The organism is Streptomyces sp. NPDC028419, assembly GCF_055565515.1.
Map to the genome: position 1 here is coordinate 1 of NZ_JBVHUE010000052.1, position 45,903 is coordinate 45,903.

Annotated in this window: 38 protein-coding genes; 18 read left to right on the forward strand and 20 right to left on the reverse strand. The window is 72.2% G+C overall.

Going from position 1 to position 45,903, the window contains the following annotated elements:
• Positions 1 to 106 precede the first annotated feature (106 nt).
• Positions 107 to 235: a hypothetical protein gene (locus ACZ4UB_RS36685; protein ID WP_468077167.1), complete on the reverse strand. Its 129-nt coding sequence runs from the start codon at positions 233 to 235 to the stop codon at positions 107 to 109.
• Between the two features lie 172 nt (positions 236 to 407).
• Between ACZ4UB_RS36685 and ACZ4UB_RS36690 the strand changes: the two genes are divergently transcribed.
• The 5 genes from ACZ4UB_RS36690 (at position 408) to ACZ4UB_RS36710 (ending at position 7,116) form a co-directional block, all read left to right on the forward strand.
• Positions 408 to 1,136, forward strand: a complete 729-nt coding sequence (locus ACZ4UB_RS36690) for a phosphopantetheine-binding protein (RefSeq protein ID WP_468077169.1) — start codon at positions 408 to 410, stop codon at positions 1,134 to 1,136.
• Positions 1,137 to 1,485: 349 nt separating this feature from the next.
• Complete coding sequence (locus ACZ4UB_RS36695; protein ID WP_468077171.1) at positions 1,486 to 3,420, forward strand: beta-ketoacyl [acyl carrier protein] synthase domain-containing protein; 1,935 nt, start codon at positions 1,486 to 1,488, stop codon at positions 3,418 to 3,420.
• Positions 3,417 to 4,277 (forward strand): 4'-phosphopantetheinyl transferase family protein, encoded by an 861-nt coding sequence (locus ACZ4UB_RS36700; RefSeq protein WP_468077173.1) that lies wholly within the window; start codon positions 3,417 to 3,419, stop codon positions 4,275 to 4,277. The genes ACZ4UB_RS36695 and ACZ4UB_RS36700 overlap by 4 nt, the downstream gene beginning before the upstream one ends.
• A gap of 313 nt (positions 4,278 to 4,590) precedes the next feature.
• The gene (locus ACZ4UB_RS36705; RefSeq protein WP_468077175.1) at positions 4,591 to 5,412 is read left to right on the forward strand and encodes an AfsR/SARP family transcriptional regulator; all 822 of its coding nucleotides are present in this window, start codon (positions 4,591 to 4,593) and stop codon (positions 5,410 to 5,412) included.
• A 156-nt stretch (positions 5,413 to 5,568) separates the two neighbouring features.
• Positions 5,569 to 7,116: a class I adenylate-forming enzyme family protein gene (locus tag ACZ4UB_RS36710; RefSeq protein WP_468077177.1), complete on the forward strand. Its 1,548-nt coding sequence runs from the start codon at positions 5,569 to 5,571 to the stop codon at positions 7,114 to 7,116.
• A 238-nt stretch (positions 7,117 to 7,354) separates the two neighbouring features.
• Here the strand turns inward: ACZ4UB_RS36710 and ACZ4UB_RS36715 are convergent, their stop codons facing one another.
• From ACZ4UB_RS36715 to ACZ4UB_RS36735, 5 genes are all read right to left on the reverse strand, one after another.
• Positions 7,355 to 9,460 (reverse strand): condensation domain-containing protein, encoded by a 2,106-nt coding sequence (locus tag ACZ4UB_RS36715; RefSeq protein WP_468077179.1) that lies wholly within the window; start codon positions 9,458 to 9,460, stop codon positions 7,355 to 7,357.
• Positions 9,461 to 9,728: 268 nt separating this feature from the next.
• The gene (locus tag ACZ4UB_RS36720) at positions 9,729 to 10,646 is read right to left on the reverse strand and encodes a 4'-phosphopantetheinyl transferase family protein (protein WP_468077181.1); all 918 of its coding nucleotides are present in this window, start codon (positions 10,644 to 10,646) and stop codon (positions 9,729 to 9,731) included.
• A complete protein-coding gene (locus ACZ4UB_RS36725; RefSeq protein ID WP_468077183.1) occupies positions 10,643 to 12,079 on the reverse strand; it encodes a hypothetical protein in 1,437 nt (478 codons plus the stop codon). Before ACZ4UB_RS36725 ends, ACZ4UB_RS36720 begins: the two co-directional genes overlap by 4 nt.
• 93 nt (positions 12,080 to 12,172) lie before the next feature.
• Complete coding sequence (locus ACZ4UB_RS36730) at positions 12,173 to 13,135, reverse strand: aromatase/cyclase (protein WP_468077185.1); 963 nt, start codon at positions 13,133 to 13,135, stop codon at positions 12,173 to 12,175.
• Positions 13,136 to 13,228: 93 nt separating this feature from the next.
• On the reverse strand, positions 13,229 to 14,449 hold the full coding sequence (locus ACZ4UB_RS36735; protein WP_468077187.1) for a helix-turn-helix domain-containing protein: 1,221 nt from the start codon (positions 14,447 to 14,449) through the stop codon (positions 13,229 to 13,231).
• Positions 14,450 to 15,045: 596 nt separating this feature from the next.
• On the opposite strand from ACZ4UB_RS36735, the gene ACZ4UB_RS36740 reads away from it, so the two are divergent.
• Both ACZ4UB_RS36740 and ACZ4UB_RS36745 read left to right on the forward strand, forming a co-directional pair.
• Entirely contained in the window at positions 15,046 to 16,260 is a 1,215-nt protein-coding gene (locus ACZ4UB_RS36740; RefSeq protein WP_468077189.1) for an IS110 family RNA-guided transposase, read from the forward strand.
• Positions 16,261 to 16,857: 597 nt separating this feature from the next.
• The gene (locus ACZ4UB_RS36745; RefSeq protein ID WP_468077191.1) at positions 16,858 to 17,172 is read left to right on the forward strand and encodes a S8 family serine peptidase; all 315 of its coding nucleotides are present in this window, start codon (positions 16,858 to 16,860) and stop codon (positions 17,170 to 17,172) included.
• A 229-nt stretch (positions 17,173 to 17,401) separates the two neighbouring features.
• Here the strand turns inward: ACZ4UB_RS36745 and ACZ4UB_RS36750 are convergent, their stop codons facing one another.
• On the reverse strand, positions 17,402 to 18,502 hold the full coding sequence (locus ACZ4UB_RS36750) for an alpha/beta fold hydrolase (RefSeq protein ID WP_468077193.1): 1,101 nt from the start codon (positions 18,500 to 18,502) through the stop codon (positions 17,402 to 17,404).
• 107 nt (positions 18,503 to 18,609) lie between these two features.
• On the opposite strand from ACZ4UB_RS36750, the gene ACZ4UB_RS36755 reads away from it, so the two are divergent.
• The gene (locus tag ACZ4UB_RS36755; RefSeq protein ID WP_468077233.1) at positions 18,610 to 19,350 is read left to right on the forward strand and encodes a TetR/AcrR family transcriptional regulator; all 741 of its coding nucleotides are present in this window, start codon (positions 18,610 to 18,612) and stop codon (positions 19,348 to 19,350) included.
• Between the two features lie 269 nt (positions 19,351 to 19,619).
• Here ACZ4UB_RS36755 and ACZ4UB_RS36760 read toward each other — a convergent pair whose 3' ends face one another.
• Entirely contained in the window at positions 19,620 to 21,410 is a 1,791-nt protein-coding gene (locus tag ACZ4UB_RS36760) for an FAD-dependent oxidoreductase (protein ID WP_468077195.1), read from the reverse strand.
• 234 nt (positions 21,411 to 21,644) lie between these two features.
• On the opposite strand from ACZ4UB_RS36760, the gene ACZ4UB_RS36765 reads away from it, so the two are divergent.
• Complete coding sequence (locus ACZ4UB_RS36765) at positions 21,645 to 22,202, forward strand: flavoprotein (RefSeq protein WP_467963360.1); 558 nt, start codon at positions 21,645 to 21,647, stop codon at positions 22,200 to 22,202.
• A 19-nt stretch (positions 22,203 to 22,221) separates the two neighbouring features.
• Here ACZ4UB_RS36765 and ACZ4UB_RS36770 read toward each other — a convergent pair whose 3' ends face one another.
• The 4 genes from ACZ4UB_RS36770 to ACZ4UB_RS36785 form a co-directional block, all read right to left on the reverse strand.
• Entirely contained in the window at positions 22,222 to 22,746 is a 525-nt protein-coding gene (locus tag ACZ4UB_RS36770; RefSeq protein WP_468077197.1) for a DinB family protein, read from the reverse strand.
• 94 nt (positions 22,747 to 22,840) lie between these two features.
• On the reverse strand, positions 22,841 to 24,007 hold the full coding sequence (locus tag ACZ4UB_RS36775) for an NAD-dependent epimerase/dehydratase family protein (protein WP_468077199.1): 1,167 nt from the start codon (positions 24,005 to 24,007) through the stop codon (positions 22,841 to 22,843).
• Between the two features lie 151 nt (positions 24,008 to 24,158).
• Positions 24,159 to 25,436 (reverse strand): epoxide hydrolase family protein, encoded by a 1,278-nt coding sequence (locus ACZ4UB_RS36780; RefSeq protein WP_468077201.1) that lies wholly within the window; start codon positions 25,434 to 25,436, stop codon positions 24,159 to 24,161.
• Positions 25,437 to 25,525: 89 nt separating this feature from the next.
• Positions 25,526 to 26,380 carry an AfsR/SARP family transcriptional regulator gene (locus ACZ4UB_RS36785; RefSeq protein WP_385786235.1) on the reverse strand — a complete coding sequence of 285 codons (855 nt, stop codon included), beginning with the start codon at positions 26,378 to 26,380 and terminating at the stop codon, positions 25,526 to 25,528.
• A gap of 210 nt (positions 26,381 to 26,590) precedes the next feature.
• Between ACZ4UB_RS36785 and ACZ4UB_RS36790 the strand changes: the two genes are divergently transcribed.
• Positions 26,591 to 27,463 carry an AfsR/SARP family transcriptional regulator gene (locus ACZ4UB_RS36790; protein ID WP_468077203.1) on the forward strand — a complete coding sequence of 291 codons (873 nt, stop codon included), beginning with the start codon at positions 26,591 to 26,593 and terminating at the stop codon, positions 27,461 to 27,463.
• Between the two features lie 54 nt (positions 27,464 to 27,517).
• Here the strand turns inward: ACZ4UB_RS36790 and ACZ4UB_RS36795 are convergent, their stop codons facing one another.
• The 5 genes from ACZ4UB_RS36795 to ACZ4UB_RS36815 form a co-directional block, all read right to left on the reverse strand.
• Positions 27,518 to 28,309: a ScbR family autoregulator-binding transcription factor gene (locus ACZ4UB_RS36795; RefSeq protein ID WP_468077205.1), complete on the reverse strand. Its 792-nt coding sequence runs from the start codon at positions 28,307 to 28,309 to the stop codon at positions 27,518 to 27,520.
• Positions 28,310 to 28,428: 119 nt separating this feature from the next.
• Complete coding sequence (locus ACZ4UB_RS36800) at positions 28,429 to 29,292, reverse strand: AfsR/SARP family transcriptional regulator (RefSeq protein WP_468077207.1); 864 nt, start codon at positions 29,290 to 29,292, stop codon at positions 28,429 to 28,431.
• 254 nt (positions 29,293 to 29,546) lie between these two features.
• Positions 29,547 to 30,350 carry a ScbR family autoregulator-binding transcription factor gene (locus ACZ4UB_RS36805; protein WP_468077209.1) on the reverse strand — a complete coding sequence of 268 codons (804 nt, stop codon included), beginning with the start codon at positions 30,348 to 30,350 and terminating at the stop codon, positions 29,547 to 29,549.
• A gap of 188 nt (positions 30,351 to 30,538) precedes the next feature.
• Complete coding sequence (locus tag ACZ4UB_RS36810; RefSeq protein ID WP_468077211.1) at positions 30,539 to 31,261, reverse strand: ScbR family autoregulator-binding transcription factor; 723 nt, start codon at positions 31,259 to 31,261, stop codon at positions 30,539 to 30,541.
• A gap of 372 nt (positions 31,262 to 31,633) precedes the next feature.
• Entirely contained in the window at positions 31,634 to 32,890 is a 1,257-nt protein-coding gene (locus ACZ4UB_RS36815; RefSeq protein WP_468077213.1) for a cytochrome P450 family protein, read from the reverse strand.
• 509 nt (positions 32,891 to 33,399) lie between these two features.
• On the opposite strand from ACZ4UB_RS36815, the gene ACZ4UB_RS36820 reads away from it, so the two are divergent.
• A complete protein-coding gene (locus ACZ4UB_RS36820) occupies positions 33,400 to 34,431 on the forward strand; it encodes a ScbA/BarX family gamma-butyrolactone biosynthesis protein (protein WP_468077215.1) in 1,032 nt (343 codons plus the stop codon).
• Here the strand turns inward: ACZ4UB_RS36820 and ACZ4UB_RS36825 are convergent.
• Entirely contained in the window at positions 34,412 to 35,365 is a 954-nt protein-coding gene (locus tag ACZ4UB_RS36825; RefSeq protein WP_468077217.1) for an NAD-dependent epimerase/dehydratase family protein, read from the reverse strand. The two genes, ACZ4UB_RS36820 and ACZ4UB_RS36825, sit on opposite strands and share 20 nt — an antisense overlap.
• A gap of 58 nt (positions 35,366 to 35,423) precedes the next feature.
• Between ACZ4UB_RS36825 and ACZ4UB_RS36830 the strand changes: the two genes are divergently transcribed.
• From ACZ4UB_RS36830 to ACZ4UB_RS36860, 7 genes are all read left to right on the forward strand, one after another.
• Positions 35,424 to 36,200: an SDR family NAD(P)-dependent oxidoreductase gene (locus ACZ4UB_RS36830; RefSeq protein WP_468077219.1), complete on the forward strand. Its 777-nt coding sequence runs from the start codon at positions 35,424 to 35,426 to the stop codon at positions 36,198 to 36,200.
• A 242-nt stretch (positions 36,201 to 36,442) separates the two neighbouring features.
• Positions 36,443 to 37,117 carry a ScbR family autoregulator-binding transcription factor gene (locus ACZ4UB_RS36835; RefSeq protein ID WP_468077221.1) on the forward strand — a complete coding sequence of 225 codons (675 nt, stop codon included), beginning with the start codon at positions 36,443 to 36,445 and terminating at the stop codon, positions 37,115 to 37,117.
• Positions 37,118 to 37,386: 269 nt separating this feature from the next.
• Positions 37,387 to 38,676, forward strand: coding sequence for a ParA family protein (locus ACZ4UB_RS36840; protein ID WP_468077223.1), 1,290 nt, complete (start codon positions 37,387 to 37,389; stop codon positions 38,674 to 38,676).
• The gene (locus tag ACZ4UB_RS36845; protein WP_468077225.1) at positions 38,673 to 39,611 is read left to right on the forward strand and encodes a ParB/RepB/Spo0J family partition protein; all 939 of its coding nucleotides are present in this window, start codon (positions 38,673 to 38,675) and stop codon (positions 39,609 to 39,611) included. The genes ACZ4UB_RS36840 and ACZ4UB_RS36845 overlap by 4 nt, the downstream gene beginning before the upstream one ends.
• Before the next feature lie 116 nt (positions 39,612 to 39,727).
• A complete protein-coding gene (gene tap / locus ACZ4UB_RS36850) occupies positions 39,728 to 41,917 on the forward strand; it encodes a telomere-associated protein Tap (RefSeq protein WP_468077227.1) in 2,190 nt (729 codons plus the stop codon).
• 6 nt (positions 41,918 to 41,923) lie between these two features.
• Positions 41,924 to 42,484: a telomere-protecting terminal protein Tpg gene (tpg, locus tag ACZ4UB_RS36855; RefSeq protein WP_468077229.1), complete on the forward strand. Its 561-nt coding sequence runs from the start codon at positions 41,924 to 41,926 to the stop codon at positions 42,482 to 42,484.
• A gap of 22 nt (positions 42,485 to 42,506) precedes the next feature.
• Positions 42,507 to 42,791, forward strand: coding sequence for a hypothetical protein (locus tag ACZ4UB_RS36860; RefSeq protein ID WP_468077231.1), 285 nt, complete (start codon positions 42,507 to 42,509; stop codon positions 42,789 to 42,791).
• Between the two features lie 379 nt (positions 42,792 to 43,170).
• On the opposite strand, the gene ACZ4UB_RS36865 is transcribed toward ACZ4UB_RS36860, so the two are convergent.
• Both ACZ4UB_RS36865 and ACZ4UB_RS36870 read right to left on the reverse strand, forming a co-directional pair.
• Positions 43,171 to 43,644 (reverse strand): MarR family transcriptional regulator, encoded by a 474-nt coding sequence (locus ACZ4UB_RS36865; RefSeq protein ID WP_385786186.1) that lies wholly within the window; start codon positions 43,642 to 43,644, stop codon positions 43,171 to 43,173.
• The gene (locus ACZ4UB_RS36870; protein WP_385786184.1) at positions 43,641 to 44,357 is read right to left on the reverse strand and encodes a hypothetical protein; all 717 of its coding nucleotides are present in this window, start codon (positions 44,355 to 44,357) and stop codon (positions 43,641 to 43,643) included. The genes ACZ4UB_RS36865 and ACZ4UB_RS36870 overlap by 4 nt, the downstream gene beginning before the upstream one ends.
• Positions 44,358 to 45,903: the final 1,546 nt, after the last annotated feature.

A 45,903-nucleotide genomic window follows, 5' to 3' on the forward strand; every position in this document is an offset into this window, starting at 1 on the left:
CCCCCCCCCCCCCCCCCCCCCCCCCCCCCCCCCCCCCCCCCCCCCCCCCCCCCCCCCCCCCCCCCCCCCCCCCCCCCCCCCCCCCCCCCCCCCCTGGCCACCGCTCCTACTGGAGGGCGATGTTGCCGAGGACGTCCGCGTCCGAGTTCTCTTCCACGCCCTCGGTGACCTCGCCGCCGGCGCCCGGCGCCACTTCCGACTCGGAGCCCGTCACATTCTTCTTCTTGCTCGCCACGATGCTGTCTCCTTCAGACGCGGAACACCCATGAATACCTCATCGAGATTCACCGGACGAAAGCGTCCGCGTCAAGGCCCTCACCCCCCGCCCCAGTGCAATTCCAGGCCCCCTCCAGGAAATTGCGGAAAAGTACCGTGGGACCGGGATCCGACACGGGGAGACGCCCATCATGACCACTGCCCCGCACACTCCCGCCGCCGACGTGCTCGCCGAACTCACCGCGGTACTGGCGGGAATGACCGGCGTCGAGGTGCACGCCGTCGACGCCGAGCGGCCGTTCACCTTCCTGGGGATCGACTCCCTGCTGGGCGCGCAGTTCCTGAGCGCACTGGGCGCCCGCTACGGCATCCGGCTCCCCTCCGACGCGCTGTACGAGCACCGGACCCCGGCGGCGCTGGCCCGGCACGTCGCCGGGCGCCTGCACGCGCCCTCCGCCCCGGCGCCGTCCGCGCCCATGACCTCCTGGTCCCCGCTGCGGCCCGTACGCCGCCCGGCCGCGCTCGCCGTGGCCGCCGACCCCGTCGGCCTGACCGCGGTGCTGCGCGGCCAGCTCGCGCGGATCCTGCGCTGCGCGCCCGAGGACATCGATCCCGCGACGCCCTTCACGATGCTGGGCCTGGATTCCATCCTGGCGGCGGAGTTCATCGCGGGCATCAACCAGACCTGGGACCTGACGGAACAGACCGCCCTGCTCTACGAGCACCCCGACCTCGCGGCGATGGCGGCGTACGTCACCACCCGCGTGACCGGCACCCCCACGGCGCCCCCGCCGTCCCCCGCCCCCACCGCACCACCCACCACCCAGGGCCCAGGACTCGACCTGGAAGCCCTACTGGACGCGGTACGCGACGACATACTCACCATCGACGAAGCCGCCGCCCTACTCGCCACACGCTAGGCGCCCCCACCCCAAGCAACGCCGCAAATCCAGCCCCGCCGGCGCCAGGCGCCCCACTCACCGCGCCCTAGGCGGCCCCTCCCCCGAGCAACGCCGCAAATCCAGCCCCGCCGGCGTTTGAGGCGCCCCCGGAGGGCACCCCCAAGCCGCAGACGAAAGGCACCCGGGCCGCCGCCCCACTCACCGCGCCCTAGGCGGCCCCCTCCCCCGGGCGGGACCACAAGATCCACCACCCCCACCGGCGCCACGCGGCCCCTCCCCCGGGCGGGACCCCAAGCTCCAGCCCCGCCGGCGTTTGAGGCGCCCCCGGAGGGCACCCCCCGGCCGCAGACGAAAGGCACACCAGGCGATGGAAGACCGGGAAATCCTGACGCGGTTCAAGAGCGGCACCCTGGAGCGCCGCCGCGCGATGGCCCTGCTCACGGGCAGCCCGACCGCGACCCTCGCCACGAGGCCCCACCCCGCGCCCCCCACCCAGACGAGCACCCCGCGGCCCCCCGAACCGTGCGCGGTCATCGCCTTCCAGACCCGCTTCCCCGGAGCCACCGACCTGGCCGCCTTCTGGCACCTCTCCCTGGCCCCCGACCCCGCACCGCAGGCCCCCCCGGCACGAACCACGGCCACACCCCCCACCCCCCAGGCCCCCCGCCCGACCCCACCCACCGCAAGCACCGCAGGCACCGCAGGCACCGCAAGCACCGCCCCGACCACCACGAGCCGGGTCACCCCCGCCCCCACACCCCCCACACCCCCCGCGGCCCCGCTCCCCCACCGCCCCGCCCCGGACACCGAGGGCCACTTCCTGGACGACGTGGACGCCTTCGACCCCGACCTCTTCGGCATCGACCCCGCCACCGCGGCCCGACTCGACCCGCAGGAGCGGCTGTTGCTGGAGAGCGCCCGGCAGGCCCTGGAGGGCGCCGGTTGCCACGGCGCCCGGCTGGACGCCCTCGGCTCCCCCGACGGCGCCACCACCTCCCGCAGCGTCGGCGTCTACACCGCCGTCACCTCCCACGACTACGCCCTGCTGAACCCCGCCGGGACCCCGCACGGCGACCCCGCCGGCCGGCTCTCACGCCTGCTGGACCTGCGCGGGCCCAGCCAGAGCGTGGACACCGGCGCCTCCTCCTTCCTGACCGCCCTGCACCTCGCCCTCGCCGCCCTGCGCGCGGGCGAGTGCGCGGCCGCCCTCGTCGGCGCCGCCGAACTGCGCCTGCACCCCGGCCGGTTGCGCCCCGGGGACGGGGAGGGGGTCGCGGCCGTCCTCCTCAAGCCGCTGTCCGCCGCCCGCGCGGACGGCGACCGGGTGCAGGCCGTGATCCTCTCCAGCGCGGTCGGCCACCCGGGGCGCGGACCCCACGCCCCGCTGCGGGAACGCCTCGTGCGGGGCGCCCTGGCCACCGCCCGGGTCCCGGCGGCCACCGTCACCGTGACCGAGGACTCCCGCGGCGCGGCGCCCCACGTCGGCCGGGCCGGGGCCGCGACCGGCGCGGCCGCGCTGGCCCGGGCCGTCCTGCAACTGCGCCACGCCACCCTGCTCCCGGCCTCGACCCCGGCGCCGGCCGACCCCGGCCGCGCCCAGCCCGCCCCCTGGCCCGCCGGACCGCCCCGCCGCGCCCTGGTCGGCGTACACGAGGACGGCGCCCCGCAGGCCGTGCTCGTCCTGGAAGAGGCCCCCGCCCCGGACCCGCGACCGGCCCCGGCCCCGGAGCCCGCCGGCGGTCCGCGGTTGGTGCTGCTGTCGGCGCCGACCCCCGAGCACCTGGGCGCCACCGCCGGGCAGCTCGCCCGCTGGCTGACCGCCCCCACCGGGGCGGCCCGCGGAGCGGTCTGCGACCTGGACGCGGTGGCGGGCGAACTGCGCTCCGGCCGCGCCCCGATGGACTGCCGCCTCGCCGTCGTCGCCACCGACGTGCCGGCGCTCGCGAGCGCCCTGGCCGCCTTCGCCGCACCGCCCCGGGCCCCGGGAGCGAGCGCCACCGGCCCCGACCACCCGTACGCACCCCCCGTACGCAGCGCCGATCTGCGCGCCGCCGGCGCCCGCGACCCGCTGCTGCTCGGGGACCTCGACGAGACCCGCGCCTACGTCGACGCCCTCTGGCGCGGCGGCCGACTCGAACAGCTGACCCGGCTGTGGCTGGCCGGGGTCGACGTCCTGACCGCGGACCGGGCACCCGGCGCGCGACCGGTCCTCGACCTGCCGACGACCGCGGCCCGCCCCCGCCCGTTCTGGTTCCCCGCGCCGCCGGACGCGGACCGCGCCGAGCGGGGAGACCTCGGGTGAGCGGCGGCACGAACCGGCAGCAGCTGGTCGAGGCGGCCGCCGCCCAGCGGCCCGTCGCCGAGGCGGTGACCCTGTGGCTGTGCCCCAACGACGAGGTCAGCCCGGAGCTCGCCGCCCTGCTGGCGGGGCACTGGCTGGACGCCCACGAGCACAAGACCGCGGGGAAGTTCCTCTTCGAGCGGGACCGCAGCCAGTACCTCATCGCCCACACCCTGGTGCGCCGCGCCCTGTCCCTGGAGGCGGGCCTGTCCGAGGCCGAGCTGGTCATCTGGCGCTCCGCCCGCGGCCGGCCCTTCCTGCGGCCCTCCCCCGACGCCCTGCCGCGCGGCGGCGCCCAGTTGGACTTCAACCTCTCCCACGCGGGCGGCTACAACCTGCTCGGCATCGTGCGCCACCAACGCATCGGCGTGGACGTCGAGCGGATGGACGACCGCGACGCCCAGGCCATCACCACCATCGTGCGCACCTTCGCGCCCACGGAGCGGGACTGGGTGGACGAACTGCCCCCGGGGCGCGAGCGCGACCGGCGCGCGCTGCGCGTGTGGACGCTCAAGGAGGCCTACTCCAAGGCCCGCGGCCTGGGTCTCGGACTGCCCTTCGACAGCTTCGTCTTCACGATGGACGCCGAGCGCGGCGTGCACGCCTTCGAACCGCCCGAGGACGACACGGCCCGCCCGTGGTGGTTCATCGAGCTGGAGCCGGTCCCCGGCGTCCTGGTCGCCGTAGCGGTGCCCGCCGACCCCGGGCAGGACGCGGTGGTCCAGCTCAACCACGGCTTCCCGTGGAGCCGATCCGACCCGAAGAATTTTCCGTTGCCGAAGCCGGTCGGCGGAATCCACGCATCCGTTCCGGCCTGACACCCTTCGAATCCTTTACCGATAATTTAAAAACAATCGCGGATCCTCTCACCCTCCGGAAAGTTGATCTATATCGAGATCCACTTCCCTTCGGACATCCGTCCACGGCGACATCCACGCCCCACCCAGCCCGCCCTGACCTGCAAAAAGGCCGAATTCATACCGTTCTGATTGATCGTCATAGAAGGGCGCTTGAGGACCACTACAGGAAATAGGGAAAAACCTACGGCCCCCGCTAGCGTGCCTGGAGCGGGGGCAGTTTTCTGCCCACCGGACGGAAAAGACAAGGAACTCGACGAGTACGGAGGAGACCGTGAGGATTCAGGTTCTGGGTCCGTTGAGTGCCGAGGTCAACGGGGGATCCATCGTTCCGACCGCGGGTAAACCACGGCAGGTTCTGTCGCTGCTCGCGCTCTATCCGGGGCGCGTCATGCCGGTCCCCACCCTCATGGAGGAGATCTGGGGGACGCAGCCGCCGCAGAGCGCGCTGACCACCCTCCAGACGTACATCCTCCAGCTGCGCAGACGCCTCGGCACCGCGATGGGGCCCGACGCGCCCGGCGGGGCCAAGGAGGTACTGGCCACCCGGCACGGCGGCTACCTGCTGCAGATCCCGGAAGAGAGCGTCGACGTACACGATTACGACCGCCTGGTCCGCGAGGGCCAGGCGGCCTTCGAGACGGGCGACAGCCAGGTCTCGGCGGCCCGTTTCAAGGCCGCGCTGGACCTGTGGCGCGGACCGGCCCTGGTCGACGTCCGCGTCGGCCCGATCCTCGACATCGAGGTGATGCGCCTGGAGGAGAGCCGGCTCGTCACCGTGGAACGGCGGATCGACGCGGACCTGCGCCTCGGCCGGCACGCCGAGCTGATCGCCGAGCTGACCGAACTGACCGCGCGCCACCCCCAGCACGAGGGACTGCACTCCCAGGTGATGGTCGCGCTCTACCGCTCGGGCCGCCAGGCCTCGGCACTGGAGGTGTACCGCAAGCTGCGCATGCGGCTGATCGAGGACCTGGGCGTGGAGCCCTCCCCGCAGTTGCAGCGCCTGCACCAGGCGATGCTGTCCGTGGACCCGCAGCTCGACGTCTTCGCGGGCCCCCGCCACACCTCGACCTTCGACCTCTTCGCCGCCTGAGGGCCCGCCCCGGGCCGGTACCCGTACCTCCCGGGGCGCCTCTCCCCTCCCCGCTCCTCGAAGGCCTCTCCAGCCCCGGTCCAGCCGGGGCGCGGACAGTGATGGGTCATCACCGGCCCGCCGCTTGGAGTGCCGTTCGGAGCCAGGAGGTCGCACGTGCCCATCCTGAGGTACCTGGAGAACCCGCTCGACGACCTGCTGCGGCGGGCCGCGGCCCGCGGGGGCGACGCACCCGCCGTCACCACCGCCCGTACGACGCTCACCTTCGCCGCGCTCGACCGGGAGGCCGACCGGATCGCGCACGCCGTGCGCCGCCTCGCCTCCCGCCCCGGCGCCGTGGTCGCGGCGGCCGCGAGCCTGGACGCGGTGTTCCCCGCCGTCTACTACGGCACGATCCGCAGCGGCCACCTGCTGGCCCTCGTCGACCCGTCGACCGGGCCGGCCGCCCTGCACGAGATGCTCACCACGGCCGCGGCCGAGATCGCCTTCGTGCCCACGGCCCTGGCCGAGCTGTTGGTGAAGCTGGAGGACCAACTGCCGCACCTGCGCACGATCGTGGTGACGGACGCCGTCGACGAGGTGACCCCCGGATCGGCGCTGGCGCTGTCCACGGCGCTGGCCGGAGCACCGGACACACCGCTACGAACGGGCCCCCCGGCCGACGTGGACGGCGTGGCCTGCCTGCACTTCACCCCGCACGCCGACACGGTCCGCTTCAGCCACCGCAACCTCATCGCGGGCGCCGCGCAGACCGCCATCGCCCAGGGCCTGGACGCGACGTCGGTCACCGTGAACCACCTGCCCTCCTACCACCCCGCCCACCTCAACGCCGCCGTGCACGCGGGCGCCCGGCAGGTCCTCTGCGCGGACCCGGCGCCCTGGGCCGGGATCGCGCTGGCCGCCCGGGTGGGCGCGGGCCACTACTACGGCCTGGCGAGCCGGCTCTCCCGACTGGCCGCCGACCGCCGCTTCGCGCCCGGGCACCCGGACCTGCCCGGCCCGGAGCTGCGCGCGGTGCTCTGCGGCGGCACCCCGCTGGAGCCGGCGACCGCGCGGCGACTGCGCGACGTCCTGGGCGCGCCCGTCCTCCAGGGGTACGGCCTGAGCGAGGTCTGCACCCTCTCGCACCACCAGGTGCCCGGCTCCCGGCCGGACCTGGGCGCGGTCGGCGTCCCGCTCCCGGGCACCGAGTGCCGGGTGGTCGCCCCCGCCGGGCGGCAGCCGGTGGCCGTGTGGTCGACCGGCGAGGTCGAGATCCGCGGCCCGCAGCTGACCGCGGGCTGCGGGGCGGACGGCTGGCTGTCCACGGGTGACGTGGGCTACCTCGACGAGGACGGCGGCCTGTACGTCGTCGACCGCCTCGGCTCCGTCTTCACCTGCGACGACGTCCTCATCGCGCCGTCCCTGATCGAACGGGTCATCGGCGAGGACCCGCGGGTCGCCGAGTGCGTCGTGGCCGACTGGCCCGACCCGGCACACGGCGCCCGGGTCTGGGCGGGCGTAGTCCTGCACCCCCACGTCCCCGCCCAGCTCGACACCCTGAACTCGATCGCCGAAGCCGCCAACGCCCGCCTCTCCGAAGCCGAACGCATCCACCACCTAGAAGCCCTGCGATCCATCCCCCGCACCCCCACCGGCACCCCCGCCCGCCACCACCTCCGCCCCCACCTCCACTCCCTCCCCCCAACCAACCCCACCCCCTAACCACCAACATCCAAGACACCCCCAACCCCAGCCAACCCCACCCCCGCCAACATCCGAGACACCCCCAACCCCAGCCAACCCCACCCCCGCCGACGTTCGAGGCGCCCCCAACCCCAGCCAACCCCAGCCCCGCCAACATCCAAGGCCCCCACATCCAGCCAGCCGACATCCGAGGCCCCGCCAAACCCAGCCCCGCCGGCGCTTGAGGCGCCCCCGGAGGGCCCCCACCGGCGACCCCCTACCGCACCGGCACCAAAACCCCCTCCAACCCCCGAGCCAACGCATCGGCCGAAGCCTCCACCCCCGCAACCCCCGTCATCACCACCGTCACCAAAGGACCCACCGCCCCCGCCCCCGCCACCACCGCCCCCGCCAACGCCTGCGCCACCCCCGCCCCCGCCCCACACCCACACAGGAACAACCGCCCCCCGGGCACCAACACCCCGTCCAACACAGAAGGCACCACACCCGCCCCCACACCCACCCCCACATCCGCACCCAAACCCCCACCCAAACCCCCACCCACCCCCGGCACCCACAACGCAACCACCCTCTCCGGCCCCCGATGCCGCCGCGCGAACAGCTCGTACGCCCCCACCGCAACCCCCGGCACGGCCACCAGGCAGATCACATCCGCCCCGGCCCCACCCACCCGCAGCGTGCGCACGGTCACCCGCCGCGACAACGGCGGCCGCGGCGCCACGGACGGCACCTCGACGTGCGCCAGCAGGGCCAACGCCTGGCCCACCGTCGTCCCCGCGTCCGGCATCTGCGCCAGCGCCCGCAACAGCCCCAGGCACTGCCCGAGCGCCGCCGACGCATCCTCGTCGGCCACGCTCTCCCGGTCGTACACCGCGCTGAGCGCCAGCCCCCCGCCCCGCTCGTGCCGCGCGTTGAGCGTGATCGGCAGGCTGGTACCACCGGCCACCGTCCGCGGCTCGTCCACCTCGATCCCCTGCGCCTCCAGTTCGGCCCGTACACCCGGCGGGAGTTCGGGCCGGTGCTCGAAGGACACGACGGTGTCGGTCAGCCGTTCGCCGTCACCGCGCCCGATCCACGCCCGGATCCGGTCCCCGGACACCCACGGGTACGCCGCCAGGTCGAGCGACGCGTCCCGCACCTGCTGGAGCAGCTCGGCCAGCGGCGCCGCCGGGTCCACCCGCACCGTCATCGGCAACGGATGCCCGAGCACCCCCGGGATCCCCGCGGCCCCCGGCAGCGCGATGTCCCGCGGCCCGAGCTGCACCCCGAAGCTCACCCGCAGCGGCCCCGCGGCGCCCGCCGCCCGGTACAGCAGCAGCGCCCACACCACGTGCAGGGCGCTGCTCTCCCCGGCCCCACGGGCCGCGGCCCAGGAACGCAGCCCGGAACTGTACGGCTCGACCAGCCGCCTGCGCTGCCGTCCCGAGCCGCTCTGCCGGGTGTCGGTGCCCCGCCGACCCACCGCGGTCGCGGCATGGCGCGGCGGACCGGTCCGCGTCCACAGCTCGCGCGCGCCCTCGCTGTGCTGCCGGGCCAGCCAGTCGGCGTGGTCGCGCAGGTCGGGGCGGCGCTCCCCACCGGGCAGCACCCCGCCGGCCAGGTAGGCCCGGTAGAACTCGCGCAGCAGGAGGTGCACCCCGCGCTCGTCGAGCAGCGCCCGGTGGTAGGTCAGCAGGACCCGTACCGGCTCCGCGGGCCGCCCGTGCAGCAGGGTCAGCCGCAGCAGCGGCGGCCGGTCCAGGGCGAAGGCGTGCAGCCGGTCGGCCGCGAGCAGTTCGGGCCAGCCGATCTCCCCGTACGCGCGGTGGACGACGTCGACGTCGGCACGCGGGTGCAGCACGAGCCGGGCCACCACCGTCCAGTCGAAGGCCGCCCGCAGCACCACCTCCCGGTCGGCCACCGACTGCCAGGCAGCGGCGAAGCGCGCCGGGTCGAGGGGACCCGACCAGTTCCAGTGGAGCTGCTCGATGTGCCGGTCGGGGCCGCCGTGCCGGGTGACCGCCTCCCGCAGCAGGTCCCGCTGGTGGCCGACCAGGGTGACCGTTTCCCCGGCCCCCGCACGCGGGCCGAGCAGATCGGCGAGCAGCTCGGCGCCCGGCCCGCCCCCGGCGTCCCCGGCGTCCCCGGACGCACCCGCCCCGGGAACGAGCCGCAGCGTGTGCCGCCCCGGCCCGTGGCACTCCAGCGTGACCTGGAACTCCCGGTGGCGCCCCGCGATCCGCGCGGCGAAGAGCTCGGCGTCGGCGTCGTCGCGCAGTCCGCGCACGCCGAAGACGAGCGCGCGACCGGGCGTACGGCGCCCCGCCTCGCACACCACGGCGAGGACCGGCCCCGGGCTCCTCGGGCCCGATGCTCCGGTCATCGCCGTCCCGGCCTTCCCCCGGCCGCCACCGGGAGCTGGAGGAGGCCCGGCCTATCCGACCCGGCCGGCACGACGGCCCCCGACCCGAACGCGACACGGCACGGGCACGGGCACGCCCCCGCACACGGCGGCAGGCACGCACATCCACATCGGAACCAACATCGGCGTCGGCATCGTCATCGGCATCGGGCTCGGACTGTGCGTGGGCTGCGCTGCGGCGAGTCCCCTTGCCTTCACGGCGTACGCCTTCCCTTGGCCCGGCCGGAGGTTACCGGTCCAAAAAGCGTAGTAGGCCCGTCGGTTCGGGGACCCTTTCCTCAAGCGGCCCTGCAGCGCGCCGCGAACCGGAGTCCGCCGGCGCCGCCACGGGCACCGCGCCCGCCCGCACCCGCCGGTGCGCCTCGCTGACCAGATAGCGCCCCTGGACCAGATGCGTGGCGAAGCTCCACCGCTCCTCCGGGTCCCCGCCCCGGGTCTCCCCCGGCACCTCGGCCAACACGGCCCGCGCCGCGCCCCCGCCGGCCCCCGCCCCCGCCCCCGCCCCGATCGGCTCGATCACGAAGCCGAAGCCGGCGAAGCTCCGCCGCATCCCGTGCCCGAGCGCCTTCGTGTACGCCTCCTTCAGCGTCCACAGCCGCAGCATCCGGGCCCTGCGCTCCTCTTCGGGCAGCAGGGCCAGCTCCGCGTCCTCCGCCGGGGTGCACACGTGCTCGCGCAGCAGCTCGAAGGAGATCTCCCGCGCCGCGGGTTCCGCGTCCACCCCGATCGGCCCGGTCCGGCTCACCCCGACCACGATCAGCTCGTCGGTGTGCGCCAGGCTCACCTCCAGCTCGCCCCCGAGCCCGCGCAGCACGGGCCGACCACCGGGCCGGTACCCGAGGTCGAGGGTGTCCACGGGCACGTTCAGCGCGCTCGCGGCGGTGTACTTCATGACCAGCCGGGACACCGCGAAGCGCATCCGGCCCGCCGCGGTCGGCCCCTGCCGATAGCGCGGCCAGTCGTGCCCGAGCAGTGGCCGCAGCGCCGGATCCAGCAGCGCGGCCGTCAGCCACTGCCCCCAGGTGGTGCAGACGACCGCCCGACCCTCGTCGTCGAGCCGGTCGCCGAGCTCGTCCCACGGCCCGTCGGGCCCGGCGACCGCCAACGGCGCGGACTCCGCCGCCGCCCCCGCCCCTGCCGCGTTCACCACAGCACCCGGGTCGCGTAGAGGTCGCAGTCGACGCCGAGCCGGTCGCGCCCGTCCAACTCCGCCCACACCCGCTGCTGCGCCTCGATGTCAGCGGGCCCGCCCGGGCCACCGGGACCGATGCCGAGCCGGGCCGCGATCCGCGTGGCCGCGAGCAGCGGCCAGTGTTCGCCGCCCAGGAACAGGCCCCGCCCCGCGACGGCCCCCTGCACTCCCAGCACGGCGGCCGCCAGCAGCAGCATCGCCTGCCGGTCGGCCAGCGCCCGTACCGCCGGATCGGCGCGGCCCGCGTGCGCGGCGGCCAGGCACGGCCCGTGCAGCGCGCGCTGCTCGCTCACCAGCCGGCCCGCCACCCGCGCCAGCGCCGCGGTGACCGCCTCGCCTCCCGCGACGGCGGTGGAGAGCCGGGCCGCGGCCCCGGTGAGCACGCCGACGAGGGTGTCGTCGCCCTCCGGCGCCGGGGGCACACTCCGGGCCGGCATGGCCTCGCCCAGCCGGAAGAGCACGGCGCCCGTGGTGTCCGAGCGGCGTTCGAAGGCACAGGCCAGTGCGGGCAGTTCGCGCACCAGGTCCGTCTGGTAGGCGCAGACGTCCGCCGGTCCGGCCCCGGACCGGGACGCGTCCGCCACCAGTTTGGCCACCATCCGCCGCTCCAGGGAGTCGGCCGGCCGCCCGCACTCGCCGAGTACGAGGTCCAGCTCGTCCAGCACCCCGCCGACCACCAGCACGGTCGCGTAGCCGACGGCCGCGCGCACGGCCCGCCCGCCGCCCTGCGGCAGCGCACTGGCCCGCAGGCCCACCGCCACCAGGGCCTCGCAGGCCAGCAGATCGGCGAAGACGGCGGCCAGCGGGCCCCGCCACTGCCGGACCACCGGTTCGGTCCGACCCCGCTCGGCGACCATCCGTACCGCCGCGCGCAGCACCGTACCCGTGGTGGCGATCAACGCCGCCGGGCCGAGCAGCGCGGCGAACTCCCCCGCCCGCTCGGGCACCGGCTCCTCCCGCCGCGTCGCGGCGATCAGGGCCCGCGCGCCGTGGGCGTACCCGAACGCCAGGTCCCGGCGCAGCAGCGGGCGCAGCACGCGCACGAGGTCGTCGGCGGCGGTGAAGCGTCCGCCCCGCGCGGCCGGCACCAACTCGGCCCGCACCGCGGCCTCGACGGCGGTGCGCTGCACCCCGCCGACCCGGCCGCCGGTGCCCTCGCGCAGCGCGTGGAAGCCGTAGGGGTTGGCCTCGTCGTAGGGGTCGGAGAGCAGCGCCTCCAGCCGTACCGCCCGCAGCGCGACGTCCACGGTGGGCGCGAGGGCGGCGTAGGGGTGCGCGAGCGCGAAGTGCCGCGCCCGCGGCGGCCGGTCGACGACCGGCCCGGCCGGCTCGACTTCGGGGAGGACGACCGCCCGCTCCTGCACGGGACCGGACCGGATGAGCGCCATCGAACTGCTCCTTGTCATCAACGAGGTCGTGACCCTCGAATCCATCGGAAGGCGGCCGAGGGGAAGCCGGCGAACCTCACCGCGCACGAGGTGTCATCGCAGCCTGCGCACGGCGCTCTGCGCGTGCCACTTGGCCAGCCCGAGCACCTCTTCGCTCGCCCGCCCCAGCCAGCCGCGCACGTACCTGCGGGCCTCGGCGAGGCTCGTCCCCTCGCCCAGCACCCGCCCGACGGCCTCCTCGCTCAGCATCACCTGCTGCGCGCAGACCACCCGGACCCCGTCCTCGTCCGGCACCAGGGACCATTCGCCGCTGTGCGCGGCGATCAGTTCGGGGGTGACCAGTTCCTTGTAGACGATCCGCCCGGCCGAGGGGAAGCACAGCCGCACCGCCCGTGTGGACACCGTCCGCCCGCCCGGCGCGGCGCAGGTGTCCACCACCGCCACCTGTACGCCCGGCACGTCCTCGATGACGCTGGACCACTCCACGTGCGGGACGGATTCGCTCCAGTCCCCGATCCTGTAGAGGAAGTCGTAGACCAGCTCGGCGGAGCCCTGGACGTGCACGCTGTCCTCGAAGGAGAACAACAGCCCGTCCATCCGCTCCCAGCGCTCGGCGGTCTCCTTGAGGTGGGCGAGCTCCGCGTCCAGTTCCGCCCGCCACTCCCGCTGGCTGCGCTCGCTCTCCGCGGCGGGCAGACCGATCAGGGTCCGGCGCTGGCTCAGGGTCACCAGCGATCCGGTGTCACCGTCCGGTCGGACGCTCCAGGTACCGGACACGGGCGCGCCCAGCCGGGCGGTGTCCTCCTGCTCGAAGTCGACCGCGCGGGCGTGGGGGCGCAGCACCCGTCGGACGTGGAAGGAACGGACCCGGTCCCCGGCCACGTCCCACAGCCGCAGCCGTTCGTGTTCGCCGTCGAAGTCCATCCGCTCGACGTGGACGGGGGAGGGCAGCAGGAGGGGCCAGCGCACGGCGTCGGCCAGCAGTCCGTAGACCACGCCGGCCGGGGCGGCCACCCACGCCGTCTGCTCGCTCGCGTGCACACGCTGCGACGACATGAACGCCCCTTTCACCTCTACGGGTGCCCTCCAGGGTGCACGTCCCGACTCGAACCTCCCTCAAGCCGTTCGCCGCCGGTCACGGGACACCGCTCAGGCGGAGGCGGACCGACCGCTCTCGGCCAGGGCGTCGGCCAGCATGCGCCAGATCTCGGCGGCCAGGTCGATGTTGGCGTCCTCCTGGGCCTGTTGGGCCAGGGTGCGCAGGCCCTGGATGCCGGCCGGGTCGCCGCCGAGGATCAGCAGCTGGTGGCGGAGCATCTCCAGTCGGACCTGGTCGCGGTACGTCATCCTCGGCGCGTCCCCGGCCAGTTCGCCGAGGAGGGCGCGCGCGTCGTCGTACCGGGCGGTGGCGAAGGCCAGATCGGCCTTGAGCGCGGTGAGGTCCTGGCGCAGCGCGGGCGTGCCGACGAAGGCGAGGGCGGCCTCGGCCTCGGCGGCCCGGCGCTGGGCCTGTTCGGGGTCGGCGGGCAGGCGTTGCAGGTGCAGCCGGGCGGCGGCCAGGCGCAGCCTGAGCCAGAGCACCAGGTCCTCCTGGCTGCTGAAGCGTTCGAGCGCCTGCTCCAGGCAGGCCTGCGCGCCGGGGTAGTCGCCCTGCCTCATCCGGACGGCGGCGGCCGTCCACATGGCTTCCGCCCACAGCGCGTCCGAACGCCCCTCGACCAGCGCGGTCAGCTCGTCGGCGTGCGCCCGGGCCTCGCCGATGCGGCCCGCCTCGGCCTGTACGGAGATCAGCGCCAGCAGGGCCGTGGCGCGGTCCTCCACGCCCAGGTCCTCGCCGAGCGCGAGCCGGTGCGCCTCGACGGCCGCGTCGAGGGCCGGGGTGATGTCGCCGAGGGAACGCAAGCAGCGGGCGAGCCGGGTCAGCCCGCGCACGCGCAGCTCGGTGACGCCGACCTCGTCGCCGAGCACGACGAGTTGCCCGAGCCGTTCGCGTTCGGCCGCGTGCTCGCCCTGCAACCGGTCGGCCTGCGCGAGCAGCCACAGGGCCTGCCAGCGCAGTACGGGACTCTCGTGGGCCTCGGCGGCGAGTGCCTGGCGCAGCTCCTCGATGGCGTCGCTGGAGCCGGTGGACGCGGCGAGGGTGAGCGCGTGGGCCAGCGATCCGGTCGCGGGCTCCTCGAAGTCGGAGGGCTCCAGGCCGAGTCGGCCCGCGAGGTAGGTGACGGCCCGTTCGGTGGGCTGGCGGGCACCGGACTCCAGCCGCGAGAGGTAACCGGTCGACATGCCCTCGCCCGCGAGCGCGGTCTGGGACAGGCCCCGGGCCGTCCTTAACTTCTTCAGGCGGTGTCCGAACGCGGGCTGTCGCAGCATGAGCATCCCTGGGGTGAGCGGGGCAGGAGAGTCGCCGGGAGAACCGCACCGAGCGTAGGCCGCCTGGCAACACCCGGGCAAACCTTTGCCACGATCCGCCGCTCCCCCTCATCCACCCCTCGTCCACTCCTCGAGCACTCCTCCAGCAGATCGAGGCAGACTCTCCAGAACCTGCTCTTTTCCGACGCCTGGGGGTCGACGATGAGGCCATCGGTGTGCGCACCACACGCGGCCGTCCCCGCTGCCGCTTTCCCGCACATCGGAGACGACACCATCGACCCACCCCAAGACGCCCAATCGGACGAAGACATCGGCTGGCCCAAACACTAACCCCCCGTTATCTTTTTCGCGGTCCTGCAATGGGGCCGCTGGCCTCCGGGCCCGGTATGACTGTGTCCCCTCTGTCGAAGGCATGACCTGGGGGGTGGTGTCGCCGGGCCCGTGGGGTGCCGTCGGAGACGCTGATGAGAGACCCGGCCACCGCCCGGTCCGGCGCAATGCCGGGCAGTACGCGGGCGGCAGGTCTGCATAACGTGGATGCGCGAACACGGTGCCACTGCCGAGGCCAGCACGGTCAACGAGCCGGAAAGGGTGCGATGTTCGACACCGAAGGCATAGGCGTCTTCCTCGGCATGGACGTCGGCAAGACCGCCCACCACGGCCACGGGCTCACCCCGGCCGGGAAGAAGGTCTTCGACAAGCCGATGCCCAACTGCGAACCCAGGCTGCGGGCCGTCTTCGACAAGCTCAAAGCCAAGTTCGGCACTGTGCTGGTGATCGTCGACCAGCCCGCCTCGATCGGCGCTCTGCCGCTGACCGTCGCCCGCGACGCGGGCTGCGAGGTCGCCTACCTGCCCGGACTCGCCATGCGACGGATCGCTGATCTGTATCCGGGCGAGGCGAAAACGGACGCGAAGGACGCGGCGGTCATCGCGGACGCCGCCCGGACGATGCCCCACACTCTGCGCTCGCTGGAGCTGACCGACGAGATCACCGCCGAGCTCACGGTGCTGACCGGCTTCGACCAGGACCTCGCGGCCGAGGCCACCCGCACCAGCAACCGGATACGCGGCCTGCTCACGCAGTTCCACCCCAGCCTCGAACGCGTGCTCGGGCCCCGGCTGGACCACCCGGCCGTCACCTGGCTCCTCGAGCGCCACGGATCCCCGGCCGCACTGCGCAAAGCCGGCCGCCGCAGACTCGTCGAACTCATCCGCCCGAAAGCCCCGCGCATGGCCGCCCGGCTGATCGACGAGGTCTTCGACGCCCTGGACGAGCAGACCGTCGTGGTCCCGGGAACCGGCACCCTCGACATCGTGATCCCGTCACTGGCCGCCTCGCTCACCGCGGTCCACGACCAGCGCCGGGCGCTCGAAGCCCAGATCAGCACCCTGCTGGAGGCCCACCCTCTTCACCAGGTCCTGACCTCGATGCCCGGAGTTGGGGTCAGGACCGCCGCCGTCGTGCTGGTCACCGTCGGCGACGGCACCGGCTTTCCAAGTGCCGCCCACCTCGCTTCCTACGCCGGTCTCGCCCCCACGACCAGATCCTCGGGGACTTCGATCCACGGCGAACACGCACCCCGCGGCGGAAACCGGCAGCTCAAACGCGCGATGTTCCTCTCCGCCTTCGCCTGCATGAACGCCGACCCGGCGTCCCGCACCTACTACGACCGCCAACGCGCCCGCGGGAAAACCCACACCCAGGCTCTCCTCCGACTCGCCCGCCAACGCATCAGCGTCCTGTTCGCCATGCTCCGGGACGGCACCTTCTACGAGTCCAGAACCCCCGCCAACACCCTCGCCGCATGACCATCCCGAACAGCCTCATACCCGGCATCACGTCCTTGACGAAAGACATAGAGACACCCCCCCAAAAAAACCCCACACCCCCAGCCCCGCAGGCAACCCGGCCCCGCCACCCCAGCCCCCCGCCGGCGACCCGGCCCCGCCACATCTCAGCCCCGCCGGCGTTTGAGGCGCCGCCGGAGGCACACCAGCCACCTCACCCCCGCACAGACCCCGGCTGGTACGCCCCAGCGCGCAAAGGCGACAAGACTCCGCCGCGCCCAGGCGGCCTGGCCCCGCCACATCTCAGCCCCGCCGGCGCTTGAGGCGCCGCCGGAGGCACACCAACCACCCCACCCCCGCACAGACCCCGGCTGGTACGGGCATCGGACCGCAGCCAGTTGCTACGTCGACCGCGAGGACGATCCACCCGTCGCCCACCCTCGGCAACAGCGTGGAGACCAGCAGCCGGCGCAACCGGACGGCCTCCAGCCAGCTGTGATTCACAGCGTCGTAGACCGCTCCGTGCCCACGGCGGCGCTAGGCCGTCAGCGTCAGCTCGACCAGCGACCTGACCAGCCCATCCGCACACAGCACAGCCCCGGCGAGCTCGAAGAGCGCATGCGCACGGGCATACAGACACTCGTAGGACTCCACACGAAAGCGGACTGCCACGGCCACGGCACGCACGTCGCGGGCACAGTCGGCGGGAAGACGTACGGGGTGGCGCGCCAGGCCAACCTGGTCAGCGTCCGGGTCCTGGACTGCAAGGCGCAAGGCGAGTACTCCGGGATGGTCGCGGGCCTGGACTGGGTGGCCAAGAACGCCAAGCAGCCGGCAGTCCTCAACGCGTCGCTCGGCGGTCCCAAGCCCGACGCGTTGAACGCCGCCGCGGACGCCAGCGCGGACGCGCTGCTGTTCACCAACGGCCTCTGATCACGAGCGCGCGGGCCCGATAGGGGCGGATGGGCGCGGCGAGCCCGGCGCGACACGAGGAGAAGGCCGCATGGCAGCAGTCGGGGTGCGCCACCCCGAGGCCCACTTCTGGGGCGTGTGGGCCGCCGCCCGCAAGGACCTGGAACCGGTCGTGAAGGACGTGGGCCGCGACTACGCGGGCCACGTCACGGTGGTCCGGAGCCACCACACGGTACGGCCACACCCAGGGTCAGATGCCCGCTGTAGCGGCCGGCTCTCCGGCGACCACGGGCCGCACACGAGTCAGCAGGAGTTCCAGGAACCGCTCTGGCCGCCGGAACGCCGCGAAATGGCTGCAGTCCTCGATCAGCGCGAAGTCCTTGACCGGGGCCTGGACGTCGTCAAAGAAGCGGCGGGCGAGCTCCGGCGGCGTGAGGACGTCCTTGTCTCCCTGGAAGATGAAGAGGGGAAGCTCGAACTTCGTGCCCTCGGCCCAGTCGTCGAACCCGGTGGTGGCCTCGGTGATCTGCTCCGAGATGGTCATGCCCTTGACGAAGCGCCCCAGCTCGCGCAGCGAGTGCAGCGGCGAGAACCACAGGGACCCCATGACAACCTTCTTCATCGTGTCCAGCGTCAGCGGGTCGCTGGTGGCCAACAGCTTGGCGTGCATGGCGCGCTGGCGGGCGGTCCACTGCCGTTCGTCGGGGTCGAGCGCCTCGACTGCCGCCAGTTCCTTGAGCTTTCCGGTCGTACGCAGCCGGGTGAGCAGGGCCTGGTGCACGGAGTCGTCACGGCCGGCGTCGTGGATGTTCTGGTCGGTGCCGATGTATGCGGAGTAGCGTTCGGGGAACTCGCGGGCGAGCCGCAGGCCGAAGGCGCTTCCGTAGGAGTGGCCGAGCAGGACGATCTTTTCGACGCCCAGGCGCACGCGTATGTGGTCGGTGACCTCGATCGCGTCCGCGTAGATCCGGTCGAAGGTCATTTCCCCCTGGCCTTCCGGACCGCTGCGGCCGAGGGTCTTGAGGGCGCCGCGCATGTCCCAGCGGACGATCGTGAAGTGCCTCTCCCAGGATCTCGTGCGTGGTCCGAAGATCGCGGTCGAGGCCCCAGGGCCGCCGTGCAGTTCCAGAACCACCGGGTTGGCCAGATCCTCGCCACGGACCGAAATCCACTGGTCGATGCCGCCGATGCTGACGAAGCCCTGCTCGTCGATGCCGTTCGGAGTGTCGATCTTCATCAGCGAGGCGTTACGGGAACGCTTGATGGCGCGGTGGCCAAGGGCGCCGACCCCGGGTGCGGCAAGGAGGACAGCTGCGGACGTGGCGGCGATGGTGGCGATGGTGGCGATCACGATGACTCCCTGGAGCGAAACTGTATATGTCGTAAGCGATTGGCTATACGATATAAACAGTTAGGATGAGGTGTCAACGGGTTGCTGCAGGGGAGGCGAAGGTGGCCATGAAGAAGGTCGGCAAGCAGGCCGGCGTGAAGGAGAGCTTCGCGCTGCTGTGGGGTCAGCAGGAGCCGCCAAGCCGGGGCCCGAAGCCCTCGCTCACCGCGGGCCAGATCGCAGAGGCGGCCGTCGAGATCGCCGACGCGGAGGGCCTGAAGGCGGTCTCGCTTGCGCGCGTGGCCAAGGAATTCGGCGTCACCGCCATGGCGCTCTACCGGTACGTTCCGGGTAAGACGGAGCTCCTCGACCTGATGGTCGACCTCGCGATCGGCCCCCCGACCCCGGTCGCCGGCCTCCCCGGCGGCTGGCGCGCGCAGCTGACCGAGTGGGCCCGGCAGTGCCTGGCGACGTACCACCGCCACCCGTGGATCCTGACAGCGACCGGCATGCGCCGCCAGATCATGGGCCCTCATCAACTCGGCTGGCTGGACGCGGCCTTGGCCGCGCTGGCCGCGACGGGGCTGTCGGCCGCCCAGCAACACGACACGTTCCTGCTGCTCGTCGGCCATGTGCGCAATGTCGCCCATCAGTACGTCGATGATGACGAGGCGGCGAACGCGGAGTGGGCCCACCTGACGGCCAAGGTCCTGGAGCGAGACCAAGAGCGCTTTCCCGCCCTGACGGCAGTGATCGCGGCAGGCGGCTTCGCCCCGCAAGGCGGGAATCCGTTGGACTTCGGCCTGGAACGCATCCTTGATGGCGTAGCGGCCCTGATCCCCGGTGACCCGGTCCGGGACTACCAGTAGTCAAGAACTCACCGACCAAGCGACCCCAGGCGGGCAGCCACGAGGTCAGCGCAGGGGGGTCCGGCGAACCAGCCTCGCGAAGCCCGGACAGTGACGGGGAGACTGGTTTGAATCGCATGAGGAGTCACTGGTTCCTACCGAGGCAAGCGTCCAAGACGGGGACTGGTCAGCGCCACCCGGCCGGTGCGACGGAGGCCCATCCGGGCCCCGTGCCCACGAAAGCTGACCGTCGAAATTTGAGTCCCTACAGAAAGACACCCCCACCCCCCTCAAGCACTCCCCGAGCCCCCCTGGACCCGCCCCCGACCCCCCACCCCACCCCCCATTGCCACCCGCACACCCACCCCGGCCACACCAACCGGCAAGCCAGCCGCCCCCAAGGGAGCCACCGCCGCCCCCAACTCCCCTTCCGTCAGCTCACCCCCACCCCCCGCCGCATAGCCGTCCGGCCGCACCAGGACCCACCCCCCGGCAGAGAGCCCCAACGCCTCCCGCACCCGCCCCCGCGGATCCACCAACTGCCTCGGCCCCACCCCAGACCCGGACCCGGACCCGGCCCCAGACCCCCGCGCCCACCCCACCCCACCCCCCACGACCGTCCGCACCGACAACCACCCCGCCCACCGCGCCGCAGCCGCCCGAGCCGTCTCCACCGCCTCGCCCGTACCCTCCGGCACGTACAGCAACGACCACCGCACGTCCCGCAACTCCCCCCGCAGCTCCTCCGCGACGACCCGCGGACCCCCCGCCAACCCCCCGGGCCGCCCCCCGTACGCCGACCCGAGCCCCGACATGTCGCCGAGCACCTTCCGCTGGATGACCCGGTGCAACAGCCCGGTCCCGCGCACGACGCCCATGACGGCCGGCAGCGCCGCCCCCGCCATCGCGTTCGTGAGCTGCGCCAGCACCCCCGTCCGCTGCGCGGCCCCGAGCAGCGCCCGCGCCACCGGCACCCGCTCCTCCTCGTACGTCCGCAGCAGCTCCGGCCCCGTCCAGCCCTGGTCGACCATGGCCAGCTTCCAGGCCAGGTTGTACGCGTCCTGCACACCGGTGTTCAGGCCGTGCCCCGACGCGGGACCGAAGACGTGCGCCGCGTCCCCGGCGACGAAGCACCGGCCCTCGCCCATCCGCGTCGCCACCGCCGCCCGGAAGGTGTGCACGGCGCTCCAGAGCGGCACACCCACCCGCATCTCGCGCCCCAACCCGGCCGACAGCTTCGCGGAGAGCCGCAGTTCCACCGGCCGCCCGTCCCCGACCACGTCGGCGGGCGACGAGTCCAGCAACCGCCAGTGCCCGACGCGGCGGTGCGGGATCAGCAACAACGCCTGCCCCCCGACACGCACCCAGTGCACGGTGTCCTGAGCCAACCCAACGAACCCCCCAGCCACCCCACCCACCGCACCAGAGGAAGCAGAGGAAGCAGAGGAAGCAAACCCACCGCCCCCACCCACCTCCACCACCGCATCCGCCAACTCCCAGACCTCATCGGCCCCCTCCACCCCCGGCAGCCGCAACCGCCCCCGCACCGTGCTGTCCGCCCCGTCGCACCCGACCAGCCAGGGCACGGCGCAGGCCTCCCGCCGCCCGCCGGAGTGCTCCAGGTACGCCCGTACCCCGTCCTCGTCCTGCTCGAAGGACGTCAGCCGCACGCCCCATTCCACCTGGACCCCGAGGCGGGCGGCGGCCTTGCGCAGCACGGCCTCGGTACGGGCCTGCTCGATGACGACGGTGAAGGGGTACCGGGTGGGCGTCGAGCCGTAGTCGGCATCCAACCGGACCGGCCGTCCACCACCCGCGGTCATCGTGAACGCCCGGTTCCGCCGCCCCTGTTCCAGTACGGGCCCCACCACGCCCATCTGGTCGAGCACCTCCAAGGTCCGCGGATGCAAGGTGACGACCCCGCGCCCGCGCGCTCCGCCCGGACGCCCCGGCCCGGCGGCCGCGTCGACCACCCGGACCCGCAGACCCCGGCGGGCCAGTTCGTGCGCGGCGGTCAGCCCGACCGGCCCGGCCCCGACGATCAGTACCCGTGCGCCGGTGGTCCCACTGCTCCGCGGCATGGCGCCGCCCCCTCCCCGTGGGCCGTCAACCCGCCTCCGTGGGTACGGCGTACACGGCGTTCACGGCGTTCCATCCTCGGCAGCACCGCTCGCAGCCGCCCGGACACCCACTGGAGGAGAACAACCGGCAGCGCCCACAAAGAAGGGCCACGGAAGAAGGGCCACAGGCCCCGACCCGACGTATCCACGGCACACCGGTGCCCCGCCGCCACGGAGATGTGATCCCATGATCATATGAAGAGGACCCTTTACCTGCTCTGCTCCGCCGCCCCGCCCGTCTTCGACGTGGCCCACGTCATCGAGGACGCACAGGCCCGTGGCTGGGACGTGTGCCTCGGTCTGACCCCCACCGCGGCGCACTGGGTGGCCGGGAGCCTCGACGGACTGGCGGCGCTGACCGGGCACGCCGTGCGCTGGCAGTACAAGCTGCCCGGCGAGCCGGACGTGTGGCCCGCCGCGGACGCCCTGCTCTTCGCCCCCGCCACCTTCAACTCGGTGAACGCCTGGGCCCTCGGCCTCACCGACCGCTTCGTGATCGGTTCGGCCGCGGAGGCCATCGGCAAGGGCACGCCCGTCGTGGCGATGCCGTGCGCGAACGCCGCCCTGGCCGCCCACCCGCAGTTCGACCAGAGCGTGGCCGTCCTGCGGGGGGCGGGCGTCGACTTCCTCTACGGGGAGGGCGGCTTCGTACCCGGCCCGGCGGGCCCGGACGCCCCCGCCCACTTCCCGTGGGCCGCGGCCCTGGACGCGGTGGACCGCCGCGTCGCCACCGCGAACGGCGGCGCGGTCTGACGTCCCCCGGGGCCGCCGTTCACTCCCCCGTCACGCCGTCGATCGCCTCGCGCAGCAGATCGGCATGGCCGTTGTGGCGGGCGTACTCCTCGATCATGTGGGTCAGGACGTAGTGCAGGGAGTAGATCTCGTCGATCTTGCGCTCCTCGTCCACGTACCGGCCGGTGACGTCCAGGGACTCGGCCCCGTCGACGATCGCCCGGGACAGCCCGCAGGTCCACTCCCACTTCTCGAAGGCCTCCTGCGGGTCGGCGTCCTCGACCTCCCACTCGGTCCACCGTCCGGCGGCGTCGCGCGGCCAGTACCCGCGCACGTCCTCGCCGTTGATGACGTTGCGGAACCAGCCCCGCTCGACCTCGGCCAGGTGGCGGACCAGTCCGAGCAGGGTGAGCCCGGTGGTCGGGATCGGTTTGCTGCGCAGCTGTTCGGCCGTCAGGCCCGTGCACTTCATCATCAGGGTGTCGCGCTGGAACTGGAGCGTGCTGGTGAGCGTGGCGCGTTCGTCGCCCACCTGGACCGGAAGGGTTCTCTGTTCGTCGAGCATCGGGCGATCATGCACACCACGCGCCCGCCCCCACCCGGGATTCCACGTATTGGACAGTCACCGGACCACCCACCGGACCACCCACGGGGCCACCTCACCGGCGCGCACCCACCTCCGCCCCCGCCGGCACGGCCCGCCGCCCACCCCGCTGCCCGGGCACCAGCCCGGCCAACACCCCAGAACCTGCCCCCCAACCCACACCACCGGCACCCACACCCACACCCACACCCACACCCACACCAGCACCAGCACCAGCACCAGCACCAGCACCAGCAGCCATATCCACCCCAGCCACCCCAGACACCCCCGCCCCCACCTCCGCCTCCGGCACCGCCCCGCCCCGCGCCCGGTACCACGCGGCCGCCACCCCCAGCCTCCGCAGCGGCCCGGGCCCCGGGTCGACCCCGCCCAGCGCCCAGGCCGTGTCGCTGCGGTACCACATGTCCCCGGCCAGCAGCGAGAACTGGCGCTCGCTCACCCACCCGGGCCGCGCCCGCAGCCCCGCCAGGCAGGCGTCCCACCCCAGCGAGCCGCCCGCTCCCGGCGCGTGCGGCAGCACCCCGTACTCCGCCAGGGCCCCCATCAGCGCCCCGTTGCGCACCGGCTCCGGGTGCCCCGCGTGCAGCACCCCGCCCGGCAGCGCCCGCGGGGTCACGGCGAGGGCCGCGACCAAACGTGCCAGGTCCATGACATCTATGAAGGAGGCGAGCCCGTTCCCCCCGGCCCAGCCGGCCGGCACCCGCCGGAAGGCGTCCACCAGCGCCGGCACGGCCCACCGGTCCCCGTACCCGGTCACCAGCGGAGCCCGCAGCACCGTGCCGCCCGCGGCCAGCACCGGGGCCTCCCCCGCGAGCCGGCTGCGACTGGCGGCCGACACCGGCGCGGGGTCCAACTCGCCCTCCCCCGGCCCTCGGTGCGGCCCGGGCCCGTACACCGCACAGGTCGACAGGTGCACGATCCGCGGCACTCCGGCCCGGCGCGCCTCCGCCATCAGGGCCGACGTACCGCGGACGTTCACGTCGTCGCAGCGCCGCTCGTCCCCGCCGACGTACGAGGCGAGCGAGAGCAGGACCGAGGCCCCGTCGCACAGCCCGCGCAAGGAATCGGGATCACCCAGGTCCCCGCACACCCCGCCGGCGCCCGCCCGCCCGCCCGAGACCCGACGCTCCCGCGAGAGGACGCGCACCGGCACCCCCTCGTCGAGCAGTCTTCGCACCACCGCCGAGCCCACGAACCCGGTTCCCCCGCTGATCACGATCATCACGCCACCCCCGGCCGACTGCCCCACAGAAAAAAAGAGAACGCCCTTTATGTTATGAGGGCGTTCTCTCTTCGCGCAGGCGTTCGGCATGGTTTCCCGCACATCCCTACCCGGACGGCGCGGCCATCACCCGACGACCATCACCCGGCAGTCACTCCTCCAGCCCCTCCCGCCCCGGCTCCCCCGCCGGCCCCCGCCCACACCCACGCTCCCGCTCCAGCGCCCGCTCCCGGAAGAACGCGCGCACGTCCCCCACCAACAGCTCCGGCACCTCCATCGCCGCGAAGTGCCCGCCCCGGTCGTAAGAGGTCCACCGCACGACGTTGTCCGTCCGTGCCGCGACGTGCCGCAGCGGGATGAAGTTGTCCCGCGGGAAGTCGGCGAGGGCCGTCGGCGTCGCCGACGGCTCCGGGGGCCCGCCGTAGTACGCCGCGTGCGCCCGCTCGTAGTAGATGCGCGCCGCCGACCCGGCCGTGCCGGTCAGCCAGTACAGCATCACGTTCGTGAGCACCTGGTCCCGGTCCACCGGGCACCGCGGATCGGTCCACTCCACGAACTTCTCGCCGATCCAGGCCAGGAGCCCCACCGGCGAATCGTTGAGCCCGTACGCCAGGGTCTGCGGCCGGGTCGCCTGGATGTCCGCGTACCCCTGCCGCTCCCGCGCCCACACCCGGTAGCGCTCCCAGGAGGCCACCGTCCGCTCCCGCTCGGCCGGGCTCAACCCCGCGAGTTCCGCCTCGCCCGGCGCGGCGACGGCGCCCGCTCCGGGCAGCAGGTTCAGGTGGACCCCGATGACCCGCTCCGGCCGGATCCGGCCCAACTCCCGGGAGATCGCGGCCCCCCAGTCGCCGCCCTGCACCCCGTACGCCGGGTACTCCAGCCGCTCCATCAGTTCGGCGAAGGCCCGCGCGACCCGCTTGAACTCCCACCCGGTGTCGGTCGTGGGCCCGGAGAGGCCGAAGCCGGGAATGCTCGGAAGCACCAGGTGGAAGGCGTCGCGCGGATCCCCGCCGTGCGCCCGCGGATCGGTGAGCGGCCCGACGACCTGCTCGAACTCGACGATCGAGCCCGGCCAGCCGTGGGTCATCAGCAGCGCAGTCGCGTCCGGCTCGGGCGAGCGCACGTGGGCGAAGTGCACCTGGGCCCCGTCGATGACGGTGGTGAACTGCGGCCACTCGTTCAGCCGCGCCTCGGCCGCCCGCCAGTCGTAGCCCTGGCGCCAGTGCCCGGCCAGCTCCCGCAGATGGTCACCGGGAACGCCGTAGTCCCAGCCCACTCCGGCCAGTTCGGAGGGCCACCGGGTCCGGTCCAACCGCTCCGCCAGGTCGTCCAGCTCCCGCTGCGGCACATCGAGCCGGAAGGGCCTCAGCGACGCACCACCCGCACCCGGACCGGCACCCGCATGCCCCACCACAAGATCATCATCCATGGGCCGGATGCTAGTGCGCTAGAGCACCATCACCCGCGCCATCACCCGCAACGTCGAGCGCGCCATCAAGCGCGCCGTCACCCACACCATCAAGCGGCATACAGATCAAAGGTCGACCCCCGCTTGGGCCCCGCCGCCACGTCCAGCGCCGGATCCACCGTCAGCATCGCCTGGTGCAGCCGCTGCAACTGCGGCGAGGGCTCCACGCCCAGGTCCTCGATCAGCCGGGTCCGCAGCCGCCGGTAGACGTCCAGCGCCCGCGCCTGCCGCCCCGACCGGTACAGCGCCACCATCGCCTGCGAGTGCAACCCCTCGTGCTGCGGGTGCCGGGCGATCATCTCCGCCAGCTCCGCGAGCAGTTCCCCGTGCCGCCCGAGCCGCAGGTCGACGTCGATCCGCCGCTCCATGGTGACCAGCCGGGACTCCTCCAGCCGCATCACCTCGATCTCCAGGATCGGTCCCACCCGTACGTCGACCAGGGCCGGCCCCTGCCACAGCGCCAACGCCTTGCGCAGCTGCGCCGCCGCGCCCTCGTCGTCCCCGGCCTCGAAGGAGGCGTGGCCGCCGGCGACCAGGGTCTCGTACTCGAAGACGTCCAAGCACTCCGGCGGTATCTGGAGCAGGTACCCCCCGTGCCGCGTGGCCAGAATGTCCTTGGCACCGCCGCCCGCGCCGTCCAGTCCGCCCGGCTCCGCGCCCGGCCCGCCCGGGCCCATCGCGGTGCCCAGTCTTCGGCGCAGCTGGAGTATGTAGGTCTGCAGCGTGGTCAGCGCACTCTGCGGCAGGTCCGTGCCCCAGATCTCCTCCATGAGGGTGGGCACCGGCATCACCCTCCCCGGATACAGCGCGAGGAGGGTCAGGATCTGCCGCGGCTTGCGCGCTGTCGGAACGATCGACCCCCCGTTGACCTCGGCACTCAACGGACCCAGAACCCGAAACTTCACGGTCTCCTCCGCACGTCGTCGAGCTACCTCGCTTTTCGGCCGTCCCCGGCCTTCGACTCACGAAAGATAGCCGGGCCCCACGCGATGTCACCGCATTCTCAAGTCCCTTTCGAGGCCACCTCCATGGGGCTTGACCGGCGCCCTTCCGACAGCTGCTAGATTCCGCTCGAAGGCGTACGAAATGACGTACGAAGGGGGATCGCCACCGTCATGGAATTCCTTCTCCTCGGTCCGGTCGAGGCACTCGATCCGCGTACGGGCGCCCGTAGCGCCCCCTCGGGAGCCAAACAGCGCGCCCTGCTCGGCGCGCTCGCCGTGCACCGCGGCCGGGTCCTCTCCGCGGACCGGCTGATCGACGAGCTCTGGGGCGACGCCCCGCCCGCCGCCGCGGCCGGCGCACTCCAGGCCCACATCGGCCGGCTGCGCCGCTCCCTGCACGCGGTCGACGGCCGCGACCACATCGCCACCGGACCGGCGGGCTACCGGCTGCGCGGCACCGCGTGCGGAACCGACGCGGGGGCCTTCGAACGGCTGTCGTCCGAGGGCCGCGCGGCCCTCCCCACCGATCCGGTACGCGCCGCCGACCTGCTCCGTCGCTCGCTCGCCCGGTGGCGCGGCGCACCCCTGGAGGGCGCGTCGGGCGGCCGGCTCTGCGCGGCGGAGGCGGACCGCCTCGGGGAACTACGGCTGACCACCCAGGAAGCCCTGTACGAGGCCTGCCTGGCCGAGCCGCACGCCGACCACCGGCTCCTGGCCCGGGAACTGGAGCGCCTCACCGCCGACCACCCGACCCAGGAGCGCCTCTACGACCTCCTGATGGTGGCCCTGTGCCGCGGCGGCCGCCGCTCGGAGGCGCTGGGCGTCTACGAGCGGGCGCGCCGACGGCTGCGCACCGAACTCGGCGTGGAACCGGGCCCCGCACTGCGCGCCCGGGCCGCGGAAATCCTGGAGGACCGCACGGAGAGCCCCGCCTCGGGAACGGCCGCGGCACTACTCGACCTCGGCAGCGAGATATCCCGCCTGAGCGCCCGCGTGGACGAACTCACGCACCGCCTGAATTCCACTGGAGCACTCACCGGCTGACACAAAGCAGCGCGCGAGAAGAAGGAACGGAGACGGAATCCAGAACCAAAGCCCTCAAGAATTGAACCCGGACCCAGCCCCAGCCCCAGCCCCAGCCCCGGCCCCGGCCCCAACGGCCCCGACGTCCTCGAACCCGCCCTCGGACCCGGACCCGGACCCGGACTGCACATCCGCCCCCGCCCCCACCCCCGCCTCAGGCTCGGGATCCACCCCGGCCCCCGCCCACAGCGGCGCCGCCGCCCGCGTCCGGTACTCCCCTTCGCGCCCGGCAGCCACCACGCTGGGCAGGAGCAGCGCCCACAGCTCCGCCACCTTGCGCTGTAACTCCCCGTACGGCATGCCGGTCCCGGACATGCCCTCGATCCCGCACGCGGCGGCCGCGACCAGCGACTCCGCGTTCTCCCAGCGCCGCTCCGCACACAGCTCACCCGTGTCCCGGGCCTGTCGCAGCAGCGTGCACACCACGGTGAGCCACGTCCGCTGGAAGTCGATCACCGGGGGCTGGTGACCCGCGCACTCCTTGGTGATCCGGAAACTCGCCGGGATCGCCGGGTCCTCGTGCAGCATCCGCGCCATCCAGTGCGTGGTGTCGATCAGCGCCTGCAACGGGGAGGCCCCGCCCTCGCGCAGCGACCGTACCGACGCGTGCAGCAGTGCGCAGCCCCGCTGCTGCACCGCCTCCGCGAGCTCGTCCTTGGAGGCGAAGTGGAAGTACAGCGCCCCCTTGGTCACTCCGGCGGCGCCCGCGATGTCACCCAGGGTCGCGTTCGCGTATCCATTGCGGTGGAACAACTCGGCCCCGGCGCCGACGAGCCGCCTGCGGGTCCGCTCCGACCTCTCCTGCACCGCACCGTCCCCTCTCGTCCCGCGCAGCCGAGCCGCGGCACTCGCCTTCACACCCTCGTGCCCACCGCTGCGCCGGTCCGCGGCCAGGGCCGCACCCGCACCCGCACCCGCACCCGGCATCAGACGCGGACGAGCCGCTCGCCGCCCGCGTCCGTCGCCTCCGCCAGGCTCTCGGGGCCGGCCATCAGGATCGAGCGCTGCAACCGGCGCAGCGCGGCGGACGGTTCGAGCCCGAGCTCGCGCACGAGCATGCCGCGCAGCCGCTGGTAGACGTCCAGGGCCTCACCGCGCCGTCCGGAGCGGTGCAGGGCGAGCATGAACTGCCCGTGCAGGTTCTCGTGCGTGCGGTAGCGGCTCGCCAGCACCGTCAGCTCGGCCAGCAGTTCACGGTGCCGTCCCAGTCGCAGGTCCGCCTCGATGCGCTGGTCGAGCGCGCACAGCCGGGTCTCCTCCAGCCGCCGGGTCTCCATGTCGAGCTGGACCCCGCCCTGTACGTCGGCGAAGGCGGGCCCCGACCACAGGGCGAGGGCCTCGCGCAGCAGCCGCGCCGCACCGGGGAAGTCCCCGGCGTCCATCGCGCGGTAGCCGGTCCCGGCCAGCCGGTCGAACTCCCGCACGTCGCTCGTGCCGCCGTTGCTGTTGAGCAGGTAGCCGCCGGGCAGCGTGACGAGGACGTCCTTCGCGGTGCGCCCCGCGGCGGCACCCGCGGGCGCACCCCCCTCGGGGTCCGCGTCCGGGTCCCGTTCCTGCTCCAGCGCCGTCGCGATCAGTGCGCGTAACTGCAGAACGTACGTCTGCAGGGTGGTCCGTGCGCTGCGCGGCGGTTCGCCCGCCCACAGCTCCTCGATCAGTGCCGACACCGGCACGACCTGGTCGGCATGGAGCGCAAGGAGCGCCAGGACCTGCCGGGGCTTGGGGGCGGTCGGCGTGATGGAGATTCCGTTCTCCCGCACGGCCAGTGCGCCCAGTACATCGATGTCCACGCCGTACTCCCCTGTCCTTGGATGAGTCGCGATCTCAGTAGAAAACAGGACCGACGGTTTGTCAATATCAAACCGGTTGCGCTGTTTTGCAGCCCAGCCGCGCCCTAGCCACACTCAAGAACCCACTCTGAACAGGGGAGTTGTACGTCGATCAACACGCCGGAACACACTCGGCACCCCTAGGTCACCCCTCAACGGGGCCTACAGATCGGCCTCCGGAGCTCAAAAAGCAGACCGCACGGTCTCGTTCGGCACTACGCCCCCGAGCCGGCACCCAACCCCACACCCGAGCCACCACCCGACTCCACACCCACACCCGCACCCACACCCGCACCTGACCCACCATCAACACCCCCCTCAACACCCCCACCCCCATCCCCATCCCCGGTCCCACCCCCACCGCCGGAGGCCCCCGCACCCCGCCCCACCCACCGCCCGGTCCCCTCGGCCACCAGCCCACCCAGCACCCCCTGCGCGGCGAGCCGCGGCAGCATCAGGATCCAGAACCGGGTCAGGGTCTCCCGCGAGACCCAGTCCCGCTCCTCGGCGCCCAGCACCTCCAGCCCCACCATCGAGGCCACCACCGCGTTCGCGGCGTCCTGCGGCAGCACCCCGTCGGCCAGGGCACCCCCGCGCGCCGCGGACCGGACCACTTCGTCCACCCACACCTGCCACTGGCGCCGCAGGTCCACTCCGCTGCCCCGCGAGACGTCCGCGCACAGTCCGAATCCGGCCCGTACCACGACGTCCTCCGCGAGCAGGGCCATCAACTCGTGCGTGGAATCCACCAGCACCTGCAACGCGTTCGCGGCCAGTTCGGCCGCCCCGCCCGGCCGCCCGGAGGTGATCCGCCGCAACGCCTCCACCGCACGGTCCTCCACGGCTCGCGCCAGCGCCGTCTTGCTCTCGAAGTGGAAGTGCAGTCCTCCGGCGCTCACTCCGGCCCGCTTGCTGATCATCGCGATCGACGCGGTGCCGAACCCCTCCTCGGCGAACACCTCCGCGGCGCAGCGCACCAGGGTTTCACGCGTGCGGGCGGCACGTTCCTGCTTGACCATGGAGTCTCCACAAACCGCCCTCGCGGTTTGCCCAGAGGAGTAAAAGATCTTCAGCCGACACAGTCGGCGCCCCCGCTGGAGCGGCGCTCGCGCCGCGCCGGAGCCTGCAGGTGAACGGCGCTCGACCACCGGCCCAACCGGGGCCGACCGCTCACCGCCCCGTGGGCCCGCCGCCGGGACTCTCCTGCCTACCGCCGCCCCGCGAGCCCGACACCCGCACCAGCACGCGCACCCGCCCCGGCAGCACCGGCCCCCGCCCCCGCGCCCCCCTCTGCCAGGGACTCCAACTCCAGGGCCACCCGGTGCCCGCGGTCCGGCGCCATGTCCAGCCGGCCGAGCATCGCCGGCGTCGAGATGCTCGGGTAGATGTGCTGGTAGACGGAGGCCACCCGGTCCTCGATGTCCTCGCGGTCGTTGAGGGTCTGCGAATAGATCTGCGCACCCGTCCAGCACGCCGAGAGGATCCAGGCCGTCTCGGCGGGGTCCACGTGCGGCAGCAGTTCGCCCTGCTGCTTCGCCTGGACCAGCAGTTCACGGGTGAATTCGATCCAGCCCGGCACCGATCCGCCGCCGAAGATCTCGCGCATCCCGGGGCCGAGCGAGAGCCGCGCCCCCGCGCTGAGCATCGGTTCGAACTTCATCCGGTGGGCCAGCAGCATCGCCACGTCGACGAGCTCCTGGAGCTTGCTCTCCCTGGACGGCACCCCGGCCTCGCCGAACTGCTCGTCGAGCACACCCTGCGCCAGCTCCTGCTTCGAGGAGAAGTGGAAGTACAGGGCGCCCTTGGTGACGCCCGCGCGCGCGAGGATGTCCGCGATGGTGGCTGCGTCGTAACCGCGCTCGTCGAAGACCGAAGCGGCCGCCTCCAAGATCGCGCGACGCGTACGGACCGCACGTTCCTGTCGTGCCACGGTGCCTCCGTTGTCCAGGGTCGGTTCAGGCTGGGTCCCGCGAACAGGATCCACCACCCCTGATAAAACCAACCAGAAGGTCCGTATTTTATCAAGCGGACCCTAGCCGGCCCTCGACCCCCTACGGGCGTCGCTTCCCCGCCCGCCCCCGGTCGGGCCCCGCCCGCTCCCTCCCGCCCCGCCTCCCACCTCCACCCCAACGGGTCGAACCGCCCGAAGCCCCCCAAAGCCCCCTCGGCGGCCCCCTCGGGCTCCCCCGCCCGGACGACGGAGGAGCCCGACGCATCTATGTCAAGTCGGCGCGCACAGCACCCTTTTGGACCACGATGTGGACCACGATTCGGCAACCACCGACGGTCGCCTTGTGAACCACTATCCGGCGGCCACCGACTGGCGAGCGGCGCCGAGGAGCACCGGAAGCTCCTTGAACCCGTTGGAGATGAACGACTCGACCTTGCGCAGCTCCTCCGGCCGGACGGCCAGCGAGAGGTCCGGGAAGCGCTCGAAGAGCCTCCGCAGTCCCACCCCGCACTCCAGCCGGGCCAGCGAGGCGCCCAGGCAGTAGTGCGTGCCGAACCCGAAGGAGAGGTGCTCCCCGCGGGTGGCCCGGGTGAGGTCGAAACGATCCGCGTCCGGGCCGTGCACCTCGGGATCCCGTCCGGCCGAGGCGAACGAGACGACGATGGGGGCGCCCTGGGGTATCACCACCCCGTCCTCCATCTCGATGTCCTCGACCGCGAAGCGCATCAGGGCGTAGGTCGCGGGCGGCTCCAGCCGCAGCGCCTCCTCGACCGCGTCCTCCCACGAGGCCTTGCCGCCGCGCAGCAGCTCCAACTGGTCCGGGTTGCGCAGCAGTTCGTAGACCACCGAACAGATCAGGTTCACCGACGTCTCGTATCCGGCCGTGAAGAGCAGGATCAGGTTGTCGATCAGCTCCTTCTCGCTCAGCCGGGAGCCGTCGCCCTCGTCACGGGTGTTGATCAGCGCCGTGGTCATGTCGTCGCCGGGGTGCTCCCGCCTGTGGGCGAGCAGCTCCGTCATCGTGACGTAGAGCAGCTCTCCGTTGGCCTGGGCGTCCTCCGCGGTGATCGTCGTGTCGAAGAAGCCCTTGATGATCCTGTGCAGCGGCTCCCACGACGGCTGCGGGATCCCGAACAGCTCGAAGACGATGCGGGTCGGCAGGTCGTGCGCGAAGGCGGTGCGCAGGTCCACCACCTCGCCCTGCGGCAGCGCGGCCATCCGGTCGAGGAGCTCGTCCGCGACCTCCTCGATCCTCGGCAGCATCCGGGCGACCCGGCGCGCGGTGAAGGTGGCCACCACGGGCTTGCGCAGCCGGGTGTGCTCCGACCCGTAGGCGGTGATCATGTTCTGTACGGACACCCAGATGGCCAGCGGCCATTCCTCGCCGACCTCGCCGTTGGCCCAGGCGGGCCAGTGCCGGTAGGCGTCCTTGGAGACCCGGGGGTCGACCAGCAGCCGGCGTATGGTCTCGCTCCCGCTGATCACCCATCCGGTCACCCCGCCCGGCAGGACCACCGGCGTGGCCGTCCCCTGCTGGTGCAGAAGGGCCGCCTCGCCGTGGATGTCGGCTCCGGACGGGTCGAGCGCGTAGGGGCACTGACGGTTCATTCGGTGATCTCCAGTTGGTCGGCGATGGATCGGCGATGGATCGGCAAGGAGCTGACGACACATTGGCGACGGCGTGCGCAGGCTGCTCCACACCCCGTGTTCCAAACCGCTCAACCGGTTTCTAACTCACCAGCGGCGGGCTCAAGTTTGGCACCGGCCCCACTCGTGCGCCAGCAGAGCCGAGCGACTCGACCTACACTCGACGGTGGCTTGAATTCCCCTCACGGACGCGTACGTGCCAACACCCCGTCGGACCGGGGCATATGACCGGAAGACCAGCTCTCACTTGGCGCGGAACCTGGTCGTCTCCGCCAACCCCGTCCGACCGGAACATCGCTGGTGAGGCCCGCCCGACAGTGCCTCGAACCCCTCGTCCGCGATGTTGACATTGGTACACGTGCGACATGCAGACACCTTTAGCACCTTGCAAACAAAACCGGAGAGTACGTATCTTGCGTCTCGCGTGCGTTGCCCATCCCATCCGTCGACACGGCTCTGTGGAGAGGTCCATGACGATGCTGACGATCCGGAAGAACACTCCGATCCACCCACTGGAGCCGACGGGGGCACCGTGGACCCGCTGCAACGAGGCCCCCGCCCCCCAGCTGACGACCACCGTCCCCCGGGAGTACGTCCACCGCTCCTCGCTGGCCGAGGTGTTCCTCACCGGCTGCGACCTGATCGGCGCGGACACCTTCTCGCTGACCGGCCAGTGGCCCCGCGCCCACACCTTCTTCACCAGCCCCGACGGCACCAGCCACGACCCCGTCCAGGCCGGTGAGACGATCCGCCAGGTCGGCCTCTACCTCTGCCACGCCGTGTACGGAGTCCCCCTCGGCCACAACGTGCTGCTGTGGAGCCTGGACTTCGCCTCCGATCCCGACCGGCTGCGCATCGGCCGCGGCCCCAGCGACCTCGTCATGGTCGCCACGTGCACGGACTTCGGCTGGCAGGGCAGCCGCTTCAGCGGCTTCCTCCAGGTCGACATCCACCGCTCGGGCCGCCTCGCCGCCACCGGCACCGCCCGCTTCACCTGCGTCGCCCCCGCGACCTACCGCCGCCTGCGCGGCGACCGCGCCCGCACCGGCCTGGCCCGACCACTGGAGCGACGCACCCCGATGCCCGCCGCGGCCGCCGGCCGGCTGCTCCCCTTCGACGTGGTGCTCTCGCCCACGGAGGAAGAGGGCCGCTGGCTGCTGAGCCCCGACCTCGACCACCCGATCCTCTTCGAGCACGCCAACGACCACCACCCGGGCATGGTCCTCGTCGAGGCCGCCCGCCAGGCTGCCTGCGGGCTGCGCCCCCGGGACGAGTTCGTCCCCTCCGCGTTGTCCACCGAGTTCGGGCACTACGCCGAACTGGACACCCCGTGCTGGATCGAGGCCACGTCCCGGACCCCCTCCATCATCGACGTCACGGGTCACCAGGAGGGCCGGACCATCTTCCGCTCCACGGTCACCGGCACCAGCGCCGGCGCCCGCAGCCAGCACCTCGCCGGTTCCCTCGTCACCGATTCCCTCGTCAGCGGTTCCGCCCTCTGACCTCGCCCCGGTACCAGTCCCCGTAAGCCCCGAAGGCTTCCTCGAAACGCGGTCCGGACGCCACCGACACCTGCCCCCAGAGCCGCCGGGTGTCGTACCAGTGGTCCACCGCCAGCAACGACACGTGCCTGCGCGCCACCGGATCGTCCGCCGCTCCCAGCAGGCACACCGCCCCGTCGAGATCGACCTCTCCACGGGGCAGCGGAAGACCCAGCTCCCGTGCCACCGTGCCCACCAGTTCGCGGGCCGTCACCGGCACGGGATGAGCCGCGTGCAGCACCCGCCCCGCTCCCCCCAGGTCCGCCCCCAGGTCCTCCCGCACCGCGAACTCGGCGAGCACATCGGCCAGTACGTCCACGGCGATCATCGAGATCCGGGCCCGCCCGTCGTCCACCCAGTGCGGCAGCCGCGCCATGAGGCCCACCAGCGCCGGCACCATCCACCGGTCCCCCCGCCCGAAGACGAGGTGCGGACGCAGCACCGTCCCGCCCGCGGCCAGGACCATGCGCTCCCCCGCCAGCCGGGTCACGCTCGTCACCGACCGGGGACCCTCCGGCAACACCCCCTCCGCCTCCCCCCGATGCGCCCCGTCCCGGTACACCGCGGCCGTCCCCAACTGGACGATCCGCCGCACCCCGGCCCGCTCGGCCTCCGCCAGCAGCGCGCGCGTCCCCTCCGCGTTGACCGCTCGGCACTCCTCCTCGTCCCCGCCGATCCGCGAGGCGAGGTGCAGTACGGTCCCGATGCCGTCGCACGATCCCCGCAGCCCGCCTCCGGCGAGATCCCCCCGCACCACCTCGACCCCGGGCACCTCCACCGCCGTCCGGTGCACCAACACCCGCACGTCGGCGCCGGCTCCGCGCACCAGGCGCTCCACGACGTGGCGTCCGACGAACCCCGCCCCACCGGTGACGAGAACACCGTTTCCCCCCACGGCCCACCTCTCCTCAAAACCCTTACGGACACCATCACATCGTGTTACCGTCTCGCCCGTGACAGTCGGTAACAGCTTATTGCTGGCGGGAAAATCGGCGCTGATCACCGGCGCCAGCGCAGGCATAGGCGCGGCCGCTGCCCGGGTGTTCTGCCGGGAGGGCGCGGCGGTCACCCTGATCGCACGCCGCGAGCCCGAGCTCGCCGCACTCACCGAGGAACTCCGCGGCAGCGGTCACCGGGCCCAATACGTCGTCGGTGACGTGACCCGCGTCGAGGACGTGGCCCGCGCGGTCTCGGCCGCACTGTCCGCCCACGGCTCCCTGGACGCGGCGTTCAACAACGCGGGCGTCGGCGCCGAGCCCAAGCCCCTGCACCTCCTCGACGAGGACGTCTACGACAGCGTCATGGACACCAACGTCCGCGGCGTCTGGAACTGCATGCGCCAGGAGATACGCGCCATGCTCGCCGCCGGCACGGGCGGCACCATCGTGAACAACAGCAGCACGGCCGGCCTCGTCGCCACCCCCGTGACGGCCGCCTACATCGCTTCGAAGCACGCGGTCCTGGGCCTGACCAAGGCCGCCGCCGCCGAGTACGCCCCCCAGGGCATCCGTGTCAACGCGATCGCCCCGGGCTCCACCCGCAGCGAGATGATCGACGCCTGGCTGAAGCAGAACCCGGCCATGGAAGAAATCCTTCTCAAGTCGGCCCCCCTCCCCCGCATCGCCGCCCCGCAGGAGATCGCGGAGTCCGCGGCCTGGCTCTGCAGCGACCGCTCCTCCTTCGTCGTGGGCGCCACCCTCTCGGTGGACGGCGGCTGGACCACCCGCTAAAGCCGCACCCCCACAGGACGGCTCGACCGTTAACGCCGTTAACGCCACGGCACCACCACACCCTCCCGTTAACGGCGTTAACAATCGGACCACACCACTCCACTTAACGGCGTTAACACCGCCACCACCCCGCACACTAAAAAGTACTTGTCGACTGGTTTTTTTAACCCCTCCCCCACTAGATTGACCAGGCACCAGAGGACAGCACAGACCACAGACACACCCCATCGAGGAGACCGCACGTGGCGAGGGCCAGGCAGGAACGGGCTGAGATCACCCGCCAGGCGATCCTGGACGGCGCGGCCATCGCCTTCGACCGTTCCGGTTTCGGCTCGACCAGCCTCAGCGATGTGGTCAAGCACGCAGGGGTCACCAAGGGCGCCCTGTACTTCCACTTCCCGTCCAAGGAAGCCCTGGCGCACACCCTGATGGAGGAGCAGTTCCAGGTCGCCGAGGGCCTCCCCGCCATCGTCGACCCCGGTCTCCAGACCGCCATCGACCTGTCCCACCAGATGGCCCACGCGCTGCGCACCAACGTCCGGATCCGCGCCGCCATCCGCCTGGTCGTCGAGTTCGGCTCGTTCACGGACCCGGACCCGGCCCCGTACAACGCCTGGATCGAGACCTCCTTCAGCTGCCTGAAGCCGGCCCAGGACCGCGGCGACGTCCTCCCGCACCTCGACGCCCGGGACCTCGCGACCTATCTCATCGCCTCGTTCACCGGCGTACAGGTCACCTCCCACGTCCGCACCACGCGCGAAGACCTGCACACCCGGGTCACCGACCTCTGGAACTTCCTCCTCCCGGGCATCACGCCCGCCCCGCGCATCCCCCTCTTCGACCCGGCGGGTTCACCCGAGTGCCGGGCCGCCCTCGGTCTCCCGGCCCCGGACTCCCCCTCGGTCCCGGTCGGCTGACGACGCGTCCAGGGCGGTCTCGTACACGCCGTGGTGAACCACGGGGGTGCTCGCCACGGCGTGTACGAGACCGCCTTGTCGCGTCCACTTCCCTGACCGACCACCCCTTCACCCCGGGCAGGCGTCCCGGGTCGCCCCAGGTCAACCGGCGATCCACCCCCGCCCTCCCGGGGCACAGCCATGCCCCGACCCCGCTCCACATCCACTCCGTTAGCAAAACTCAAGCGTGGCGCCCACATCACCCTCTGAACGTTAGTAAAGTCCCTCTCATGACTTCGCCCTCATCTCAGAACGACCGAGAGAAGGTCGTCTCCAAACTGCCCCCGTGGCTGCGCCAGGAGTTGAAGATCCGCACCGCACAACTGCGGGTGGACATCCAGGACGCCGTGCACCAAGGCATCTCCCACTGGAGCGCCCTCGCTTCCGCCCCCTCCCCCGTCGACACCTCCGGCGCCGAATCGTTCTCCACCTGGCTGCCCGCCGGGCAGTGGGAATCGTTCCGCTCCTCCTCCAAGGACCGCGGCGTCTCCCTCATCCAGGGGCTCGCCCAATCCGTCCAGCTCTGGCTCGAGATGAACCCGGCCCCCACGGTCAAGCGCCCCTCCGTGGTCCGCCGCATCATCGTGTGCAACCAGAAGGGTGGGGTCGGCAAGACCGCGATCACCGCGGGCACCGCCGAAGCCCTCGCCGAGGACCCGGACAGCCTCCACCCGGTCCGCATCGCCCGCCAACTGGCCCGCCTCGCGGCAGACGAGGAGACGCACCCCGCCGCAGGACACCCCGGCGAGGGATACCCGACCGAGGCCCACGCGACCCCGCTCGACCTGGAAGACCTCCCGGGCCTCGGCATGCGCGTCCTGCTCGTCGACTTCGACCCGCAGGGCCACCTCACCAAGCAGCTCGGCCAGCAGCCGCTCCCCATCGGCGGCGACAGCCTCACCTGCCACATGGCGAGCGAAGCCAAGGGCCCGCTCTCGGACCTCATCGTTCCCATCGCGGACGACCGCTTCGGCGACCGGTTGCACGTCCTCCCCGCCTGCACGGACGCCTTCCTCCTCGACGTCCGCCTCTCCACCGTCCGCGCCCGCGAGGCCGCCCTCGAACGCGCCCTCGCCCCGGTCGAGGCCGATTACGACGTGATCCTCGTCGACTGCCCCCCGAGCCTCGGCCTCAGCATGGACGCGGCCATCTACTACGGCCGCCGCCGCGACGCCGAACAGCCCGGCGCCTCCGGTGCGCTGATCGTCGTACAGGCCGAGGACTCCTCCGCGGACGCCTACGATCTGCTCACCTCCCAGATCAACGACCTCCGCGACGACCTCAGCCTCGACATCGACTACCTCGGGCTCGTCGTCAACCTCTACGACGGCCGCCGCGGCTACATCGCGACTTCCTCCCTCCAAGCCTGGATGGACATAAAGGATCCGCGTGTCGTCGCCATCGTCCCGGACCTCAAGGAACAGCGTGAGGCCGTCCGCGTGAAGCAGCCGCTGTTCGTCTACGCGCCCAAGGGCGACCAGGCGGTCGCCTTCCGCGCACTCGCCAGGGAGATCTCATGAGCAAGGCCGACAAACTCGGGGTCTCGGCCTCCTTCGCCCGTGCCCAGCCGGTCGGCGTCAGCTCCCGCCGCGCGGCCATCGCCGAAGCCACCGGAGCACCCACTTCGGGTGTGGTCCCGCCGTCCGAGGTACCGATCGAGGCGCTCGCCCACAACCCGTTCAACCTCCGCGAGGACCTCACGGAGATCGACGAGCTGGCCCAGTCCCTCATCTCCCGGGGCCAGCTCCAGCCCCTCGCCGTCGCCACCCGCATGGCCTTCATGGAGGCCCACCCGGGCCAGACCGACGGCCTGGGGCGGGCCCCGTACGTCGTCATCGACGGCAACCGGCGTCTTGCCGCAGCACAGCTCGCGGGCCTCAAGACGATGCACATCCACGTCAACGACGCCCTCTCCACCTCCGCGGCGGACATCCTCGAATCGGCCCTGATCGCCAACGTCCACCGGGTCGACGTGGCCCCCATGGACCAAGCCCGCGCCCTCCAGGAGCTGGTGGACGTACACGGCTCGCAGGCCCAGGTCGCCAAGCGCCTCGGCAAGACGCCCGCCTGGGTCTCCCAGCGCCTCACCCTCCTGAACCTCACTCCGACCCTCCAAGAGAAGGTCGACACGGGCGAGCTGAAGGTGGAGCCGGCCCGCAGGATCGGCCGCCTCCCTCAGGAGTCCCAGGCCGCGGCAGCGGAGGAGACCATTAACGCCGTTAACCCCCCGCGCCAGCGCACCCGACCGACCCCGGCACCCGTTAACGGCGTTAACGCCGTTAACTCCACGCCCCCTCCCACGGCACCCGCCACCCCCTCCCCCGCTCCCACCCCTCCCACTCCGCGCATCACGATCACCACGGAATCCCCGGAGACGATCGCGGATGCTCTCACCGCTCATCTGACCCCTGACGACCTCAAGGCCGTCACGGAACTCCTCATGACACGCATCTGACGCAGGCGGCACCCACGGTGGGGGCGCTGACGGCATTAACGCCGTTAACGCCCCCACGTGCGTTTCGTGTGCGTTCAAACGTGCGACTCGACTAGGCTGCCCCCGGAGGTAGGTACATGCCCGACGAACAAGAGAGCCTCTTCGCAGCGGTCGACGCCCTGCTCGAAGAAGCCGCCGCCCAGGACGCGCTCCCGCATCCGGACGAACGCAAGCGCCTGCGCGAAGCCGCCGGCCTCAGCCAGGACCAGATCGCCAAGGCCCTGTCCGTACGCCGCGAAACGGTGACCTCGTGGGAAACGGGCCGCACCGAACCCCGGCCCCCCAAGCGCGCCGCCTACACGCGCCTCCTGGACGGCCTGGCCACCCTCCACCCCATTAACGCCGTTAACACCCCCACGCCCCCCACCCCCGACACCGACACCGACACCGCCGCTGCCACCCCCACCGCAGCCACCGGACCGACGCAGAACCCCCCATCGGCACCCCCCACCCCGCCCCCCACCGTTAACGCCGTTAACACCGCCCCGCCGACCACCCCCACCCAGCCGCACCCCCAAACCGCTCCCCCCACCCCCCGCACCCACCGCCCAGACCCGCGCCCCCGAGCCGCATCCCCCACCCCTGCCCCCACCCCTCCCCACACCCCCCTGGCCGTCCTGGACGGCAACGCCCAAGCCCACACCACCAACGGCCTGGTCCTCCCCCTCCCCCCCAAGGCCGCCACAGACCTCCCCACCCTCATCTCCTGGGCCCTCAGCGAGGAGGCCGACCTCCGCTCCCCCCGCCTCCACCGCAACGGCAAGGACGGCGACCCCCTCCTCGTCCTCACCCCCGAGGCGACCGAGGCCCTCGGCCTCCCCCTCACCCTCGCGGACCGTCGCGGCCTCCGCCTCCCCGACGACCACCCCGTCGTCCGCCGGCTCACCAAGGCCAAGTGGCAGCTGACCCGCCGCGGCTTCGGCCCCTGGGCCCGCGTCTACCGCCCGGCCTCCCCCACCACCGGCCGCCAGTGCGTCCAGCTCGCCGTACTCCCCTGGGGAGCCCTCGACCCGCGCGCCTGGGGCGAGGACACCGCCGACCTCCCCGCGCCCGAGATCGCCCTGCTCCTCACCACCTACGCCACCCGCGTCCTCACCCCCCGCGGCTCCACCGCCGTCACCGGCCTCGAACTCATGACGGCCCTGCGCCCGCCGACCCGCGCCGCCCGCAACCCCGAGACCAACGTCTGGGAATCGGCCCCCGTCCCGGGCTCCCTCACCCGACCCCTCGACCCCGCTCCCCCGGAGGCCCCCGACGAGCACCCGGTCGTCGCCGCCCTCTACCCCCGGGCCCACCAGCGGACCCCGGACCAGGTCCTCGACGAAGAGGCGTACGACTGGATCCGCGACCCCGAACTCCTCACCGACGCCGAGTGCGCCCGCACCCACGCGGTCGGCATCGACGTCAACATGGCCTTCGCCGCGGCCGCGAACCGCCTCACCGTCGGCCTCGGCCCGGCGGTCCACACCCCGGCCCCCCGCTTCGACCCGAAGGTCCCCGGCTGCTGGCTCGCCGACCTCTCGTCGATCCCCCTCGACCCCCGCCTGCCGAACCCCTTCACCCCCCACGGCAAGCCCCCCACCGGCCCCGCCTGGTACGCGACCCCGACCCTGGCCTACGCGCAAGAGCTCGGCCACGCCGTCGCACCCACCGAGGCCTGGCTCCGGCCGGACAGCGGCTCGTACCTCGACGCCTGGTACACCCGCCTGCGCGACGCCTACATGGCGACGATGGCCGACCTGGGCGTCACCGCCGACCTCACCGACGAGGCGTTCCTCCGAGCCATGGCCGTCCACAAGCAGCACGACCCGGCCCTGGCCGCCGTCCTCTCCGCCATCAAGGCCACCGTCAAGGGCGGCATCGGCAAGCTCCGCGAGCGCCCCCAGGGCGCCGGCTACCGTCCGGGCGAAGCGTGGCCCGCCCTAGAACGCCCCACCTGGCGCCCCGACATCCGAGCTGCCGTGATCTCCACGGCCCGGGTGAACATGCACCGCAAGATGCGCAAGCTCGCCACCGCCGACCTGTACCCCATCGCGGTCCTCTCCGACTGCGCCGTGTACCTGTCCGACGGCCCGAGCCCACTGGACTTCCTCCCCCGCACCCCGGACGGCAAGCCCCTCCCCGGCGGCTTCCGCCTGGGCGTCAGCCCCGGCATGGTCAAGCACGAGGGCACCCAGCCCCTCCTCTGGGCCGTCGGCCTCCTCGACGAGGGCCACAACCCCGCCCGGCACATCAAGGGCCACGACGCAGCGGCCGACGGAGAGTAGACGAGCATGTCCAGCAACATCGACGACAGCCTGGCCCAGGCGGACGAACACAATTTCACCCGCCCGATCCCCAAGTCCGCCCAGGCCCGCGTGAAATTCCTCCTCAAGACCGAGAAGAACTCGGTCAAGGCGGTCGCACAGCGCCTCGGCATCTCCCCCCGCACCGTCGAGCGCTACCTCAAGGGCCAGATCAAGACCCCCCGCCCCGAGCTCGCGCGCCGCCTCGAATCCGAAGTCCGCAAGAGCTGGCAGCCCCTCGTCCGCAAGCGCGCCCGCGCCAAGGCGGCGAAGTCCACCGGCCTCGTCGTGGAAACCCGCGCCCGCTTCGGCTTCACCGCGGCCCCCGGCACCACCGACGACGGCCGCATGCGCCGCATCACCCAGCACCTCCCCCCGGAGTACGCCGCCCGCCTCTTCGCGGCCCAGGAAGCCGGCGCCACCGAAGCCGAGCTCCGCCACATCACCGCCCAGGGCCTCCAGGACGTCTACTTCCGCGACCAGGGCTCCCGCGCCCCCGGCCTCCTCGTCGACTTCACCGACATCGACTACATCGACTTCAACTTCTGACCCCGACCCGAACGGACACACCATGAACAACGAAGTAGCTGCCATAGTCGCCCTCGCCATCACGGGGGCACTGGGCGTCGCCCTCGACCGCTCCGCCAAGAAGCGCAAGAAGGCCTTCTGGGACCACTTCGGATCCTTCGAGGGATTCCGGGCCCAGGTCGACGAGACGAAGATCCAGCAGGTCCGCAGCGACCACGGGGACATCGCCGCCGTCAAGGCCGTGCGGCAGAGCCACACCTACGTACCGCTCGCCCTCGCGAAGCGGTACGTAGACGAACTGCCCACGCCAGAAGCAATCACGAACTGACCGAACACAACCACTGATCAACCACTTTGCCGCAGCAGTCCTGACCGAACTCGCCCGGTTCGTCGCCCCGCCCGATCACAAGGGGCGACGCCCCAGTGCGGCATCCGGACGTCCGCCGACGCCGCCGCCGTTCCGCTCCAGCCGCCACGAGGTACGGCCCACCTCTCGCCCCCTGGCCCTCTTCCACACCGCGGCCCCACAACCCGCCCCGGCCCACCCCCGCCAGATGGCCCGTCAAGGCCCCTCAGCGCCCCGCTGAGCCCCTTTCCCCCCGATCCGACCTTCCCGTACCCACCCGCGCCCCCAAACGCCGAGAGGCGCCACCGAGCGGCTTCAGCCACTCCACGGCGCCCCATCAACGGACGATCTCCAACGAGCCCTAGCCCACGGCGTGCAGGGTCCGCCTCCGCTTCGCCTCGACGGCCTTCTTCGCAGCGTTCTGCGCGGCCCGCTTCTTCCGCTGCTCAGCGAGCTGGTCCTGATACTCCGCCACCGCGCGGTGGTAGCTGTCGACGTACCCCCGCGCATCCAGCCGCTCGTCCATCGGCATCTCGTTCACGGCCGCGACCGCGTCCTCGAACGAGTTGTATCCGGCCAGCATCGGGTTGATCTGGTAGATGCCGTTGCGGACCTTCCGCACCAGCCGCGCCAACTCCAGGCTCCGCAGCGCCGCGTTCACGCTCGGCCGGCTCAGATCCAGCATGCCGGCGATCGAGGCCTGGTCGATGAGGATCCGCCCGCCGGGCTCGCTCAGCGAACGCAGCTTCAGCAGCACCCGGTAGGCCGCGGGCGGAAGGTCCAGGTCAGAGAGAAGCCCGTCGGCGTTGACCGCAGCGAATCGCAAGGTGCTCACTGAGCTGTCCCTTCTTCCTTGCGCTGTCGTCGGCTAAGCCGGCGCGCAGCGCGCTCTTTGGCCCGTTCGGCCCGCAGTTCCTCGATCGCTTGCCGCATGTGGTCCAGCGACGGGAACCGCACCAGATCCGGCAAGCTCGTGTCACTGCGAATCTGCGAGATGGTGCTGGACTGCTCCACCTTCACAAACTCACCCGTCGTCTCAGTACCCGGGATGAACTCGGCTACTCGGTAACTGTAGGGCGGGTTGAACTGATACACACCCCGCCTCACCTTGAAGACGATCCCATGAGACATGACCGTGTGGAGCGCCTCGGACGTCTTTGTCCGACTGACATCAAGGATCGTAGCCATCTCCTCCTGAGTCAGCGGAATCCGCCCCCCCGCTCTCTGACACGCGATGAGCAGCAGGATCAGGCGCAACGGCAGTGCTTCCCGGAAGTACTGAGCGATCACCAGGAAGAACTCAAGGCTGTCCATCGAAAACGCGTTTGGCTGGCTCTGGGTCCCGTAGAACTCCAGGGGCTTGCGCTCGCCGTCCAGAGTCAGCTTCCGACTCGGGTACCGCTTGGCCAAGCTGTCCAGATCCTTGACGGGCGCCAGCGGCTGACTCCACGCCGAGATCGCGTCATCAACGGGCAGATCAGGACGCGGCGCGCGCGACGGACTCTGCCGACGGCGCTGTGGCTCTGATGACACGAGGATGCTCTCCACTTCGTTGATCTGCGGAAAGCAGTATGTCAACAAGGGTGACACTAGTGTCACGCTCGTTGACGTTCGGCGTGTCTTACGTCCCCCCAGGGGGGACACATCTCGGCCACGCCCCGCCCGAAGCCCCCTCCGAGCCTCTCGGAGCATTCTCGCCCCTCCCCGCGACGTCCGTCCGACGTATCTCCCGCATTATGTCAGCCTGCTCGACGTTTTGGGCCAAAAAGCGTCAGCCGCACTGACGTTTTGTAGCCGCTCTGTCCCCCCAGCAGCGACACAACGCCCTAGATATGTCCCTCCTGAGGGGACATATCTTTCCCCCCGCACCCCGCCTGACCTGCGGCTACGCATCTCCGTACCCTCTATAGGCCGGTGGTCGGCTCGCTGCGCGCACTCAATGTCGTCCACAAGGCACTTCTCCCCGGTTCTTCCTGACGGAACGTCAGAAGTTGTGGATCTTCGGCACCTCCCGGACACCCTGTCCAGAACAGCCCTGAATCTGACTGATTCCCATTTCTATCCACAGCCCTTTTTGAATCAGAACCGTCCATCCAGAGTTAACGCCGTTAACTCCCCTGCACCACAGGCTCGTAGGCTCTCCCCTCCACTTCTGAGCACGTCCGATCAACCAACTGTCAGCTAGTCGTCCTACCTCTGTCAGAACCGAGCACCCGCCAGAACAACAGTTCAATCTAGAACCTCTTTTACCCCTCTGACCTGGAAGAACATCGCCTTCCACCCTCCAGAAACCCCTTCCAGCTACCTCCCGACGGACCTCCACTAGAGCGAAGCAACCAACCCGCCAGCCGCTAGTCCAAGAGCAAGGCCCTCCTCCTCAACTCCCGACAGGACAGGACCATCACCCTTGAAGCCAAGCTCTGAGCTGCAGCGGGGACTCAAGACCACAAAGTGAAGGACCCACCCCCCGTAACCGACCAAGCAACCGAGGTTCAGGAGAAGTAGCTCCTGACTATGCGGCCCAAACAGCCCTAGGACCTGACCTGCAAAGCAGGTCAACCAGCAAGCACAACGAAGTAAGTCCTCCCACCAGGCAGGTCCAGCACAGACGAGTCTCCTCCTGGCCGCGGAGCTGCTAGATCCCCCGACCCTTTGGACCAGGAACTCACTACTCGGCAAGCCCAACAGACCTCCTGGGCCCCCGGGCCTTCCCGGCTGCTCAGCCTTCGAAGCTGGCCACCGAGCGCAGCGAGGTGGCCCCTCCAGTCGAGTGAGCGCAGCGAGCACTCTTCCCTTCCTAGTCGCGCAGCGCCTAGGACCCCCCGGCCTTCGGCCGGGCTTGACCTGCGAAGCAGGTCAACCACCGAGCGCAGCGAGGTAACCACCCTGGTTGAGCGAGCGCAGCGAGCGCTCTCCCTTCCTAGGCGCGCAGCGCCTAGGACCCCCCGGCCTTTGGCCGGGCTTGACCTGCGAAGCAGGTCAACCACCGAGCGCAGCGAGGTGGCCGCTCCAGTCGAGCGAGCGCAGCGAGCGCTGTCCCTTCCTAGGCGCGCAGCGCCTAGGGTCCCGCTCCGCGGGGGGTCGGAAGAGCACA

What these genes read in the sequence shown, in the direction of transcription:
- ACZ4UB_RS36780 (WP_468077201.1), bottom strand. Translation starts at nt 25,436, where the DNA reads ATGGATGATGATCTTGTGGTGGGGCATGCGGGTGCCGGTCCGGGTGCG.
- ACZ4UB_RS36735 (WP_468077187.1), bottom strand. Translation starts at nt 14,449, where the DNA reads ATGCTGCGACAGCCCGCGTTCGGACACCGCCTGAAGAAGTTAAGGACG.
- tap (WP_468077227.1), top strand. Translation starts at nt 39,728, where the DNA reads ATGCCCGACGAACAAGAGAGCCTCTTCGCAGCGGTCGACGCCCTGCTC.
- ACZ4UB_RS36745 (WP_468077191.1), top strand. Translation starts at nt 16,858, where the DNA reads ATGCGCACGGGCATACAGACACTCGTAGGACTCCACACGAAAGCGGAC.
- tpg (WP_468077229.1), top strand. Translation starts at nt 41,924, where the DNA reads ATGTCCAGCAACATCGACGACAGCCTGGCCCAGGCGGACGAACACAAT.
- ACZ4UB_RS36775 (WP_468077199.1), bottom strand. Translation starts at nt 24,007, where the DNA reads ATGATCGTGATCAGCGGGGGAACCGGGTTCGTGGGCTCGGCGGTGGTG.
- ACZ4UB_RS36755 (WP_468077233.1), top strand. Translation starts at nt 18,610, where the DNA reads ATGAAGAAGGTCGGCAAGCAGGCCGGCGTGAAGGAGAGCTTCGCGCTG.
- ACZ4UB_RS36815 (WP_468077213.1), bottom strand. Translation starts at nt 32,890, where the DNA reads ATGAACCGTCAGTGCCCCTACGCGCTCGACCCGTCCGGAGCCGACATC.
- ACZ4UB_RS36805 (WP_468077209.1), bottom strand. Translation starts at nt 30,350, where the DNA reads ATGGTCAAGCAGGAACGTGCCGCCCGCACGCGTGAAACCCTGGTGCGC.
- ACZ4UB_RS36760 (WP_468077195.1), bottom strand. Translation starts at nt 21,410, where the DNA reads ATGCCGCGGAGCAGTGGGACCACCGGCGCACGGGTACTGATCGTCGGG.
- ACZ4UB_RS36790 (WP_468077203.1), top strand. Translation starts at nt 26,591, where the DNA reads ATGGAATTCCTTCTCCTCGGTCCGGTCGAGGCACTCGATCCGCGTACG.
- ACZ4UB_RS36845 (WP_468077225.1), top strand. Translation starts at nt 38,673, where the DNA reads ATGAGCAAGGCCGACAAACTCGGGGTCTCGGCCTCCTTCGCCCGTGCC.
- ACZ4UB_RS36730 (WP_468077185.1), bottom strand. Translation starts at nt 13,135, where the DNA reads ATGTCGTCGCAGCGTGTGCACGCGAGCGAGCAGACGGCGTGGGTGGCC.
- ACZ4UB_RS36740 (WP_468077189.1), top strand. Translation starts at nt 15,046, where the DNA reads ATGTTCGACACCGAAGGCATAGGCGTCTTCCTCGGCATGGACGTCGGC.
- ACZ4UB_RS36695 (WP_468077171.1), top strand. Translation starts at nt 1,486, where the DNA reads ATGGAAGACCGGGAAATCCTGACGCGGTTCAAGAGCGGCACCCTGGAG.
- ACZ4UB_RS36725 (WP_468077183.1), bottom strand. Translation starts at nt 12,079, where the DNA reads ATGGCGCTCATCCGGTCCGGTCCCGTGCAGGAGCGGGCGGTCGTCCTC.
- ACZ4UB_RS36715 (WP_468077179.1), bottom strand. Translation starts at nt 9,460, where the DNA reads ATGACCGGAGCATCGGGCCCGAGGAGCCCGGGGCCGGTCCTCGCCGTG.
- ACZ4UB_RS36765 (WP_467963360.1), top strand. Translation starts at nt 21,645, where the DNA reads ATGAAGAGGACCCTTTACCTGCTCTGCTCCGCCGCCCCGCCCGTCTTC.
- ACZ4UB_RS36690 (WP_468077169.1), top strand. Translation starts at nt 408, where the DNA reads ATGACCACTGCCCCGCACACTCCCGCCGCCGACGTGCTCGCCGAACTC.
- ACZ4UB_RS36840 (WP_468077223.1), top strand. Translation starts at nt 37,387, where the DNA reads ATGACTTCGCCCTCATCTCAGAACGACCGAGAGAAGGTCGTCTCCAAA.
- ACZ4UB_RS36860 (WP_468077231.1), top strand. Translation starts at nt 42,507, where the DNA reads ATGAACAACGAAGTAGCTGCCATAGTCGCCCTCGCCATCACGGGGGCA.
- ACZ4UB_RS36770 (WP_468077197.1), bottom strand. Translation starts at nt 22,746, where the DNA reads ATGCTCGACGAACAGAGAACCCTTCCGGTCCAGGTGGGCGACGAACGC.
- ACZ4UB_RS36820 (WP_468077215.1), top strand. Translation starts at nt 33,400, where the DNA reads ATGACGATGCTGACGATCCGGAAGAACACTCCGATCCACCCACTGGAG.